Annotated in this window: 49 protein-coding genes (2 of these 49 running past the window's edge); 35 read left to right on the forward strand and 14 right to left on the reverse strand. The window is 37.6% G+C overall.

Annotated features, from left to right (window positions below):
* A protein-coding gene (locus tag ACFOOI_RS20265; protein ID WP_379839916.1) for a redoxin domain-containing protein crosses the window boundary here: on the forward strand, positions 1–741 show its 3' portion. Its footprint begins 372 nt before the window's first position; 741 of the gene's 1,113 nt are visible here — the last part of the coding sequence; its start codon lies off the left edge, out of view; its stop codon occupies positions 739–741.
* A gap of 12 nt (positions 742–753) precedes the next feature.
* Here ACFOOI_RS20265 and ACFOOI_RS20270 read toward each other — a convergent pair whose 3' ends face one another.
* Together ACFOOI_RS20270 and ACFOOI_RS20275 are read right to left on the reverse strand one after the other, a co-directional pair.
* Positions 754–1,584 (reverse strand): alpha/beta hydrolase, encoded by an 831-nt coding sequence (locus tag ACFOOI_RS20270; protein ID WP_379839917.1) that lies wholly within the window; start codon positions 1,582–1,584, stop codon positions 754–756.
* 12 nt (positions 1,585–1,596) lie between these two features.
* On the reverse strand, positions 1,597–2,166 hold the full coding sequence (locus ACFOOI_RS20275) for a thioredoxin family protein (protein WP_379839918.1): 570 nt from the start codon (positions 2,164–2,166) through the stop codon (positions 1,597–1,599).
* A 128-nt stretch (positions 2,167–2,294) separates the two neighbouring features.
* Between ACFOOI_RS20275 and ACFOOI_RS20280 the strand changes: the two genes are divergently transcribed.
* The 12 genes from ACFOOI_RS20280 to sufB all read left to right on the forward strand — a co-directional run bounded on the left by ACFOOI_RS20280 (position 2,295) and on the right by sufB (position 15,564).
* Positions 2,295–2,816 (forward strand): mechanosensitive ion channel domain-containing protein, encoded by a 522-nt coding sequence (locus ACFOOI_RS20280; RefSeq protein WP_379839919.1) that lies wholly within the window; start codon positions 2,295–2,297, stop codon positions 2,814–2,816.
* Positions 2,813–4,168, forward strand: a complete 1,356-nt coding sequence (locus ACFOOI_RS20285; RefSeq protein WP_379839920.1) for a methyltransferase RsmF C-terminal domain-like protein — start codon at positions 2,813–2,815, stop codon at positions 4,166–4,168. Before ACFOOI_RS20280 ends, ACFOOI_RS20285 begins: the two co-directional genes overlap by 4 nt.
* A 73-nt stretch (positions 4,169–4,241) precedes the next feature.
* Positions 4,242–5,237, forward strand: coding sequence for a glycosyl transferase (locus ACFOOI_RS20290; protein ID WP_379839921.1), 996 nt, complete (start codon positions 4,242–4,244; stop codon positions 5,235–5,237).
* A gap of 7 nt (positions 5,238–5,244) precedes the next feature.
* On the forward strand, positions 5,245–6,477 hold the full coding sequence (locus ACFOOI_RS20295) for a glycosyltransferase family 4 protein (RefSeq protein WP_379839922.1): 1,233 nt from the start codon (positions 5,245–5,247) through the stop codon (positions 6,475–6,477).
* 3 nt (positions 6,478–6,480) lie between these two features.
* Positions 6,481–7,563 (forward strand): glycoside hydrolase family 99-like domain-containing protein, encoded by a 1,083-nt coding sequence (locus ACFOOI_RS20300; RefSeq protein WP_379839923.1) that lies wholly within the window; start codon positions 6,481–6,483, stop codon positions 7,561–7,563.
* A 9-nt stretch (positions 7,564–7,572) separates the two neighbouring features.
* Positions 7,573–8,700, forward strand: coding sequence for a thiolase family protein (locus ACFOOI_RS20305; protein WP_379839924.1), 1,128 nt, complete (start codon positions 7,573–7,575; stop codon positions 8,698–8,700).
* Positions 8,690–9,997, forward strand: coding sequence for an AMP-binding protein (locus ACFOOI_RS20310; RefSeq protein WP_379839925.1), 1,308 nt, complete (start codon positions 8,690–8,692; stop codon positions 9,995–9,997). The genes ACFOOI_RS20305 and ACFOOI_RS20310 overlap by 11 nt, the downstream gene beginning before the upstream one ends.
* Positions 9,998–10,061: 64 nt before the next feature.
* The gene (locus ACFOOI_RS20315; RefSeq protein WP_379839926.1) at positions 10,062–11,975 is read left to right on the forward strand and encodes a TonB-dependent receptor plug domain-containing protein; all 1,914 of its coding nucleotides are present in this window, start codon (positions 10,062–10,064) and stop codon (positions 11,973–11,975) included.
* A 65-nt stretch (positions 11,976–12,040) separates the two neighbouring features.
* On the forward strand, positions 12,041–12,451 hold the full coding sequence (locus tag ACFOOI_RS20320; RefSeq protein ID WP_379839927.1) for a 6-pyruvoyl trahydropterin synthase family protein: 411 nt from the start codon (positions 12,041–12,043) through the stop codon (positions 12,449–12,451).
* Between the two features lie 4 nt (positions 12,452–12,455).
* Positions 12,456–13,553 (forward strand): lipid-A-disaccharide synthase, encoded by a 1,098-nt coding sequence (gene lpxB, locus ACFOOI_RS20325; RefSeq protein ID WP_379839928.1) that lies wholly within the window; start codon positions 12,456–12,458, stop codon positions 13,551–13,553.
* Entirely contained in the window at positions 13,550–14,026 is a 477-nt protein-coding gene (locus tag ACFOOI_RS20330; protein ID WP_379839929.1) for a hypothetical protein, read from the forward strand. The genes lpxB and ACFOOI_RS20330 overlap by 4 nt, the downstream gene beginning before the upstream one ends.
* Before the next feature lie 92 nt (positions 14,027–14,118).
* Positions 14,119–15,564, forward strand: a complete 1,446-nt coding sequence (gene sufB, locus ACFOOI_RS20335; protein WP_379839930.1) for a Fe-S cluster assembly protein SufB — start codon at positions 14,119–14,121, stop codon at positions 15,562–15,564.
* Between the two features lie 59 nt (positions 15,565–15,623).
* Here the strand turns inward: sufB and ACFOOI_RS20340 are convergent, their stop codons facing one another.
* Positions 15,624–16,544 carry a carbon-nitrogen hydrolase family protein gene (locus tag ACFOOI_RS20340; RefSeq protein WP_379839931.1) on the reverse strand — a complete coding sequence of 307 codons (921 nt, stop codon included), beginning with the start codon at positions 16,542–16,544 and terminating at the stop codon, positions 15,624–15,626.
* Positions 16,545–16,564: 20 nt separating this feature from the next.
* On the reverse strand, positions 16,565–17,317 hold the full coding sequence (locus tag ACFOOI_RS20345) for an SDR family NAD(P)-dependent oxidoreductase (protein ID WP_379839932.1): 753 nt from the start codon (positions 17,315–17,317) through the stop codon (positions 16,565–16,567).
* Between ACFOOI_RS20345 and mtgA the strand changes: the two genes are divergently transcribed.
* Together mtgA and ACFOOI_RS20355 are read left to right on the forward strand one after the other, a co-directional pair.
* Positions 17,312–18,106 (forward strand): monofunctional biosynthetic peptidoglycan transglycosylase, encoded by a 795-nt coding sequence (gene mtgA, locus ACFOOI_RS20350; RefSeq protein WP_379839933.1) that lies wholly within the window; start codon positions 17,312–17,314, stop codon positions 18,104–18,106. The genes ACFOOI_RS20345 and mtgA overlap by 6 nt on opposite strands.
* 133 nt (positions 18,107–18,239) lie before the next feature.
* Positions 18,240–19,307 (forward strand): dipeptidase, encoded by a 1,068-nt coding sequence (locus tag ACFOOI_RS20355; RefSeq protein ID WP_379839934.1) that lies wholly within the window; start codon positions 18,240–18,242, stop codon positions 19,305–19,307.
* A gap of 47 nt (positions 19,308–19,354) precedes the next feature.
* Here the strand turns inward: ACFOOI_RS20355 and ACFOOI_RS20360 are convergent, their stop codons facing one another.
* Together ACFOOI_RS20360 and ACFOOI_RS20365 are read right to left on the reverse strand one after the other, a co-directional pair.
* On the reverse strand, positions 19,355–19,993 hold the full coding sequence (locus ACFOOI_RS20360) for a DUF4494 domain-containing protein (protein WP_379839935.1): 639 nt from the start codon (positions 19,991–19,993) through the stop codon (positions 19,355–19,357).
* Positions 19,994–20,010: 17 nt separating this feature from the next.
* Entirely contained in the window at positions 20,011–20,919 is a 909-nt protein-coding gene (locus ACFOOI_RS20365; protein WP_379839936.1) for an ROK family protein, read from the reverse strand.
* 190 nt (positions 20,920–21,109) lie between these two features.
* Between ACFOOI_RS20365 and ACFOOI_RS20370 the strand changes: the two genes are divergently transcribed.
* The 4 genes from ACFOOI_RS20370 to ACFOOI_RS20385 are packed head-to-tail and all read left to right on the forward strand — an operon-like array spanning position 21,110 to position 23,829.
* The gene (locus ACFOOI_RS20370) at positions 21,110–21,946 is read left to right on the forward strand and encodes an ATP-binding cassette domain-containing protein (RefSeq protein ID WP_379839937.1); all 837 of its coding nucleotides are present in this window, start codon (positions 21,110–21,112) and stop codon (positions 21,944–21,946) included.
* 11 nt (positions 21,947–21,957) lie between these two features.
* Positions 21,958–22,767 (forward strand): hypothetical protein, encoded by an 810-nt coding sequence (locus tag ACFOOI_RS20375; protein ID WP_379839938.1) that lies wholly within the window; start codon positions 21,958–21,960, stop codon positions 22,765–22,767.
* Between the two features lie 5 nt (positions 22,768–22,772).
* Complete coding sequence (locus ACFOOI_RS20380; protein WP_379839939.1) at positions 22,773–23,144, forward strand: GntR family transcriptional regulator; 372 nt, start codon at positions 22,773–22,775, stop codon at positions 23,142–23,144.
* 1 nt (position 23,145) lies between these two features.
* Positions 23,146–23,829 carry a GIN domain-containing protein gene (locus ACFOOI_RS20385; RefSeq protein ID WP_379839940.1) on the forward strand — a complete coding sequence of 228 codons (684 nt, stop codon included), beginning with the start codon at positions 23,146–23,148 and terminating at the stop codon, positions 23,827–23,829.
* A gap of 79 nt (positions 23,830–23,908) precedes the next feature.
* Here the strand turns inward: ACFOOI_RS20385 and ACFOOI_RS20390 are convergent, their stop codons facing one another.
* From ACFOOI_RS20390 to ACFOOI_RS20400, 3 genes are all read right to left on the reverse strand, one after another.
* A complete protein-coding gene (locus ACFOOI_RS20390; RefSeq protein ID WP_379839941.1) occupies positions 23,909–24,658 on the reverse strand; it encodes a LytR/AlgR family response regulator transcription factor in 750 nt (249 codons plus the stop codon).
* A gap of 5 nt (positions 24,659–24,663) precedes the next feature.
* Positions 24,664–25,710 (reverse strand): sensor histidine kinase, encoded by a 1,047-nt coding sequence (locus ACFOOI_RS20395; protein ID WP_379839942.1) that lies wholly within the window; start codon positions 25,708–25,710, stop codon positions 24,664–24,666.
* 137 nt (positions 25,711–25,847) lie between these two features.
* Positions 25,848–26,489, reverse strand: coding sequence for a histidine phosphatase family protein (locus tag ACFOOI_RS20400; RefSeq protein WP_379839943.1), 642 nt, complete (start codon positions 26,487–26,489; stop codon positions 25,848–25,850).
* 70 nt (positions 26,490–26,559) lie between these two features.
* Here ACFOOI_RS20400 and ACFOOI_RS20405 point away from each other — a divergent pair, with 70 nt between their 5' ends.
* The 3 genes from ACFOOI_RS20405 (at position 26,560) to ACFOOI_RS20415 (ending at position 28,856) form a co-directional block, all read left to right on the forward strand.
* A complete protein-coding gene (locus tag ACFOOI_RS20405) occupies positions 26,560–26,976 on the forward strand; it encodes a hotdog fold thioesterase (RefSeq protein WP_379839944.1) in 417 nt (138 codons plus the stop codon).
* 55 nt (positions 26,977–27,031) lie between these two features.
* Entirely contained in the window at positions 27,032–27,862 is an 831-nt protein-coding gene (locus ACFOOI_RS20410) for a porin family protein (RefSeq protein WP_379839945.1), read from the forward strand.
* A 73-nt stretch (positions 27,863–27,935) separates the two neighbouring features.
* Positions 27,936–28,856 carry a patatin-like phospholipase family protein gene (locus ACFOOI_RS20415; RefSeq protein ID WP_379839946.1) on the forward strand — a complete coding sequence of 307 codons (921 nt, stop codon included), beginning with the start codon at positions 27,936–27,938 and terminating at the stop codon, positions 28,854–28,856.
* On the opposite strand, the gene ACFOOI_RS20420 is transcribed toward ACFOOI_RS20415, so the two are convergent.
* Both ACFOOI_RS20420 and ACFOOI_RS20425 read right to left on the reverse strand, forming a co-directional pair.
* The gene (locus ACFOOI_RS20420) at positions 28,843–30,012 is read right to left on the reverse strand and encodes an MFS transporter (protein WP_379839947.1); all 1,170 of its coding nucleotides are present in this window, start codon (positions 30,010–30,012) and stop codon (positions 28,843–28,845) included. The genes ACFOOI_RS20415 and ACFOOI_RS20420 overlap by 14 nt on opposite strands.
* A 280-nt stretch (positions 30,013–30,292) precedes the next feature.
* Positions 30,293–30,751 carry a beta-carotene hydroxylase gene (locus ACFOOI_RS20425; protein WP_379839948.1) on the reverse strand — a complete coding sequence of 153 codons (459 nt, stop codon included), beginning with the start codon at positions 30,749–30,751 and terminating at the stop codon, positions 30,293–30,295.
* A 100-nt stretch (positions 30,752–30,851) separates the two neighbouring features.
* Between ACFOOI_RS20425 and pafA the strand changes: the two genes are divergently transcribed.
* Positions 30,852–32,474 carry an alkaline phosphatase PafA gene (pafA, locus tag ACFOOI_RS20430; protein WP_379839949.1) on the forward strand — a complete coding sequence of 541 codons (1,623 nt, stop codon included), beginning with the start codon at positions 30,852–30,854 and terminating at the stop codon, positions 32,472–32,474.
* Positions 32,475–32,783: 309 nt separating this feature from the next.
* Here the strand turns inward: pafA and ACFOOI_RS20435 are convergent, their stop codons facing one another.
* A complete protein-coding gene (locus tag ACFOOI_RS20435) occupies positions 32,784–35,594 on the reverse strand; it encodes a M16 family metallopeptidase (RefSeq protein ID WP_379839950.1) in 2,811 nt (936 codons plus the stop codon).
* Positions 35,595–35,956: 362 nt separating this feature from the next.
* On the opposite strand from ACFOOI_RS20435, the gene ACFOOI_RS20440 reads away from it, so the two are divergent.
* From ACFOOI_RS20440 to ACFOOI_RS20455, 4 genes are all read left to right on the forward strand, one after another.
* On the forward strand, positions 35,957–36,664 hold the full coding sequence (locus ACFOOI_RS20440) for a DUF4290 domain-containing protein (RefSeq protein ID WP_379839951.1): 708 nt from the start codon (positions 35,957–35,959) through the stop codon (positions 36,662–36,664).
* 6 nt (positions 36,665–36,670) lie between these two features.
* Positions 36,671–37,975 carry a UDP-N-acetylglucosamine 1-carboxyvinyltransferase gene (gene murA / locus ACFOOI_RS20445; protein WP_379839952.1) on the forward strand — a complete coding sequence of 435 codons (1,305 nt, stop codon included), beginning with the start codon at positions 36,671–36,673 and terminating at the stop codon, positions 37,973–37,975.
* A gap of 215 nt (positions 37,976–38,190) precedes the next feature.
* Positions 38,191–44,124 (forward strand): Ig-like domain-containing protein, encoded by a 5,934-nt coding sequence (locus ACFOOI_RS20450; RefSeq protein WP_379839953.1) that lies wholly within the window; start codon positions 38,191–38,193, stop codon positions 44,122–44,124.
* 163 nt (positions 44,125–44,287) lie between these two features.
* Positions 44,288–45,700 carry an MBL fold metallo-hydrolase gene (locus ACFOOI_RS20455; protein WP_379839954.1) on the forward strand — a complete coding sequence of 471 codons (1,413 nt, stop codon included), beginning with the start codon at positions 44,288–44,290 and terminating at the stop codon, positions 45,698–45,700.
* A gap of 37 nt (positions 45,701–45,737) precedes the next feature.
* Here ACFOOI_RS20455 and ACFOOI_RS20460 read toward each other — a convergent pair whose 3' ends face one another.
* The gene (locus tag ACFOOI_RS20460; protein ID WP_379839955.1) at positions 45,738–47,120 is read right to left on the reverse strand and encodes an MATE family efflux transporter; all 1,383 of its coding nucleotides are present in this window, start codon (positions 47,118–47,120) and stop codon (positions 45,738–45,740) included.
* A gap of 24 nt (positions 47,121–47,144) precedes the next feature.
* Positions 47,145–49,229: an NAD-dependent DNA ligase LigA gene (gene ligA / locus ACFOOI_RS20465; protein WP_379839956.1), complete on the reverse strand. Its 2,085-nt coding sequence runs from the start codon at positions 49,227–49,229 to the stop codon at positions 47,145–47,147.
* A 243-nt stretch (positions 49,230–49,472) separates the two neighbouring features.
* On the opposite strand from ligA, the gene ACFOOI_RS20470 reads away from it, so the two are divergent.
* The 8 genes from ACFOOI_RS20470 to ACFOOI_RS20505 all read left to right on the forward strand — a co-directional run.
* Positions 49,473–50,444 (forward strand): oxygenase MpaB family protein, encoded by a 972-nt coding sequence (locus ACFOOI_RS20470; protein ID WP_379839957.1) that lies wholly within the window; start codon positions 49,473–49,475, stop codon positions 50,442–50,444.
* Between the two features lie 5 nt (positions 50,445–50,449).
* A complete protein-coding gene (locus ACFOOI_RS20475; RefSeq protein ID WP_379839958.1) occupies positions 50,450–51,088 on the forward strand; it encodes a TetR family transcriptional regulator C-terminal domain-containing protein in 639 nt (212 codons plus the stop codon).
* A 34-nt stretch (positions 51,089–51,122) separates the two neighbouring features.
* Complete coding sequence (locus ACFOOI_RS20480; RefSeq protein ID WP_379839959.1) at positions 51,123–52,451, forward strand: ABC1 kinase family protein; 1,329 nt, start codon at positions 51,123–51,125, stop codon at positions 52,449–52,451.
* A 132-nt stretch (positions 52,452–52,583) separates the two neighbouring features.
* Positions 52,584–53,282 (forward strand): response regulator transcription factor, encoded by a 699-nt coding sequence (locus tag ACFOOI_RS20485; protein WP_379839960.1) that lies wholly within the window; start codon positions 52,584–52,586, stop codon positions 53,280–53,282.
* Positions 53,266–54,633, forward strand: coding sequence for a HAMP domain-containing sensor histidine kinase (locus ACFOOI_RS20490; protein ID WP_379839961.1), 1,368 nt, complete (start codon positions 53,266–53,268; stop codon positions 54,631–54,633). The genes ACFOOI_RS20485 and ACFOOI_RS20490 overlap by 17 nt, the downstream gene beginning before the upstream one ends.
* 90 nt (positions 54,634–54,723) lie before the next feature.
* On the forward strand, positions 54,724–56,313 hold the full coding sequence (locus tag ACFOOI_RS20495; protein WP_379839962.1) for a SulP family inorganic anion transporter: 1,590 nt from the start codon (positions 54,724–54,726) through the stop codon (positions 56,311–56,313).
* Between the two features lie 12 nt (positions 56,314–56,325).
* On the forward strand, positions 56,326–56,961 hold the full coding sequence (can, locus tag ACFOOI_RS20500) for a carbonate dehydratase (RefSeq protein ID WP_379839963.1): 636 nt from the start codon (positions 56,326–56,328) through the stop codon (positions 56,959–56,961).
* 340 nt (positions 56,962–57,301) lie between these two features.
* A protein-coding gene (locus tag ACFOOI_RS20505) for a DUF7507 domain-containing protein (protein ID WP_379839964.1) crosses the window boundary here: on the forward strand, positions 57,302–57,671 show its 5' end (the start). 8,171 nt of this gene lie beyond the right edge of the window; 370 of the gene's 8,541 nt are visible here — the first part of the coding sequence; its start codon is at positions 57,302–57,304; the stop codon falls past the right edge of the window.

Here is a 57,671-nt window from a genome sequence, read left to right on the forward strand (position 1 = left end):
AAGGCCTACAATTTCCCGTATCTCTACGATGGCGAGACCCAAGAAGTAGCTCATAAATACGGACCAACCACTACGCCTCATGCTTTTGTGTTTGATAAAAGTAGAATATTAAGATACGTAGGCCGCATAGACGATAATGAACATTTAGGAAAAGCCAAAACTTTTGATTTAGTAAACGCCGTAAATGAAATGATTGCAGGAATGCCTGTTTCGGTAGCTACCACAAAAACATTTGGGTGTTCGCTGAAGTGGAAATCAAAAATAGAATGGAAGGTAAAAGAAGTGGAAAGTTGGAAGTCGGAAGCGGTTAGTTTAGATAAAATCAATATAGATGGTATCAAAGACTTAATGAAAGGCGATGGTGTAAACTACACGTTAATAAATTTTTGGGCCACTTGGTGTGGACCCTGTGTTGCTGAGTTTAGTTCATTGACAGAATCAGATAAAATGTACAGAAACCGAGAGTTTAAGTTTGTGTCAGTAAGTTTAGACGCCCCCAAAAGCTATGATAAAGCTTTAGCTTTTTTGAAAAAGAAATATGCGAGCAACTTAAATTACATATTTGGCGACGAAAGTAAATATGAACTTATGGAAGCAGTTGACGCTGCTTGGCAAGGGGCTTTGCCTCATACGGTATTATTGTCTCCCGATGGCAAAATAGTGTATAGACAAAACGGTATGATAGATCCGCTGGAAATCAGAAAAGCTATAGTAGACCACATCGGCCGAGTTTATCCGTAGATAAATCTGGGCTTAAAGTTTGCTTTTTATCCAATCTAAGGTGTAATTCAGTACTTCTTCTTTATTGGTTTCGTTATGAATTTCGTGGTAAAGTCCTTCCCAAGGTTTCCAAGTTACATCGCCCGGTAGTTGAGCTGCAAATGCCTTACTTGCCTCGTAATTGGTTAGTTTGTCTTCGCTTCCGTGCATAATAAGCAGCGGCGAACTAGGTGCTTCTTTCTGTTTGGCTATCCAGTTTCCGTAGTTAAGCAATCCCATTCCTACTTCTGCAGAGATTCTATCATGCACAAATGGGTCATTTAGGTACGCCTTCTTTACCTCCTTGTCGTGAGATAAGTTATTAAGGTCAAGGCTGTTGCTTTGAGTAAGTGAAGGAGAAAATATTTGCCCAATCTTGCCAATAAGTAACATCGATTTTGAAACTTCAAAGCCAGGTTTTATGGCTGGAGCAGAAGCGATAACGCCCTGAATAACAGGTTGATATTTAAAAAGGTACTTTAAAATCAAAGCACCACCCATGCTGTGGCCATATAAAAATATTGGAACGTCAGGTTTTAGGGTTTTCGCTTTTTGGATAGTGAAATCTATTAATTCTAAATAGTCACTCATTTTTTTAGTATGGCCTTGTTTACCACTAGTTTGTCCGTGGCCAAATGTATCGGGAGCTAAGAAATCTATGCAATTTTCTGTAAAAAAATCTGCCATGTCTAAATATCTTCCAGAGTGCTCACCAAGGCCATGTATTAAAACTATTATAGCTTTTGATTCTGAACAGTTTTGGCTGAAATGCATGAAAACTTTACGTCCATCCTTGAATTTTTCAAAAGAAGTTTCGTGTTTCATTTTAAAGAAAAATTAGTAGTTAGACTTCCATTTTATGTTACAGCCCATGCTCGGGTACTGTATTTCTGAAACCATTTGCTCAGCCAAAATCGCATTTAGAGCTCCCCTTATATCTTTTCCTGATAGTGGCTCGGGATTGCTAACTCTAGGCCTCGACTCGTCTATTCTTCCTCTGTAGGCGAGTTTCATGTTTTTGTCAAATACATAGAAATCTGGTGTGCATGCAGCATCATAGGCTTTGGCCACTTCTTGGGTTTTATCAAAAAGATAAGGGAATTTATAACCCGCAGCTTTGGCGTGCTTAGTCATTTCCACTGGGCCATCTTGTGGGTAGCTAATTTCGTCATTTGAGCTTATTCCAATGAAACTTACGCCTTTGTCTATATAGTCATCATAAATTCTGTTTATCTCTGGGTTTACATGGATTACGTATGGACAGTGATTACAGATAAACATAATGACCGTAGCCTTTTCTCCTTTGAGCTGTTCGAGTGAAAGGGTGTCTCCTGAAACCGTGTCTAAAAGTTCAAAGTCTGGAGCAATAACTCCGAGGTTTATCATGCTAGATTCTGTAAGTGCCATTTTTCTTAGGTGTTTAATTTTATTGGGATATAATAGGTTTTGCCTACTCTGTTTACAAAAATAAGGTTTTACAGCAATAAATTCGATAATTTTGCAAAATCATTCGATTCAAAAAAAAAGTATTATTTATGAGGTCAATTTTTAATGAACACCTTTTCGAAAAAAGATATTTTGAGCTTGTGGCTACCTTAATAGTTTTTGTTATTTTACTTATTTTGAGACAGTTTTTTAGAACAATAATCAGAAGACATGTTTTAAAATATGAACTAGACATTCGTCAAAGACAGTACGCCAATAAGTTTTTTAACTTTATGCTATTTATCGTTTTTTTAAGCCTTCTTTGCATCATTTGGGATGTCAGTTTTAGAGGTTTGACGATATATTTTGCCTCGTTTTTTACGATAGTGGGTGTGGCTTTGTTTGCTAACTGGTCTATTTTGAGCAATGTGACGGCCTCTATTATTTTGTTTTTTAATTCTCCAATAAAAATAGGTTCCAAAATAGAAATTATGGATAAAGACCACCCAGTGGTGGGAACTGTGTTAGATATAAATTTTTTCGCCATCCAAATTCAGGATGAAGCCGGTTGTGAAATTTGGTTTCCAAACAACCTTGCGATGCAAAAACCCATTAAACAATTAGAAAAATGACCTTACCCGAAAATTTTATAAAAAATATGAAAGAGCAATTAGGCGGTGATGCCGAAAGTTTTTTCAAAGCGATAGACGGGGAAGCTTCCGTATCCGTAAGGTTAAATCCCAAAAAGGAAGTGTCGGGAATATTTTCTGAAAATATCGACAAGCATGTACCATGGACACAAAATGGCTTTTATTTAAAACAAAAACCTGTGTTTGCTCTTGATCCTTTGTTTTATTCGGGTGCTTATCAAGTTCAAGATGCCACAGCTATGTTTTTGGAGTTTGCTCTGAAAGCCACAGTTGATTTAAAAAGACCTTTGCGTGTTTTGGATATGTGTGCTGCTCCAGGAGCAACTTCTACTTTGTTGGCTTCACTTCTTAAGCCCAATGACCTTTTGGTTGTCAACGAAGTCATAAAAAGCAGATTGACTGTTTTGAAAGAGAATTTATTGAAATGGGGTTTTCCTAATGTCATCGTCACCAATCAAGATCCAGAGACTTTTTCAGATTTGGAAGGTTTCTTTGATATCGTATTGGTTGATGCTCCGAGTTCGGCAGAAGGTGTTTTCAAGAAAGACCCAAATGCCATCAATAGCTGGTCTGAGCAAAATATCCAAATGTGTGCCACACGCCAAAAGCGAATATTGAGTGCTGCTGGATTATTAGTGGCTCCGCGAGGGCACTTGATTTACACCACAAATGCCTACAACAGTGAAGAAAATTCGAAAAATGTAAAGTGGCTCACTCGAACTCTTGATTTTGTACAAGCAGAACTGGACGTGCCAGCTGAATGGAACATAGAAAAAGTAGACGGAGGCTATCAGTTTTATCCCCATAAAACCCAAGGCGAAGGTTTCTTCTTTTCTATTTTTAACCAAATGTCATTTGAAGAGGGCTTTAATGTAAGTAGGCTAAAGCTAAATGCCTTGCGTAAGTCGCAAGTGGCACTTTTGGCTCCTTGGATTAACTCCGAAGTTTTTGAAGACTTCTCTTATTTTGCTAAAACAGACGGAGTCGTAATAGCTCTATATACTAAACTTCAAAACGACTACGCAACTGTTTTTAATACCATAGTGAAGCGAAGTTCGGGTTTTGAAATCGGGATATTTAAAGGGAGCGATTTTATCCCATCTCACGGTTTGGCATTATCGCCTTTGGTTTCGGATTCTATAACCAAAGTTGAATTAAACGTTGAGGATGCAATCTCTTTTTTAAGAAAAGAAAACTTTGAAGTAGACACAGTCGAAAACGGATGGGTTTTGGTTTGTCACAAAGGCCTAGCTCTTGGTTGGGTAAAAAAAATAGGAGATAGAATTAATAATTATTTACCTGCTGAGTGGAGGCTTAAGATGGATGTTGAGTAATTGACCGCTCAATCAGGAGGTTTTTTAGCACAAAGGCATTAACTTTGCCACCCAGATTTTCAATATACGTTTTATGCCCCAAAAGTTCGCCTTTACCATTTGTTCTATAAATTATCTTGCTCAGGCAAGAGTTTTGCAAGAGACACTCGAGAGAACCAATCCCGATTATGAATTTGTGATTGGCCTCTGTGATAGGGTAGAAGGCTCAGGCGTGGACGCTTCAAAGTTAGAAGGCTTAAAGCTTCTTGAAGTTCATCAAATTGGAATCGAAGGTTTTGACGAAATGTGTGACAGATACGATATCACCGAATTAAACACGGCCATAAAACCGTTTTATTTCGACTATTTCTTCAAAACTCGTGCTGACATTGAATCCGTTATTTATTTTGATCCAGACATCGAAATTTTCGATAAGTTGGATAGGATTGAATCAGGATTAGCTGAAAATAACATAATTCTTACCCCGCATTTTTATACCCCAATATTTGATAATTATTCGCGAACAGAGCAACAAATGTTTGTGAATGGTATATATAATCTTGGTTTTTTGGCTGTAAGCCGAAGTGCCGAAACCTCTAAGTTTCTTCACTGGTGGATGACCAAATTGAAGACGGAGTGCTACATGGATATTCAAAACGGCATGTTTGTAGATCAGTTGTATTGCAACATGGTTCCGCTTTATTTTGAAGGAGTAAAAATAGATAAATACCCTGGTTTTAATATATCTTACTGGAATTTGCACGAGCGTCAACTTACTTTCAAAGACGGCAAGTATTTTTCAAACGGCGAGCCTTTGGTTTTCTATCACTACAGCGGTATAGATATCAAAGATCCTGTTAGTATTTCGAGGTGGCAAAACCGTTTTGATCTTAATAATAGACCTGACTTGGTTGCTCTTTTTGATAATTATAGAAGTTTATTGAAAAAATATCACAACGATTATTTAAAAACTATTCGTTGTTTTTATCTAAAACCTGCGGTAGTAGTGCCAAAGAAAAGTATATTGAAGCGTATTTTGACTTCAATTACATTTAGAGTGTATCACTTTTTTGAAAAACTCCCAATTTGATTATCTTATGAATATTCTCTTGATTTCTGTGGTGTTTCCTTTCCCAATCGAAGATGGGGGCAAGGTGGGTACACACAAGATGATCGAGAATCTGCGTGATAAACATCAGATTACGCTTTTGGTGCCCGAAAGTAGGCCTGAAAACATGCGTGAACTCAAAAGGTTATGGCCAAATGTAAACATTGTTACGTTTGCAAACCCTCCTTGCGATGCTAAAGAGCATATAGTAAAAAAGATTTTGAAGAGCATAAGAGGTAATAAAAAACCTACCAAAGAGCAGCTTTTTAAGCAGTCGATGCTCCTTCAAACCACCGACTTGGTAAATCTCCATTTTGCTGATTTTTTAAAGGTTTTATTGGAAATTACCGCAAACAACGATTTCGACCTAATTCAGGTAGAATTTATAGACCTTGCACCTGTTATTCATTTTTTGCCAGAAAAACCTAAAAAGATATTTGTGCATCATGAAATCAGGCACCGTCGTATGCGTTTGGAGTATCAAACGCTACACAACCACAGCAAAGAAGACCTTTGGCGAATTGAGAACATTCAAGTATTAGAAATCGGACTTTTAAATAAATACGATAAAGTTATTTGTCTGACCGAAATAGATAAAGAGTTTTTAAGAGAAGACGGGGTAATAGAAAGTAAACTCGAGGTTTCGCCATTGCCAGTAGTAATATCTGAGCATCCGGTAAATAGGCCGTTTGTTTTTCAAAATAAACTCGTGTTTTTAGGTCCTGAAGTTCACTTTCCTAACCTAGATGCTGTAGATTGGTTTTTGACCAATTGTTGGGAAAAGCTACAAAAGATTTTCCCTGACTTGGTATTTGAGATAGTAGGAAAATGGAATGAGAAGACCATTGAATCCTACCAAAACTATAAGAATGTTAAGTTCATGGGCTTTGTAGATGACCTTTCGGAGGTTATGACAGGAGCCATCATGGTGGTGCCATTGAGAATTGGTAGCGGTATGCGTATGAAAATCCTTGAGGGAGTGTCGTGGCATGTGCCTGTAGTTTCTACACCTGTGGGTGCTGAAGGTTTGCCAATGTTTCATGGTCAAAACTGTTTTTTATCTACTACACCTTTTGATTTTGTAGCATCTATTGAGGCTTTAGCTACCGATACTGACCTGCAAAATAAGTTCATTGAAGGCTCAAGAGAGCTCATAAAATCTGGATTTTCGATCGAAGATTGTATCCAAAAAAGAGAAAATATTTTTAATTCCATCGTATAATTTATGCCTGTTCGTTCTATCGCAATTCACCTTCCGCAGTTTCACCCTACACCCGAAAACAACGAGTGGTGGGGCAAAGGTTTTACAGAATGGACCAATGTGGTAAAAGCAAAGCCTAGTTTTAAAGGGCATTATCAACCACATTTGCCGGCAGACTTGGGGTTTTATGACCTTAGGTTGCCTCAAACCAGAGAAGACCAAGCAGCATTGGCAAAGCAATATGGCATCGATGGTTTTTGCTATTATCATTATTGGTTTGAAGGGCAAAAACTACTTCATGAGCCTGTGGAGGCTATCTTAAAAGATAAAAAACCAGACTTTCCTTTTTGCCTTTTTTGGGCAAATGAATCGTGGTCACGCAGGTGGCTTGGAGAGGAAAAAGAAGTGTTAATGAAACAAACGTACTCTGAAAAAGACGACGAGGAGCATATCCATTACTTACTCGAGTTTTTTAAAGACGAGCGTTATATCAAAATAAATGGCAGGCCCATATTTTTGATTTACAGGCCATATGACCTACCCGATGTAGCCAAAACTATCGCTACTTTTAAACGAATAGCAAAAGAAAATGGATTGCCTGAGCCTTATTTGGTAGCCTCAAATGCACAAGACAGAGACAAAGATCCGCACGATTATGGTTTTGACGATGTCTTGTTTTTTGAACCAAAACTGTATGTTTTATCAGAATTCAATAAAGACGAACGAACACTCAAAAAACTTGTAAGGAACTTACTTCAAGGGGTATTTAGTGCATCTAAAAAGGTGTATTCTTATTCGCAATATAAGCAGAGAGCCAAACTTGTGAATGAGCGAGCCACTTACAAAGGCTTACCGTGTGTTTTGGTTGGTTTTGATAATACGGCCCGAAGAGGCAAAAACGGCATAGTGATAAAAGACCAAAATACGGCAGAGTTTAAAACCTCACTTGAAGAAGCCGTAAAAGAGGTGGCTGAAAGGCCAGAAGACGAAAAGTTGGTGTTTATAAACGCCTGGAACGAATGGGCAGAAGGCAATCACCTTGAACCTGACCACAAAGACGGATACGCATATTTGGAAACAGTAAAGTCAGTTTTTGGTAAGAAATAAATTCAAAAAGTGAGCTACATTATTGATGCAGTAAGAGTACCAATAGGCAAAGTAAACGGCATCTATCGTCATGTTTTGCCAGAGGAATTGGCTGCTTTTTTAATCAAAAGTTTAATAGAGAGAAATCCTGGTTTAGAGGTTATTGTGCAAGAAGTGATTTTAGCAAACGCTTTCGGAACTGGAGGAAATATGGCCCGTTATGCTACTTTAGCTGCTGGTTTATCAAATAAAGTACCTGCATTTACCATCGATTCTCAATGTTCGGGAGGCTTAAAAAGCATAGAAATAGCTCATCAATACATCAAAAGTGGTAATTTAGAATATATATTGGCCGGTGGAATGGAAAGTAAAAGCCTTTCACCAGAGAAAAAATATCATCCGAACGATAAAAGAGGCAAAGGGGATTTTTCATATAAAATTGCCAAGTTTAGCCCTGAACAAACTTCAGAGGAGCCTTTGCTTGATGCCGCCGAACAAGTAGCATTAAACTTGGGTGTTTCTAAAATGGAGCTTTTAGAATGGTGTTTAGATTCTCATAAAAAAGCGGCAACTGCTATTTCTTCTCTAATTCTAAATTCATTTATTTCAAGATTGGAGGCTGGGCATACTGACCAGAGTATAAAACCAAATTTGAGTTTAGGATTACTAAAAAAAGCCTCAAGCGAGAAGCTGATAGACAAAACCACATCTTCACACTTTAATGACGCATCTGCTGTTTTGTTTTTATCAAAAAATGATAGTTTCGGAGAGAAAAAAGCAATTGCGAAAATACTAGAGACTATAACCGTAGGTGCTGATCCAAACTTGGCTCCAGCGGCTATTATGACTGCATTAGACGCACTTTTACTAAAATCAAAAATAGATATAGCAGACATCGATTTGTTTGAGATAAATGAATCCTTTGCCATAAATCCATTGTTAATTATTAAAAACAAGGGAGTTTCAGCTCAAAAAGTAAATGTACTTGGTGGAGCTTTAGCGTATGGACATGCATATGGAGCCTCCGGGGCTATTAATTTGCTGCATTTGTGCGTAAGTTTGCAGACTTTTAATAAAAAGCTAGGGGTAGTAATTATTCCTGCTGCGGGTGGTTTAGCTACTGCAATGCTTATTGAAAATTTGAAAAATGATATTTGAAAATCTAAAGGAAGTATCCAAAGATAAAATTGCGATTAAATACCTCGAGAGGGTGTTGACGTATGGTGCTTTGACTTTAGAAATCAAGAAAAGGGCAGCCGCTTTGTCGGTGTTGAAGAAAGATTTAGTGCTTTGTCATACAGATGAGTTAGAGAATCTCCTCAATTTTTTAGCGGCCATGTTTATTGGCAAAAAAGCTGTTATTGCGGGGAAGCAATTTCAACATATTCAGTCGGTTTTTGATGTTACTACTTTTGATTTCGTTCATCAACTTAATTACACTGATTCAGAAGTTTGCCAAATAAAGCCTTCAGATAAAGATATATTTTTGGGAGTATTAAGTGGAGGTTCTACTGCAAGTCCAAAAATCATTTGGAAAGACTATCAATCTTGGTTTTCCGCATTTCCTTACCAGTCGCAAGTTTTCGGCATTTCAGACTCTGACTCAGTTTTTGTTTTAGATGCATTAGGATATTCGGCTAATCTCAATTCCGTTTTACATGCCCTATGGCAGGGTGCTACTGTGGTTTTAGGTAGGCTTCAAGACGCTTCGCAGTGGATGCGGCAATTTGAGGAGGAGCATGTGAGTTCGGTGTTTTTGGTGCCTTCTCATTATAGATTATTGGTTGTTTCGGGTGGGAAAATGCCAGGCATTAAATCATTAGTTAGTGCAGGAGAAAAGTTGGACGTAAGCACCGCTGAGCAACTGATAGCGAAATGCCCAAATGCAGTTTTAACCGAATATTATGGTGCCTCAGAGTTAGGTCATGTTAGTTTTCAACAAAATCAAGATATTGTAAATAATCCGGCTTCACTTGGGAAAGCGTTTCCTGGAGTTGATATTTCTATTAAAAACGATAAGATTTTTGTAGAAAGTTCATATGTTTCACCCGAGTATCGCGACTCGCCCACGGTTTTTGACCTTGGATTTATTGATGCAGACGGTCTTTTGTTTGTGTTGGGAAGGGAAGGTCGAATGTTTAACAAACGAGGTTTAAATATTTTTGCCGAAGAAATTGAAAACAAAGCCTTGCTGTTTCAGGCCATCAAAGAGGCAGTTTTAATCGAGAGTTTAAATCACCTCGGAAAGCCCAAACTCGAGCTTTTGGTAGTTTGCGAAGCAAAGATAGTATTAAATAAAAAAGAGTTAAGAGAGTTTTTGTTGACGGTTTTGCCTCCTCAAAAACTACCAAATAAAATCACCCAAGTGGCTGAGTTGCCGCGTACTTTGGCTGGTAAAATAGATTTCAAAGCCTTTTCTAAACGCCCCGTGGAAGAAGAGCATGCTGACGCATAAAGCATTAAGCGTTTGGGGTTTATATTCCTGTTTCTATTTTATTATTTTCAAAAAAAAACATTTTATGTATTTTAAATCTATATGCATACTGTTGGGTATGTGTGGCACATTGTATGCACAAGACAGCACAGGCTTAGACCTACAGGAGTTAACAGTTACGGCCAATATTATCGGACAAAACTTAAAAGAAACCGGACGAAATGTTACGGTTATTGATCAAAAAACAATTGCTGCTTCGCCAGTAAAAACAGTGGATGGTATTTTGCAATATGCTCTAAATATTGACGTAAGGTCGCGGTCGTCGGCTGGTGTGCAGGCTGATATTAGTATCAGAGGTGGGCATTACGATCAAACCTTGATTTTACTAAATGGCCAAAAAATGAATGACCCACAAACGGGGCATCACACGCAAAATATTCCGGTGAGTATAGACCAAATAGAGCGAATAGAGGTGCTTCAAGGCGGTGCTTCAAGGGTTTTCGGGCCGAGTGCATTTTCTGGTGTGATAAATATTATTACAAAGAAAGTAACCCGCACAGGCGGAAGTTTAAAGGTGATAGGAGGGCAGCACAAGTTGCTTAATGCAAGTGGCTATGGCGATTATTACCATAATAAAGTTACAGCATCATTAGGTTTTGATGTTTTGAAAAATGACGGATTTGCTCTGAATACCGCAGTTAATAAAAATATTGGATATGCAAATTTGAGTTACTTACTCAAAACCGGTAGTCTTGATTTTTCGTATGGAATACTTTCTAACAAATTTGGAGCTTCTAATTTTTATTCGCCCAAGTTTTATAATCAATACGAGGAAGTTGCTTCCCAGGTTTTTTCGGGCATTTGGAATGCTCAGTTTACCCCAAAACTAAGTGCTACATTGATGGCAAATTTTAGGAAGCACAATGACTTGTATGACTTTGACGGTTACCTTCAAAAAGAAGGAAAGCTTAATTCTGTAAATTTTCACCAAACAGACGTTGCGGATATCGAATGGAAGTTTAGGTCAAACAATAGGTTCGGGAAAACTGCCTTTGGCATAGAATATAGACAAGAAAACGTGAAGTCGAACCGCTTGGGAGAGAAAGTGGCTGATCCTACATTTGTAAAAGATTACCCAACAATTGCCTATGCATTTGCCAAAAAGAGAGAAAACTACTCGGGATTTTTAGAGCATAATTTCAAAATAAATTCTCTTCAAATTTCTACGGGGTCATTGTTAAATTTTAATTCGCAATTTGGTTTTGCATTTTATCCTGGCATTGATATTTCGCAGGCAGTGGGCAAGTCAATGAATGTATATGCCAGTGCCAATCGCTCGCTTAGGCTGCCTACTTTTACAGAGTTGTATCTCAATACTTCCACCGTAAAAGCCGATCCGAATCTTTTACCTGAAAAAGCAATAAGCTATGAATTAGGTCTAAAATGGAATAAAGGCGTAGTTTCGGGGCAAGCTGTAGTATTTTATAGACAAACAAAAGACGCGATTGATAAAGTAAAAAGACCTGAACTTACAGTGCCAACCATGGAAAATATCAACAATATTAACATGATGGGAATTGAGGTTAGCGAGAAAATCGCATTAAACTCATGGTTAAATTCAAAAGTATTGGAGACTTTACAGTTTAACTATGCATATCTAAATGCCGACAGAAAAGAAGACGGCTTTCAGTCTTTTTATACCTTAAACTATTTACGTCATAAATTCTCAACTGGCTTGGTTATTAAACCCGTTGAAAACTTAAATATTAGCCTTTGGTACACCTACAAATTTAGAGAAGGAACCTATCAGTGGGATGCCCAAACGCCTGCTCAGGCCTATAAACCTGTAAAGTTATTGGATGTAAGGGCGGCTTATAGCCTTAAAAAAGTGAAGCTATTTGCCGATTTTAATAACCTTCTAAACTATCAATATTTCGAGTTTGGCTTTGTTCAGCAGCCAGGAAGATGGATAAGTGGAGGTGTTAAGGTTGATTTTTGATTTTTTTAGCCCTTTTTTAATAAATAGGTGGTAATTTTGCATTCCGAAATTTATTTACAGAAAAAATGATTCAGATTACAAGGAGAGAAACATTTAATGCTGCTCACCGTCTGTTTAATCCCAAGTGGGATGCAGAAAAAAACTTCGAGGTCTTTGGGCCTTGCTCTCGCATACATGGGCACAATTGGGAACTGTTCGTTACAGTTTCTGGTGAAATCAATCCAGATACGGGTTTTGTGATGGATCTAAAAGATCTAAGAGACTTGGTTCGTGAAGAAATAATAGATAAAGTAGACCATACGTATCTTAATGAGGACGTGCCTTTTTTGAAAGGAATGCTTCCGAGTACAGAAAACTTCGCGATTGCCATTTGGAAAATTATCCAGCCTTTGCTTAAGTCTAAGTACAATGTGGATTTATTCAAAATAAAACTGACAGAAACTACCAATCACTTTGTAGAGTATTTTGGTAAATAACACTATGAGGTATTTTATTGTATCTGGCGAAAAATCAGGAGATATGCACGCTGCAAATCTCGTAAAGAGTATTTTGAGTCAAGACAGTGATGCCGAAATAGTAGGCTGGGGCGGAGAAGCAATGGAAGCCGCGGGAGCCAAAATATTAAAAAATTATAGAGAATTAGCTTTTATGGGATTTTGGGAGGTTATCAAAAACCTCCCAACAATCTTAGGTTTTTTGAAAGAAATAAAAGTTCAAATCACCGATTTTCAGCCAGATGTTCTCGTATTTGTAGACTATGCGGGGTTTAATCTTAAGGTAGCTAAGTGGGCCAAAAGTCAAAATCTAAAAACCGCTTTTTATATTGCTCCAAAAGCTTGGGCATGGCAAAAAAACAGGGTCTATACCATTAAAAAATACATCGACGAGCTGTTGGTTATTTTTCCATTTGAAAAGGCGTTTTTTGGAAATTTTGGAATATCAACCACGTATGTTGGCAATCCATTGTTAGACCAAATGTCTGGTTTTGAAGCCAATCCTGATTTTTTGAAAGATCAAAATTTAGGTAAAAAGCCTATAATAGCCTTGCTTCCAGGGAGTAGGAGCCAAGAAGTTAAAAATATGTTGGGCCTTATGCAAACTTTGGCCGAAACCAAAAAGGAGTTTGATTGGGTGGTAGCCGGGGTGAGTTCTTTGCCAAATGAGTTGTATGCTTTTGAAAACTTAAAAGTGGTAAAAGACCAAACGTACGATTTGTTAAAAAACGCTACTGCGGCAATAGTTACCTCAGGCACAGCTACGTTGGAAACCGCACTGATGGCGGTTCCGCAGGTGGTAGTTTACAAAACCAGTGTTTTCTCATATTGGATAGCCAAAAGCGTTGTCAATATTCCGTATATATCTTTGGTTAATTTAATTGGAGAAAAAGAAATAGTAAAAGAGTTAATTCAGGGAGATTATAATTTAGAAAAAGTTGAATTTGAACTTAATAAACTGCTTCCTGGAAATAATTTAAGAGAAAAACAGTTAACTGATTATAGTGTTTTAAAATCAACTATTGGAGAAAAAGGAGCTTCTGACAAAGCGGCTGCTGTCATACTAAAACTTGCAAAAAAATGAAGAAAATCTTATTCGTATTTGTGTTCCTTGGCCTTTTGGCGGGATGTAAATCATCTAGCACAGACGTTACTCCTAAAACAAACGTGGAATTATTGGCTGGCACGAGTTCAAAAAAATGGAAAGTTACAGACGGAACTGTATTGTATAGCGGCTTAACAGTAAACTTGGTTTCAAATCAGCCGCCATGTGTTACAGATAATATTTTGACTTTGTTTGCAGATAAAACCTATGAGCTGTCAGAAGGGGCGGTTAAATGCAACATGACAGACCCGAGTGTGATCGTAAAGTCTACTTGGTCTCTAGAAGAGTCGCCTTTGAAAATATCGATTAATAAATTCATTTTTTTAGATTACGTGATAGATAACCCAGTCTTTATTATTAAAACCATTGACGAGAAGCAGTTTACAGGAGAAACTCTTGTGAAATATAATGGAAATAATTATGTTGCTACCATTACTTTTACTGCCCAATAATCAATATTTAATTAGTTTGGAATTATTCTAAGCAAGCCGAACATATTTAGAATAAACGGTGTTATAAATAAATACTCAATAGAGAAATTTTTATGAGCAAGGATTTAGATTTACTAGAAGAATTAACTACATCAGAATATAAGTACGGTTTTTACACGGACATTGAGGCTGACGAAGCTCCTCCAGGTCTTAGTGAAGATATCGTAAGGTTTATTTCTGCAAAGAAAAACGAACCTGAATGGATGTTGAACTTGAGACTGGATGCCTACAGAGAGTGGCTTAAGTTAACTGAGCCTACTTGGCCAAATGTGAAATACACTAAGCCTGATTTCCAGGCCATTAAATATTATTCAGCTCCCAAACAAAAAGTTACAATCGGTAGCTTAGACGAAGTCGACCCTGAATTAAGGAAGACTTTTGAGCGTTTAGGTATTTCTTTGAAAGAGCAAGAGCGACTAACTGGCGTAGCGGTTGATGCAGTTATTGACTCGGTTTCTGTGGCTACAACTTTTAGAGCAAAACTAGGAGAGATGGGCATCATTTTTATGTCTATTTCTGAGGCTATCAAAGAGCATCCGGAATTAATCAAAAAATATTTAGGTTCAGTTGTTCCAGTAAAAGATAACTTTTATTCGGCCCTTAATGCCGCTGTTTTCTCTGACGGATCGTTTTGTTACATTCCAAAAGGCGTAAGATGTCCAATGGAATTGTCAACATATTTTAGAATAAATGCAGCAGGAACAGGTCAGTTTGAGCGTACGCTTATTGTGGCTGACGAAGGTTCATACGTAAGTTATTTAGAAGGTTGTACGGCACCTAGTCGTGACGAGAATCAGCTTCACGCTGCAGTAGTAGAGATTTTTGCTCACGAAAATGCGGAAGTTAAATATTCAACTGTACAAAACTGGTACCCAGGAGATAAAGAAGGAAAAGGTGGAGTTTATAATTTTGTAACCAAAAGAGGTTTATGTTTTGGTGATAATTCTAAAATTTCATGGACACAAGTAGAAACCGGTTCTGCCATTACTTGGAAATACCCTTCGGTGATATTGAAAGGAGATAATTCTATCGGGGAGTTTTATTCGGTAGCGGTAACTAACAATTATCAACAAGCAGACACAGGTACTAAAATGATTCACTTAGGTAAAAATACCAAAAGTAGGATTGTATCGAAAGGTATTTCGGCTGGTAAAAGCCAAAACTCATACAGAGGATTGGTAGAAATATCAAAAAGAGCTGAAAATGCCCGTAACTTCTCTCAGTGTGACTCTATGCTACTTGGAGACCGTTGTGGTGCACACACGTTCCCTTATATAGAATGTCATAATTCAACTGCTTCAGTAGAGCACGAGGCCACGACTTCGAAAATTGGTGAAGATCAATTGTTTTATTGTAACCAGCGAGGAATTGACTCAGAATCGGCGGTGGCTTTAATAGTAAATGGATATGCAAAAGAAGTTTTAAATCAACTTCCTATGGAGTTTGCGGTAGAAGCTCAAAAATTACTTGAAATTTCGTTAGAAGGTTCAGTTGGATAAAATCTGATTGAAAGATGACATATTACTAAAAAAGCTACCCCAAGGGTAGCTTTTTTAGTTTATTCTGTTTTTTGGTCAGGTTGTTTATTTACCTTAAATTCAAATATGTCAGTTCGGGCATAATGTCCAATTGGGTCAAAATCAAGTTTGCTTTTCAGAATATCTTTTAAATCTATTTCTGCTATTACAGCTCCTGACTTTCCAAACAACGGCCCAGCTAAAACTTCCCCCAATGGCGAAACTATGATACTCCCACCTTCGCAAAAGTCCTCGATTTCGTCATGGACCAAATGTTGATATTCTTCTGGATACATCGATTTTTGCATGTATTGGTTACAGCCTAACACAAAGCAGCGGCCTTCTAAAGCGATGTGTTTCATAGTAGAAGTCCAGTTTTCTCTTGCGTCTGCTGTAGGTGCAATGTAAATCTCTACACCTTGTTGATACATGGCCATTCGAGCTAGTGGCATATAGTTTTCCCAACAGATCAAGCCTCCTAGTTTACCTATTTCGGTGTCAAAGCTAACTAAGTCCGTCCCGTCTGATTCCGCCCAAATTAGCCTTTCCGTGCCCGTAGGTTTTATTTTTCGGTGCACACCCATAAATCCAGCTTTGGGCGATATATAAAGCATTGAGCAATATAGACTTCCAGAGGTTTTGTTTTTTTCGGTGATACCAATTACTAAATAAATGTTTAGCTCTTGGGCTAATTTTTCTAAGCGTTTTAAATCCGAACTTTCCAAATCAAAGCTCTCTTCATAGTATTTGGCGTAGAGTGCTCGACCTCCGTCTGTTCGTCTGCCCAATGTCGCTCCAAAATTAAAACCTCTTGGGTAGCCCGGTATAAATGATTCAGGGAAAACGATGAGTTTGCAGCCTTCCTGAGCATATTTTAAACATAAAGTTTCAACCTTTTCTATGGTTTTCTCTTTATCGAAGAAAACAGGAGAGTCTTGTATTAAGGCAACTTTTATTTTCATATTTTTAAGCGAAATAGGTATTAATGGACATAACTTCCAGCATTAAAATCGATGGTGGAGCCCGTAGCATGATCCATTAAACCTGCGGCAATAAGATTTACAATTGGGGCAATGTCTTCGGGCTGTGTTAAGGTTTTTAACGATAGTTCAGATAGAACTGCATCTTCGCCATGTTCGTCAATAAAGCTTTGTGCCATTGGGGTTTGAGTAAAACCTGGTGCAAGTAAAAAGGACTTAATGTTATATTTTCCAAAAGACCGAGCAACGGTTCTGCCCAACGAAACCACACCTCCTTTAGAGGCAGCATAGGCCAAGTAATCTTCGGTTTCACCTCTAAATGCAGCCCTTGAGGCTACATATATCATTCGACCGCCGTCTTTGTTTTCTTTAAAGTGATTTATGCCCAGTTGGGTCAAAATACCTACAGCATCTAAGTTTACACGCATGCTTTTTTGCCATACTTCCAGCCAGTTAGAGTCATCTAAGGCGTGTTTCTCAAAAATGCCTGCATTGTGAACAATCAAGTCTATTTTGCCAAAAGCCTGGAGCACATCTGTAAAAAAGGGTTCGATTTCTTCAGGGTTTCCTAAATTGGCTTTGAAAACTTGGGAATTATTCCCTTCTATCAAAAGCTCGTTGGCAGCTTCAGTGTTAGCATTACAGTGAATGGCCACTTGGGCTCCTGAGGCCATTAATGATTTTGCAATTGCCTTTCCTATACCACTTGAGGCACCTGTTATAATTATTTTTTTATTCGATAAATCAATTTGCATACATTTGTAAAAAAAGAATACATAGATATTATGGCCAAAGCCAATACTTTCAGAAAACCTAAACCAAAAATAAGGAAAAAGAGATCACTTAAAGGTACTGTCGTTAAGTTTATTGTTAAAGCGGTATTTTATTTTATGGTGGCTTCTATTGGGTCAGTGGTATTTTTTAAGTTTGTGCCTATTCCGTTTACGCTCACCATGGTAAACGAAAAATTAAGTGCTTTGGCTTCGGGCGAGGACTCTGAAATTCACTACAATTGGCGTTCATATAACCGTGTATCTCGAGAAATGCACCTTGCCGCTGTAGCAGCCGAAGACCAGCTATTTCCACAGCACTTTGGGTTTGACTTTAAGTCAATGCAAAATGCCTTCAAAAATAACATGAAAGGCAAAAAAGTAAGAGGAGCAAGTACCATTACGCAGCAAGTAGCTAAAAACGTATTTCTTTGGCAAGGCAGAAGTTATGTCAGAAAAGCCCTTGAAGTGTATTTTACAGTGCTGATTGAGGTTATTTGGGGAAAGCAACGTATACTTGAAGTCTATGTAAATGTGGCCGAAATGGGGCCTCATATTTTTGGGGTAGAAGCCGCATCGCAACATTATTTCGGTAAATCAGCCGAAAATATATCACGAGTGCAAGCTGCAAAACTTGCGGCGGTATTGCCAAGCCCTAAGAAATGGTCGGTTAGTAACCCTGGTCCTTATGTTTCAAGAAGGTTTCCTAAGATCACCCGACAAATGTCTGCCCTGGGCGGAACTGCCTATATCCGTGGTTTAAGGAGCTTTTAAACCTATTAAGCTAAATTTTGGATAGTGTTTTATTTGTGGCTAATTTTTGATTGCTACAATTGTATGGAAGTCTCGTATAATTTTGTTTAATTGTATGTTTTACAGCCAATTAAGAAAACCTAAACATAAAACCATGCTAATATTTGACGCCCACTTAGACCTTTCCATGAACGCCTTGGAATGGAACCGAGACTACACGCAATCTATTTCTGAAATACGTAATCGTGAAAATGGATTAACTGACAAACCTGACCGAGGAAATGGCGTAGTTTCTTTTGAGGAAATGCGAAAAGGGAATGTAGGAATGTGCGTGGCTACACTCATAGCGAGGTATGTGCATCAAAGCAACAAGTTGCCCGGTTGGCATTCTCCTGAACAAGCTTGGGCCCAAACTAGAGGTCAGTTGGCGTGGTATAACGCCATGGAAGATAAAGGAGAACTCACACAAATTTACGATTTAGACTCTCTTGAAAGCCACTTAAGTTCTTGGGAAAATAAAGGAGATACTAAACACCCGATTGGGTATATACTAAGTTTAGAGGGAGCCGATTCTTTTTACAGCCTTGACTGCGTAGATGTGGCTTACGAGTCTGGTTTACGGGCCATTGGTCCTGCACATTATGGTCCAGGCACGTATGCTTTTGGTACAGATTCTGATGGGCCGCTTTCTACCAATGGAAAGGCTTTGCTTAAAAAAATGTCTGAATATGACTTCATTTTGGATGTTACACACCTTTCTGATACTTGTTTTTGGGAAGCTTTAGATTTATTTGAAGGTTCGGTGTGGGCCAGTCACCACTTATGTAGGGCCATTACACCTCATAATAGGCAACTTTCTGACGAGATGATAAAGGCTTTGCTAAAACGTGATGCCGTAATCGGAATGGCTTTCGACGCTTGGATGATTGTTCCAAACTGGCAAAGAGGCATTTCAACTCCAAAGGGCTTAAGTGTTAACTTAGAAAAGCTGTTGGATCATTTAGATCACATTTGTCAGCTGGCAGGGCATACACAATGCGTAGGTATTGGTTCAGACCTTGACGGGGGTTTTGGAAAAGAACAAGGACCGTATGATATTGAAACTATTGCAGACTTGCAGAAAATACCGGATATATTAACAAAAAGAGGATATACACAATCAGACATTGAAGGCATAATGCATGGCAATTGGTTAAGTTTTTTAAGAAAACATTGGGCATAAAAAAAGGGACATAAAGTCCCTTTTTTTAATAATTGAAATCAATACTTTTACTCCTCTATTTGAGCGTTTATAGCATTTTCTTCGTCTAAATCCTCACTTTCTGTTTCTTCAGCTAAAGCTTCCTCTTCAGCTATCTCAATTTCTTCTTCTTCAACTTCTTCCATAAATTCATCTTCTGAACTCACCAGTGGTTCTTGTATTTGAGGTACAACCTGACTTAAAGGTTTAAAGTTAGAAGGAATTTCTTTTTGTTCCGCATCCGGTTCTTCGTAAGGAATTACATCCAAAATCTTAGTAGCGTTAATATCAGAGATGATATAGTCCTGCACCTGTCCAAGTTTTTCTACCAAAAGACCGTAGCATTCTTTGATGTCATGAGCGTTTAAAAGCATCATGAAAGGCACTTTTTTCTCATTCTGTGTTTTTTCATCAAAAACTATATATTGAACTTTACATTTGAACCATATTTCGGCATTATTTTCTATAAAAAACACTTCGTTAAATTTCATTTTGGTTAAACCAATTAACTGAAATTCTGGAAGTTCTGCTGCAAAATAGTTGTATGCTCTCGCTTCTGCGTCTGTATATGAAACCGCATCAAACAGGTAAGCCTGATTGATAGTCTTCGTATTTCCTTTTTCGTCTTGTTGTTGAAATCTAATTTTCGATTGAAACCAAGTCGCCATTATATTTTATTTAATTGTTATTTTACTAATTCAGCTGCACCAAACACACCGGCACTGTCACCAAGTTTTGGTTTTAAAAATATCGTTTCTACTTTTCTATTATTAAATATGTAGTTTTCTATTCTTTTTACTCCTTCGGTATAAAGCAAATCTATGTTGCTCACGCCGCCTCCCAATACGATTACATTAGGATCAAGTACATTTATGATAGAGCTAATGGCTTTTGCAAAAGAAGTTAAAAGTCTTTCGATTGTTTCTGTAGCAAAAGTATCTGTACCCGCCAAATGACGCTCATATATATCTTTTAGTCCTAAATGGCTTCCGCTAATTTTCTCGTAATATCGTTCTAGAGCCGGACCTGCAAAGACTTTCTCGTTGCAGCCACTCTTGCCACAATAACAAGGTTCTCCGTCTTCTTCCAGCACGATATGGCCCCATTCGCCTCCAATTCCGTGGTGACCGCCCAATACTTTGCCATTTACTACCACGCCGCCACCCACGCCAGTGCCCATTATCACGCCAAAAACCACCTCGGCACCCTTTATACCTTTGGCAGCACCTTGTGTAGCTTCAGCTAGAGCAAAGCAGTTGGCATCGTTTGCCATTTCTACCCGTACGCCCAAAAGCTCAGCCAAGTCTTTTTTCATGGGTTGCCCATTCATGCACACTGTGTTGCAGTTTTTCATGGTTTGCAAGGTAGGGTCCAATGTGCCCGGTGTGCTAAAACCTACGGCTGTAGGCTTAATATTCGTTTCAGCTATTAGGCTGTCTATCAGTAGTTTTATTCTATCTAATATATGTTGGTATCCTTGGTCTGCTTCAGTCGCTATCCTTTTACGAGCGATGGTTTCCTCAGTGGCTCTATCCAATACAATACATTCTATTTTAGTACCTCCTAGGTCTATTCCCCACAGATAATTACTCATTTTAGGTTGATTTGTTTTTGCGAAATTAAGGATTTTTTTTGGTCAAATTAGAATGTTCTTTGATTTTATGGAATGTCAAATTGTCAGTGATATTCTGTGTTTATTACTGATGAAAAAATATTTGTATATTAATTTGGAAAACAATAAGATTTTAAATTACATTTGTAGTGTACTATTAAACTAATACACTATGATTTCCATACGTAATCTAACTTTTAGGTATTCAAAGGATAAGTTATTATTCGAAAATCTCAATCTTGAACTTCAGACAGGAAAAGTTTATGGACTTTTAGGTAAAAATGGGGCTGGTAAATCTTCGTTGCTTTATAATATATCTGGCCTGTTATTTCCTCTATATGGCGAAATAAATGTTTTAGGATATGTTCCTAAGGATCGAAAGCCAAGTTTTTTATCTAGCATTTATTTTTTACCGGAAGAGTTTGCCTTACCTTCTATTAACATCACACAATTTTTAAAACTTAATTCACCTTTTTATCCTGATTTTGACTCGCAACAATTTTATGACTTTTTAAAAGAATTTGATATAGATACTTCTGATAAACTCAGTAATATTTCATTGGGACAACAGAAAAAAGTAATGATTGCTTTTGGGCTTGCTTGTAATACTAAAATATTGATAATGGATGAACCTACTAATGGCTTAGATATCCCATCAAAAAGTAAGTTTAGAAAATTAGTAGCTGCAAATATTAGTGATGAAAAGCTATTTATAATTTCTACGCATCAAGTAAAGGATATGGAAAGCTTAATAGATCAGGTTATAATCTTAAAAGACAATAAAATTGTTTTAAATACATCGGTTGAAGATATCGGGCAAAAATTGAGTTTTCAAATTTTAAAAAGTCAGGATGATGAAGTACTGTTTTCTGAGGAAACGATTCATGGAAAAGTGGGAGTGGTAAAAAATGTAGAAGGTTTAGAAAGCAAGGTTAATATTGAACATCTTTTTGGGGCAGTTATGAAAAACTCGCATTTAATCAATGAAATTTTTCCTAAACAACTATAAATCAAAAATATATGAAAGAATTATTTGGCTTTAAACGTTATATGAGCTTATTAAAAAAAATACTTTTTGAAAATCGTGTTTTTCTTTTTGGGTATAGTTTCATAGTTATTTTTTTAGAAGTAATGATATATTTTCTAAATGGGAATATATATCAACAAACAACTCAGCTTGGCATCTTTAGTCTCTTTATTATTTTAGTTTTAAGTCCTACTATACTAGTTAATTTTTTAATGAATGATTATAGTGATAAGAATAAGAGAATAGCTAATATTATGGTCCCTGTTTCACGGTTTGAGAATTGGTTGGTGATTTTTACTATTTGTTATTTGATATTTTTGCCAATACACATAATGATTTTAAAGTTTTTAGATACCGTATTTATAGATTATTACAGAGATTTGGCACTCCAGAGTAAAGATTTCAGTTTGAGTCAAATTGAAGAAAAGATTAAGTATCTGAGTTTTTATAAAGACTATAATGTGGGGATTTTATTTTTCGTAATGTCATTTTATTCTACTAGTATTTTTTTGATAGGCTCCTTAACTTTTAATAGTCTTTCATATTTCAAAACGGCCTTTATTTTTGTGCTTTTATATTTTTCAATTTTATACGCTACCAAGTATATAACGGATTATCTAATCGGTTCAAGTGTTACATTAAATTTCCCAAGCTTTGATGCTATAGTGAATTTGTCATCAGATCCAATTTATGTTAAAAATTCTGCTTTTTTGGCATTTACGATTAAATGGCTTCTTGCGGCTGTTATTCCTATTGTTTTGTGGTTGGTAGCTTTATTGAGATTTAAAGAAAAAGAAATTTAGTTACTATGGATTTTAAAGATAAACAAACTATTTATTTGCAAATAGGAGACTATGTTTTAGAACAAATTCTTCTAGGTGAATTACCAGCTGGAGATAAAGTTCCATCTATTCGGGAATTAGCTGTTCAGTTAGAAGTTAATCCGAATACTGTGCAGAGAACTTATGATTTCTTACAACAGATAGAGATTATTTCAACGAAAAGAGGAATTGGGTATTTCGTTAACGATGATGCCTTAGAGAAGATAATAGCATATAAAAAAGAACAATTTATAAATGTAGAGCTCCCTCATTTTTTCAGAAATATTCACCTATTAAATATAGATTTTGAAGAATTAAATGAAAGGTATAAAACTTACATTGGAAATAATTTTAAATAATATGAAACGAAGTTTTAAAATACTAATTAGCATCCCGCTAATTTTAATGGTTTTGTTTATAATCAATGCATTTTCTTTAAAAAGCAATTGGGATAAAACTGATAAGAAAGAGAAGTATTTGTCTTATAAAAAGCTTTATAATCAGCCTTTTAAATATATAAAGACATATGCTAAAAGTGGAGGGTATGGTAAGGTTTATATTGAATATGATACTAAAGGTCAAGTGTACATATCAAATAGTTGGGAAGATAAAGTTAGAGTTTCAATTAAAAATGACACTTTAAATATTGAGTTTTTAAATATTCCAAAAGGAGGTTTCGAAGGTGATAACTTAGATAAAATGGTTATTGTAACAAACCCTGATTTGAAAAGTATAGAATCAAACAATGTTTCTATAGAAATTGAAAACTTAACTCAGGATTATCTAACCTTACGTGGAAATGGTTATGGAGGGTTTGAGTTTTTATCAATGAATGTGAAAAATTTAGATATTGACTTAGATGAAAATTCATCTTGTAATTTTTTCTTAAAAAAAATACAGTATTTAAACGCTATAAAAGGAAACATAAAAGGGAAGGCATCATTAAATATTAGAGTGCTTTTTCCAGAGAAAATCGAAATTAAAAATGGTCCAGAAACCGGATTGGAATTGAATGGGGCTACTCTAAATCTTCTAAATAAATAATAGCCAAAATCTATAAAAAAGGGCTCTCGGTTTTGCAAATTATCGAGAGCCCTTTATATAAGTTAACTATCGTCTTTTATCACAAACTCATCAAGTCTTTGAACTTAATGGCTTGGCGTCTTGAGATTTCTATCTTTTCTATTTGAGTTGTTTTTTCTCCGTTTTTGAGAGTTACCAATAGGCCACCCGAAAACCAAGGCTCTATTTTTTCTACCCATTGCAGGTTAATTATGTGCTTTCTGTTGGCTCTGAAATAGTTTTTAGGGTCAAGCCTTTCTTCCAAACTATTCAAAGACTTCAAAATCATGGGTTTTTGGTCTTCAAAATGTAGCCTAACGTAGTTACCCATTGACTCAAAAAGTCTAACAGTTCCTAGTTTTACAAACCAACATTTTTCGCCGTCTTTCACAAAAACCTGATCGTTTTCGGTTAGATAGTTGTGGTTCGCCACATTGGTTTGCACCTGCGTAGCTTTCTTAAACTCTTCTTCTACTTTCAAAATCGCTTCCGCTAGCCTAGCAGAATCAATCGGTTTCATGAGATAGTCGAGAGCATTATATTCAAAAGCCTTTAGGGCGTATTCGTCGTAGGCGGTGGTAAAAATTACCTCGGGCACGCGATCTTCTAAAACCTCCAAAAGCTCGAAACCGTTTTTGCCTGGCATCTGTATATCCAAAAATAGCAAGTCGGGCTGGTGTTCCTCAATGAGTTCAATGGCTTCGTCTGCATTAGCAGCTTCTGCCACAATATTAATTCTTGGAAAATCTTCCAATAGCCTCTTAAGTTCATTTCGGGCTAGTCTTTCGTCGTCAACAATAATAGCATTCATATTTTTTAAATAATAGGTATTTTAATAATGGCACAAACCACCAGGCTGTCTTCTTGAAATATATCGAAAATGGCTTTATTGTGGTATAATATTTTTAATCTTTTTTGTGTGTTAGTTAGGCCAAAACCACCGTCTTCGTTTGTGTTTTCGGTGTTTCTAAGGGTTCCGGTATTTCTGATTTTTATCCATAAAAAACCTTCCGAAATCTGTGTGAAAATCTCCACAAAACCCCATCTGCTGGCTTTTTGTACACCGTGTTTTATCGCGTTTTCTACCAAAGTTTGTAACATCATAGGTGGCACCTGTACCGAAAGCGATGCGGGCTCTATTTGCCACTTTATTTGCAGCCGCTCTTCGTAGCGTATTTTTTCAAGCTCGAGGTAGTCTTCTATGGTTTTTAGCTCTTCTTTCAGCGAAATGGTCGTTTTTCTGTCCGCCACCAAGGCACTTCTCAAAATGTTTGATAGCTGTGTAATTCCTTTTTGTGCAATAGATGGGTCCTCCAAAATCAAAGCCCTAATGCTGTTTAGGGCATTAAACATAAAATGTGGATTTATTTGAGCACGCAAAATTTTGGCTTCCGAGGCTTCTATCGATGCCTGTAGTTTTATTCGCTCTACTGCGTCATTCCTTCGCTCGTTGGTATAGGCATAAAATATATAAATTAATACCCAAATGAGCACTGGTTTACTAAAATTGACCACATAAATGAGGTCTTTGATTAACCAATTAAGTTTGCTTGTGTCTATCAGGGTCTCATCAAGGGTGATATTGACTGCGGCTAGGAGGGAAGTAATGATAAAAACACTCAATGCACTTCTGATAATCAGTTGCGGTATGGTGAGTTTTATCCAGTTATAATTTTTAAATATGATTCTAAAAAAATGGGTCAGGGAGATACCCACCATAATGTTTATAAGCGAGCTAAAAATTAGGTCTTCAAGCTCCTGATAGTCGAAATTGAATATCATCAGATAGTCTATAAACTGAGATAACGTATAAAACGTCCATCCCAAGACCTGAAATATCCAATACGACTGCTTAAAGTTCATCTATATTTTTTCTTCAAAGCTATTTTAAAATTTCCTTTAAATTAGAAATAAAATGATTTGTGGAAAAAATCTAAGCTAAAAGGAATATATACAGTTTGGGTAAACCTCTATTTAGGGGTAGTGCCATTTGCTTTTATTTAACCAATCAAGTTTGATTTAACCTCCAAGTGGCTGCTGTCATTGCTCACCAAAATCTCGAATGATTGCGTTTCGTATGAATATTCTAAAAGGTATAGGCAGGTGTTAGTATGGGCAAATCGGTCCATAGTAGAAAGCTCACTTTGGGTAATATGCGAAAGCAAAATTCTCATAGCTCTGCCGTGCATGGCCACCAATATTAGGTCTTCCTCAGCATTAGCAAGTATTTTTTCTAAGCCTACTTTTTGTCTTTCTACCACTTGCTCAGGGCTTTCTCCGCCTTCGGCAGCTCGGTGGGTTTCGCCCTTTGCCCAACTTTCAAGTAAGTCGGCGTAGAGTACATCGTCTTTCGAGTTTGGTATTCTACCTTCTTTTTCGCCCCAGCTGATCTCGTTTAGTTCGGGAAGTTGCTCGTGCGGAATACCTTTTTCTAGAAAATGAACAACCGTTTGGTGTGTTCGTTTAAGTGCCGAAGTATATATTTTTTGAAAAGGAATTTCGGCATATTTCTTAAAAAACTCAAAAGCTTGCTGTTGGCCAGTTTCATTTAAGTCTGAATCCACACCGCTGCCTTGTACTATCCCTAATTTATTATACTCAGTTTCTCCGTGTCTTATTAGATAAATTAATTTTTTGCTCATTTCTTTGTTTTACCTTTGATAAAGGAGGGATTGTTTTTTAAAAAATTTTGGCAAAAATAAGAATATAAAAATGTTTAAACGCGAAATGACCCTACAAAATCTCAATGAGATTGGTAAAGGTAATATGGTGGAGTATTTAGGAATAGAATTTACTGAGATTGGGCCTGATTATTTGGTGGCCAAAATGCCGGTGGATCACCGCACGAGACAACCATTTGGCATATTACACGGTGGAGCATCTGTGGTTTTAGCCGAATCTATGGGTAGTTTGGCTTCATTTTTGTCATTGGACCCAAATTCTACTCAAAAACCAGTAGGATTAGAAATTAACGCCAATCACCTCAAGGCCTCAAAAAGTGGATGGGTGTATGGGAAAGTGCTTCCTATACACATTGGTAGCCGCACACACGTGTGGGAAATTCAGATTTCAGATGAAAACCAAAAACGAGTTTGTGTAAGTAGAATCACCGTAATGATAATTGATTAAAATGATACCTTTGGCTCAGTTTTTGCAGGAAAAGTTTGAAAGAAATCTCTCAAAAATGCGTAAAACTCTACTGTTAATAAGTCTTTTTTTATCCAAAATGGCATTCTCTCAAGTTGTTGAGTCAGACAGTGTCAGAAAATCGATGGTGGCGGATACAAGTATAGCAGAACCCATGCTACTTGAAAAGCCCGACTTGAGTGTTTTTGATACGCTGAGCTACGCTGAAGAGTATAAAAGAGACATTTGGAGATTTACGATTGGCGTAAGAGGCGGCCTTAGCAGAGGTAGATATACGCTTCAGGAAGAAACTATTAACAAAGTAGGCTCTACGGGATTGCCCGTACTAGACGAAAACGGGAAGGTTGTAAAAAATAGATTTATCAATAATGCAACTTTCAATTCGGGCTATAATGTAGGTTTGGTTTTTAGGTTTGTCAGAGGCTCATTTTATACCCAACCCGAAATCGGTTTTTCGCAAAAAGCAGGTAGGTTTGATATTCTAAACAATGACGGCAGTTTATACAAAAGGGTAAATGGAAAGATTAATGCCATCGATATTCCAATATTGGTCGGTATTAGGTTTAGAGATGCCCGATTCTTTTTTGGTCCAACTGTAAACTTCGCTTACAAAATGAATAGCGAAATGAAATCAGCCCTAAAAGAATACACTCAAGAAAGTAAGCTAAACCACGAGTTTTTTACGAGGCCCATCATGAACTTTATGGTAGGCTTAGGTTTTGAGTTTAAAAACATGTTTTTTGACCTCAGATACGAAAAAGGCCTAAACTCTTACACCCAAGAAACCCTCGGTTCTTCTAACTCGCCAGCACCATTTAAACTTTTGGTCGATGGTATTCACCTCAATATCGGGTTTTTAAAGAAATAATGAGGGATTTGTGGCTCAAAATGGCGAGTTTTAGATAAACTCTGTTATTTTTGAATAAAACAAAACGTATTAGATGAAAGCATTGGTTCTTGGTGGAGGTTCGTTAAAAGGTGCATGGCAGGTAGGGGCTATTCAAGCCGTTTTAGAAAAGGGCTTTAAGCCCGAAATGATTTATGGAATTTCTGCAGGAGCTCTCAATTCCGCCTTCATGGCAAACGAAGCAGGAAATCAAATGATTGCCAATAATAGCATAAACTGGGACACCGTAAATAAAAAACTACTCAGTTTTTGGATAGAAAACATCACACGTCCTCAAGACATTGGCATTCTAAAATCTAAATGGATGCTAGGTATTGATACCATTTTATCTCGTTTTGATGGCCTTTTAGATACCAATCCCTTACACGAAAAACTCCGAAAATACCTTAACTTAACGGTTCTCAGGCGAAGCCCAGTAAAATTAAAAGTTGGGGCTGTTAATATCAACACCGGTGTTATGCATTACGCAGACCCGTTGGAGCAGCACTTTCTTGACTATCTACGAGCGTCAAGTTCTTTACCCATTATTATGCCGGGTATTCCAATTGGGGGCGATCACAAAAACGTGTATTTAGATGGAGGTTTGCGTGAGGTTGTGCCCATCCGCCAGGCCATTGCAGACGGTGCCACAGAGATTTACGCCATTGCTACTCACCCTAAGCATAAAGACATGAAACCAATAAACTACAGAAGTTTTTTGTCTTTAATAGACCGTATCAAAGACATTTCGGTAAACCAACTTGAAAATAACGATATAGAGTGGGCAGAAAACTATAACGAAAACCTGATAAGTGTAGGAGGCTTTTATCTGAATAAAAAAATAAAATTGACGGTCATAAGACCTGACTATTCAATTGATATTAAGCTTACCGATTTTACTTCGAATGATATTAAAAAAATTATCAAAGAAGGCTACGAAACCGCCTATTTGCAACTTAATACTAAAAAAGCATAACTTTTTTGGAGTTGTAAACCCAAACGGCCGCAAGTATTGATATTATGCCGAAAGCAATGGGCAACGATAGCGATTCCGAAATAAAGCCAATCAAAACCGGACCAAACAAAAAGCCGCCCATGGCGAATGTATTCATCAAAGCCAACCCTGAGCCTTTGGCCATGTTTGGTACTCTAGCTGCACTGGCGTAAAGTATAGGAGCACCACAAGAAACGCCCGCACCTACCAAAGCAAATCCCAAAATAGAAGTAAACGTATATGGCAAGAAAATAGCGATGAGAAGTCCCAGTACGGCTATTCCGCCTCCATATATCAAGATATTATTCGGCCCAAAACGAGGAATGATTTTGTCGCCACTGAACCTGCCGATGGCCATAAAAAACGAATAGCCAGCCAGTCCCCAGCCTTCAAATATCCGATTGGTATGTACGATGTCTCGCATGTAAACGGCCGTCCAGTCTGTCATGGAGCCTTCGGTGATGTTTATACAAACCCCGATAATAATCATCAAAAGAAAATTGCCCGTCGGAAAAGCAAATCGCGTCATTTTAATGTCTGGCGAAGTTTCCGTCACTTCGTCTTCAATAGTTAAAATGGTGTTTTTTATAAAGAAAAAAGCCGCCACCATAATGGCCGAAAAACCAAGCATATAAAACCCCGGCACTACGCCCATACCTCCAAAAAAACTAGAGCCAATACTGCCTAGCATCAAACCTAAGCTAAACATGCCGTGGCAAGTGCTCATTATTTTAATATGAAACTTATGTTCAATCGCATTTACGCAGGTGTTCATGGCTACGTTTGTAATCGCTATGCTGGTGCCACAGATGTATAGTCCAAATGCAAAAAGCCATAGGTTACTGATGTTTAAAAGTGCTCCAAATGCCACAATAACCAATATGTAGCCACTCAAAGTGGCTTTTTGCATGCCAAGTTTTCGAACCAAGGCCGCGGCCACAGGGTTCATACTCAGAGCACCGAGTGGTAAACTCAACAGCAAAATGCCAAGTTTGGCGTCATCAAGTGAAAAACTCTGTTTTACAAACGGAATAAACGTGGCCCAGCTGCCTATCATCGTGCCCAATGCTATAAAAACTACTCCTATAGAATAGCTCTTTACATTGCCTAAAAAATCTTTGGTTATATGCGAAAACATATCGTGGTTTTGATTACGTCGCAAAATTAGAACTTTTAAGTTTAAAAGAACCAATGCCTCCTGCTAGTTTGAGTGCAATTTCTATTTCAGAAAAAATAAGTTGGTTTGATTAAAAAATATAACGGAATAGTATAATTAAACTCAAAAAACGCTATTTAGCTAATCTGCTTTTTTGAGTTAGGTTTCCTTAAATCAGAAAAATATCTTGGGATAATAAACAAAAAAAAACACACCAAATAATCAAATTTGATGTGTACTATACTTTCTCAAAATTCCTTAATCAATCTTTTTTCTTTGGTTCAAATTTTTTGGGGGCATACAAAAAGCCAAACGCCTCAGCACCTTCTTTAGAGTGTACTTTGTGGTGTATGTAGTGAGCATGCATGATACGTTTCATATAAGACGACTTAGCCGAATATTTAAATTTTATTCTTCTATGAACTATCAAATCATGAAACACAAAATAGGAGAGGCCATACGCACTGACACCAATGCCAATATAGGTCAAATACCAAAACTCACGGTTTAAGTCACCATAAATAATCGTAAAAATGGCAATACTACTAAACACCACGGCGTAATAGTCGTTTTTTTCAAAAAAACCTTTGTGGTGGTTGTGGTGGTCTTTGTGCCATTTCCAGCCAAAACCGTGCATTATGTATTTGTGGGTAAACCATGCAGTGCCCTCCATTATTAAAAAAGTAACGATTACTATTCCTACTCTGATTAAAATATCCATATGTCAAATTTATAACAAATTAATAACAATGCTTTACGCTAAAAGTTTATAATTTTCTATTTTTTAAAGGTACTTTTGTTGAAATTAATACTTCTCAAATATGAAAATTAAAATTCTAGGATTGCTGCTGTTGGCCAGCACCAGCATTTTCGCTCAAAAGAAAAAAGTAGAACTCACTAAACCAAAGTTAGTGGTAGGGATAGTTGTAGACCAAATGAGATACGACTATTTGTATAGATTTTATGATAAATACTCAGACAACGGCCTCAAAAGGCTCATGAACGACGGCTTTAACTGTCGCAACAATCATTATCACTACGCATCTACTGTCACTGGTCCGGGTCACGCACATATATATACGGGCTCTTCGCCAGCTATCAGCGGTATAGTGGGCAATGAGTGGCACGACAAAGTTGAAAACAAAGACCATTATGTGGTAGATGACTCTACTGTAAATATCGTGGGAGACGGTAGACCAAACAACGGCAAAATGTCGCCAAATAACCTAAAAGTTACTACCATAACGGATCAGCTTCGCATAGCTTCTCAGTTTAATTCCAAAGTTATCGGTGTGGCAATCAAAGACAGAGGATCTATACTTCCGGCTGGGCACACTGGTATGGCGTATTGGTATGATGCCTACTCAGGAAACTGGATTACAAGTGATTATTACCAAAAAGAGTTGCCAACTTGGGTAACTAAGTTTAATGCTCAAAAACTACCCGAAACCTACATAGCCAAAGGTTGGGAAACACTTAGGCCTATTGAATCTTATGTAGAAACCGAAGCCGATGACCAGCCTTATGAGGCGACCATTTCGGGAGAGCCAAAGGCCGTTTTTCCTCACAAAATCACCATGGCGAGCATTGCGTCGTCATATTATGGAAACGAATTAACAAAGAAATTTGCCCTTGCTGCATTTGATGCCGAAAACTTAGGTAGAGGTGCTTATACTGACTTTTTGGCTGTGAGTTTTTCTACGCCAGACTATGTAGGCCATGCTTTTGGACCACAATCAAAAGAAATCGAAGATGTTTATATTAGATTTGACCTCGATATTGCCGAAATTCTGAATCACCTTGATGCCACATTAGGCAAAGGCACGTATTCGGTATTTCTTAGTGCTGACCACGGAGTTGCTGAGATTCCTTCTTTTTTAAGAAAGCATAACATCAACTCGGGTTTATTTACGGGTTCAGATATGCAGAAAAAAGCCGAAGCGGCACTAGTAGCTAAGTTTGGCGAAGGAAAATACATCGAAGCTTCAGATAACTATCAGTTGTATTTAAACCACAAAACGCTGAAAAGTAAAAAACTGACAACTACAGATGCACTCGAAGCTGTAAAAGAAGTTTTAGAAAAAGAAGACGGAATTTATACGGTTGTAGACATTTCGAAAGGAGATTTCGGTTCAATACCGACTTATTACAAAGAGAAACTAAATACGATTTACAACCCAAAAAGAAGTGGAGAATTGATGGTTTTGGTAGAGCCAGCGTGGTTTAGTGGCTACACCAAAGGTACTACTCATGGCACCATGTACGCTTATGACACACATGTACCGCTACTTTTATACGGCTGGGGAATCAAAAAGGGTGAAACCACAAAAAACACTTACATTTCTGACATCGCACCTACTATCGCACAGTTGTTAAAGATTTTGGAGCCAAACGGAAACATCGGGAAACCGGTTTCAGAAGCACTTAAAAAATCTAAGAAGTAATTTTAAATAAGCAAAAAAGAGGTTGTTTTTTTAATTAAAGACAACCTCTTTTTTTATGTATAAACCTTAGTATTTATTGGGCAGCGGCCAGGCTTTCGCCACTCGCTCTTTATAGTCTGCGATTGCAGCCCATAAAGGAGCTCAAACATTGGCTCTATCCTTGCTGCAAGTAGGACTTGAATTAGTATTTTACGGTACTTTAAAAGCTCTTTGGAACGCTTCAGAATCTTTTTTTATATAGTTACTCCGTACAAAAAAAGCACTTCGGCTTTTGACCAAAGTGCTTTTCAATATTCTAAAAATCAGGTTTTACTTTTTATCCTCAGGTAATAAAATCACTTTTATCATATCCTTTCCAGACATATATTTTTGAGCTGTTTCTTTTGTGCTCTGAATGCTAAGTTTGTCAAGAAGTTTTCCTTCTTCCAAAATAGACTTAACATCTTCTCCTTTTTGATATTTATCAGCAAGTTCATTTAACCAGAAATCGTTGCTTTTTAAGTCAGACTGGAAATCTAGCTTTTGCTTGGCCACAAACTTGTCAATGTCTACCTGTGTAGCACCGCTAGCCTTAAATTTCTCAATCTCGGCCAATGTAAGAGCCACCAGTTTGTCTACGTTTGCAGGAGAGCATCCAAACCCAATTCTAAACTGATATCTTGGTGAAGGTACTCTGCTTGCACTTCCTCTCACATATGGCGAGTATACGCCGCCTTCTTCTTCTCTAAGTTTTTCGGTAAGCTTAATGTTCAATATATCTCCAAGAGCCTGAATATTAAGTTCCTCTAAGTCAGACGGTTTGTAAGTTCCAGACACCAAAAGCGTAACTGTTGCTTTATCTTCTGTACCTTTTTTAACCACTTTGGTTACTTGTCCGCTTGGTGGATTAACGTTTCTGTCTACAAACTTCTCTTTTTTGTTTGCAGTTTTTAAACCTCCCAAGTAGGTAGCCAATAACGGCTTGATAGTTTCCACATCGAAGTTTCCAACAAAAGTGAACTCAAAATCTGAAGCATCGCTAAATCTTTCATTGAATATTTTCAATGCTTTCTCCGCGTCCACAGTTCCAAATTTCTCAGACGACATCGGCATTCCTCTGTAATTGTAGTTGGCAGTTACGGCTTGTAGCGTATCTCTGTATACTTTCTCTGGAGGAGAGCTTTTTTCCATGCTCTCAAGGAAACCTTTTTGGTTAGTCATAAAACCTTTTACAGCGTCAGCGTCTAACTTGTTATTCGTAAATCTACTGTAAATCATCTGTAAAGCAGTTTCGAAATCTTTTACAGAAGAAGAACCCACAATTACCTCAGAATTGCCACCTACTATGGCGTTTACTTGGGCAATTTTGCCAGACATAAACTTGCCTAACTGAGTGGCTTTGTAGTTACCAAGTCCACTAACTTCGGCTACTGCACTTGCCACTGAGGCATTCATTAGCGATGCGTTGTCATATAGCGACTGACCACCCCAGCTGTTTGCTCTAAATTTAATTTCGTCGTTTTTAAAGTCAGTTGGCTTAAGGTTTACTTTTACACCGTTCTCAAAAACTATCTCAGTAACACCTACAGCGTCTACTTTTTTAGTTGATTTTATTTTACCAGCTTTAGGCATTACAGGTATCAAAGGCTCATCAAGGGTTTCGTCTACATAAGCTGTAACGGTAGAACCTGTGTTATCCAACAATGCTTTCAGGTTTTCAGCAGCAGGAAGTTTGTCTTTGTCTTTTTCAGAACCCATCAAAGCCAAAACTCTATTTTCCTTTGTAATAAGTTTTTTAACCGTCTGGTTTACTTCATCTAGGCTAATGCCATCTAAATACTGATTGATAAACTCAAGGTCAAACGCCTCGTTGGTCATCACTACATCATTTAAAAAGCAACTTACGAGTTCATCTACGTATCTTTCAGATGCAGTTTTATCTTTTTCGTTAAACTGTTTTTCTGCAGCCGTTTTTATAGAAAGTTTAGCTCTTTGTAGCTCAGTATCGGTAAATCCAAACTTAGAAGCACGCTCGTTTTCATCCAAAACCGCGATAAGGGCTTTTTCTACGTCAGCACCTTTTGCTACTGCCAACACCGTAAGGGCATCTAAGTTTCCAAGGAAAGAACCGTAGTTACTAGCACCATATACAAACGGAGGATCCGCTTTTTGAAGTTGCTCTTGTAATCTTTGGCCAATCATGTCATTAAACAACGAACGAATAATCTTATCTCTACGATTTTGACCCGTAATTTCTTTTTGTTCCGGTTGGAAATAATATAGCTGAATGATGTTATAAGGCTGCTCTTTGTCTGTGATGACAACGGCCTCAGTACCCCCTTTAAGCGGTACTTCGTAAATAATTCTAGATTTTGGACTTTCAGCTTTTGGAATACTTCCAAAATATTTTTGAATCATTGCTTCCATTACTGCAGGGTCAAAATCACCTATTGCAATTACTGACTGAAGATCCGGTCTGTACCAATCTTTGTGGAAGTTTCGGATAGTTTCGTAAGGAGCATTTTGAATGATAGAATCAAGACCAATCGGTAGGCGAGAAGCATACTTTGATCCTCTGAATATGACAGGCAGCAAAGTAGCCTGCATACGTGTTTGAGCACCTTTTCGTAGTCTTGCTTCTTCTAACACTACGCCTCTTTCTTTGTCTATTTCAGAGCCCTCTAGGGTAGCTTGGCTAGCCCAGTCCGAAAGCACCATCATAAATTTCTCTAGTTTTGCTAATGTATCCGTAGGTACAGGAAGCATATAAACCGTTTCGTCAAAACTGGTGTAGGCATTTAAGTCTGCCCCGAACTTGATACCGCTTTTTTCAAGGAAGTTCACAAGCTCGTTTTTAGGGAAGTTTTTAGTTCCGTTAAACTGCATGTGCTCTAAAAAGTGAGCAAGTCCCCTTTGGTTGTCTTCTTCTAAAATAGATCCCGCTTTTACCACTAATCGTAGTTGAGCTCGGTTTTTAGGCTCTACATTTTTTTTAATGTAATAAGTCATCCCGTTGCTCAGTGTTCCTTTTTTTACGGCAGGATCCATGGGCAAATTAGCATTAAGGTCGATTTTCTGGGCATATAACCATTGTGTGGAGACCAAGATCAAAAGACCAAGAATTCGAAGTTGTTTTTTCATAAAAAAGTATATGTTTGTGTTAAAAATTGAGAATGCAATATAAAAAAGTTAATTTTAGTATATAACAAAAAATGTTAAACTCTGTTTAAATAAGGAGAAGCGGTAAGTTAAGTTTATGAATTTTATTTAGGTGAAAAACGGAACTATATGCACAAAATTTTAGATGTAAACTTATTTTTATTTTTATAACCATAAAAATGTTTAATTTTGTGTGTTTTAAAACCAGTTTCTACTTTTCGAAATTTGTACATTCTTCTATCACAATACTGATTTCTAGTGTTTAGGTTTTAATTTAAGAATCACTTTTACCTGTTGTAAATGAAGTTTAATTCTTCAACTCCTACGTAAGGACAAGAAAAAATATGAAAGAATACGGTAGTAATATCGCAAAGCTCGTAGAGCATCTTGTGTCTATTCCTGATATGGATAAGCGTACCAAACACGCCCACATCTTAATCGAATTGATGCGTCAGATACATCCTCAAATGCGAGACGGAGCAGATTATAGCAAAAAACTTTGGGATGATTTGTATATCATGGCCAATTTTGATTTGGAGGTAGATAGCCCTTTTCCGCCACCTCCAAAGGAGATTTTAGGAAAAAAACCTGCCCAAATACCTTACTCACAAAACAGACTTCGCCATAGGTTTTATGGTAGAAATGTAGAGATTTTGGTATTGAAAGCCATGATGGCCGATACTTTTGAGGAGCGTAAAGCTTTTGTAAGTTATTTGGTTAAGCTAATGAAGTCTTTCTTCCTAAACTGGAACAAAGATACCATAGAAACTCCGGCGTGTCTAAATCAGATATTGGAGCTTTCGGGTGGTAAACTCAAAGCGGAAATCGATGACCTTAGAGCCAATGGCTTAATAGAAGATGCCAATCCTAAAGATGGAAGCGGCTTTAGACAAAAGCAGCCTTCCCAAAGTTATAACACTCGCCCTGACAGGGGAGGAGAAAGAGGTGGAAATGAGCGAAGAAGCGGTAATAGCAGGCCATTTAACTCGAGAAATGGATCTCCCTCAAACAACAAAAATAGATTTAACAATAACCGAAGAAGACCACAGTAATAATATATGTCATCGTTTAAAATAGTTGGAGGCAAAAAACTTAAAGGAGAGTTAGTACCTCAAGGAGCCAAAAATGAGGCCCTACAAATTTTATGTGCTGTTTTGCTAACCAAAGAAGCAGTTGAAATTCATAACATTCCCAACATCAGAGATGTAAACAAACTCATGGAGTTGCTCGAAGATATGGGTGTCAAAAGATCAAAAATAGGTGATGGTGCATATAGATTTGAAGCTGATGATGTAAAATTTGAGTTTTTCGAAACACAAGAATATAAAAATAAAGCGGCTGAGCTTAGAGGTTCGGTTATGCTATTGGGGCCCATGCTTGGTAGATTTGGTAGAGGTAAAGCACCTAAGCCAGGCGGTGACAAAATAGGAAGAAGACCTTTAGATACGCACTTTATCGGTTTCCAAAAACTAGGAGCTGAATTTTCGTATGACCAAGGGGACTCGTTTTATACCATAGACGGTTCTAAAATGAAAGGCTCGTATATCTGGATGGAAGAAATTTCGGTGACTGGTACTGCAAATGTATTGATGGCAGCGGTTTTAACTCCAGGTACCACTACTATCTACAATGCTGCTTGTGAACCATATTTACAGCAGTTATGCAAGATGTTGGTTCGTATGGGAGCCAAAATCCAAGGTATTGGTTCTAATTTATTGGTTATAGAAGGTGTAGAAGAATTGGGCGGTTGCTCACACACGATGCTTCCTGATATGATTGAAATCGGTAGTTTTATAGGATTGGCTGCTATGACAGAATCTGAAATTACGATTAAAAACTGTCAGATAGCCGAACTTGGTATTATTCCAGATACATTTAAAAAATTGGGGATTCAGATGGAATTCCGTGGTGATGATATTCATATTCCAGCACAGAAGAATTACGAAATCAGCACTTTGATAGACGGCAGTATTTTGACTATTTACGATGCTCCGTGGCCAGGATTTACACCAGATTTGATTTCGATTATTTTAGTGACAGCCATTCAGGCCAAAGGTACGGTATTGGTTCATCAAAAAATGTTTGAATCGAGATTGTTCTTCACAGACAAATTGATTGACATGGGTGGTCAAATCATACTTTGTGACCCACACAGAGCAACTGTAGTTGGTCTAAACAAAGAAAAAAGCTTAAGAGGAATCCGAATGACTTCTCCTGATATTAGAGCAGGGGTAGCCTTGCTAATAGCGGCACTTTCGGCAAACGGCACAAGTGTTATTGATAACATTGAGCAAATAGACAGAGGCTATCAAAACATAGACGCAAGACTAAACGCCATAGGAGCAGAGATAATCAGAATCTAACTAGCACCAGCAGTTTTTAAAAATATACCGATACCCCGCTTTTTTGAGTGGGGTATTTTTGTGTTAAAAAATCACAAAGAAATAGATTTAATCGGTCTGGTAAAACATAATAATTTACCAAAGTGACTTAAATTGAGTCAAAATGTCTAATAAATAATTATTTTTGTAAAAATACTTCTCAGAATAAAGTTTAAATACTCCATATAATACGCAAGATGAAAAGACTTATCCTTATCCTAATCTCACTCATCGTTCCATTTTTATCTTATTCACAAGCTACAGTGCCGTTTGTTTGTAGTGATGGTTTTGGTTACACATTTAATGGTACTCCCTCGGATGTTTATGAGGTAAATCTCCAAACGGGTGTTAATACTTTAAGAAAAGACAATGTTTCTACAGGAGCAGTCTCTGTAGGATATAACCCAGTAGATAATTTTATTTGGGCGGTAGATAAGGTTACTGCAAATTTGGTTAAAATTGACAAGAATTTTAATATCACCAATTATCCTTCAAATCTACCCAAAAATATACACGTAGCAGATGTGGATAGTAAGGGTATTTTTTATGGTCTATCAGGAACCAAACTTTACAGGTATGACCTAAATACCAATCCACCTACCCAGTTATCAACGATAAACTTAAATTCGAATCCTGGTCTTTCAGATTTTTCATTTAATCCATTAGACGGATTTATATATGGGGTTCAAAATGATGGAGATATAGTAAAAATAAATCCGACAAATGGAACCGTAACCATTGTAAGAAGAATAAGTGGAATTACTAATCAAACTTATGGAGCTTGTTATTTTGATGGAGACGGTACGCTTTATATTAGTGGAAATTCAAATGGGAATATTTATAAAATAAGTAATACAGGCCTAAGTTCAACTTCCTCTGAAAGTGCCGTCTTGTTTTCGACGGGACCTACTGCGGGAGCAAATGACGGAGCAAGATGTGCTTCTGCTCCATTGTGCAAAGTGAGTACTACAATACCAAGCTTAAGTCAATCGTCGATTACAAATACATGTGAGTCTTCAACAGTAAACTTAGGCTCAGTTTCTGCTTCTAATACCCCAGATGGTACCTCACTTACCTGGCACACAGCCTCTCCAGTCTCTAACGGAAATAAAATTTCTGATGTGTCAAGTTTAGGTGCAGGAACTTATTATGCATCTTTTTATGATGCTCAAAATAACTGCTACAGTGCAAATGATATTTCGTTTGTGGTTACTATTAACCCTGTTCCAGTAACACCTACAGGCGTAAGCGTCAGTAACTCTTCGGTGTGTGCTAATGCTCCCGTGAATCTTATAGGTAGTTGTACTGTAGGTACATTAACTTGGTATGAAGGCAGTACTTCTGGTACATTAGTTGGAACAGGGAGTCCTTTTACTGTTACGCCAGCTGCTACCAAATCATATGTGGCAGTTTGTAAAACCACATCTCCCGTTTGTGTGAGTAACGCCAGTAGTCCAGTTACAATTACTGTAAACCCAAAACCTTCGGCTCCAGTACTATCTGCGGGAAGCAGCACCATTTGTGATGGAACTAGTACAACCATTACCGCTCAAGGCTGTTCGGGAACAGTAAATTGGTCAACCGGAGCAACTGGAAGTTCAATAACCGTAAACCCAAATTTAGCAGCTTCGCCTGCTACATATTCGGCTACCTGTACCAATAGCTCAGGTTGCGTAAGCTTAAGCTCGTCACAAGTTATACAAGTTGTGAGTTCTGCTACGTATTTTTCAGTAGACAAAGTAAGTGTCTGTTCGGGTAGTTCGGTTACCATTACAGTTGGTGGTTGTTCGGGAACAAAAGAGTATTTTGCCGATGGAAGTTCAATAAATACTTCTAGTAATAATTCATTTGTACATTCGCCATCCTCTACTACTATTTACACAGTAAAATGTGATGGTGTAGATATTATATCATGTGCCAATAACAGTACACAAGTAAGTGTATCGGTTATAAGTACACCAAGTGCACTAACGGTTTCAGGTGCTACCACGATATGTAAAGGAGCTAGTGCCACTTTAACGGCATCTGCCTGTACGGGCGGAACAATCATTTGGTCAAATTCAGAAACTGGCAGCTCAATAAATGTTAGTCCAAGTACCACTACAGACTATACCGCAACTTGCTTAAAGAATGGATGTGAAAGTTTAGTTTCTAATATTGCACAAGTAACCGTAGAGTTAATCCCTACATCTCCAACCGGTACTTCATCCGTTACTATTTGTCAAGGTGAGTCAGCAACATTGGCTGGGTCGTGTGCCAGCGGAACTTTAAAATGGTATAATCAAGTAGGGTTAACCACAATTGCCACAATGCCAGTTAGCCCTAGTAGCACCAAAACATATTATGGGGTATGTGAATCTGCAAATTGTAAAAGTTCGGATATCCAAGCTACTGTTACAGTAAATGCAAAACCAAACGCACCCACAGGTTTAAATGCGAATCCTTCTACTATTTGTTCGGGAGAATCTACGTTTTTGTCTGGAAACTGTACGAATGGGTCATCTTTGGTTTGGTATACGACCTCGGGGCTCATAACCCCGCTTGTATCAAGTACAGTAAAGCCCACTAACACCACAATTTATTACGGTTCATGTGAAAAAGCAGGCTGTAAAAGTACACCGGGAACTATAACTGTAACTGTAAATGCCTCTCCAGCTATACCTACTGTTACAAGTGCCTCTACTAATATTTGCAGTGGAAGTTCTTATGCTTTAACAGGTTCATGTGCTTCGGGTTCTACGCTTCAATGGTTTTTAGGTGTAGTAGATGACTCTTCTTTAGAAGGAACAGGCTCATCGGTTTCTGTTAGCCCAACCGAAACCAGTACGTATGTTTCTAACTGTAAAAGTAATAGCAATAGTTGTCAAAGTTTAAAGGGAAGTTCTGTAACTATTAATGTGGTAGACACACCCGTAGCACCAACTAGTGTTACAGTTTCTAAATCTCAAATATGTTCGGGTGAAAGTATAACCTTGTCAGGGAACTGCGTTTCGCCTAGTACTTTGAAATGGTATACTGATGCTGGTTTAACTGCGGAGGTAAGTTCGCCACAGTCGCCGACTAGCAACACTACATATTATGGTTCGTGTGTTATAGGAGTTTGTAAGAGTTCTGTAGTCTCTAAAGATGTTAATGTAACTACCACACCTGCTCAACCCGCTGGCCTTTCGGCTACTAGTACAAGTATCTGTCAAAATCAAAGTACAACACTTTCGGCTTCATGTGCTTCAGGAACTCTTACTTGGTATACAGATGCGGCTCTAACTTCTACTTTAGCAAGTACTTCTGTGCAACCGTCTTCATCTACCACATATTATGCTTCCTGTGTAAATGGTGCATGTAAAAGCCCTTCTGCAAATATTTCTATTACGGTAACTTCAACTCCACCTACACCCACAGGTTTAACAGTTTCAGATTTAAATGTTTGTTCAGGAGAAAGCTTTAACCTGACAGGATCTTGTAGTACCGGTACTTTAAAATGGTATAGCGATGCTGCTTTAACTACCGCTCAAAACCCAACAGGAATCAGTATTTCTTCTACTAAAACTTATTATGCCGTTTGTGAAGTAGGTATATGTAAAGGTATTTCTGTGCCAAAAACTGTAGAAGTAAGCGAGCTACCTGGCCCACCAACCATAGTACCTAGCAGCAGGAACCTATGTTTAGGCTTTTCATTAACATTGTCAGCTACGGGCTGCACAGGTAATGTTACTTGGTATCTCGACGGTTCAGTGGTTCAAACTTCAGCCACTTTGGTGCTCACACCTACTACAGCAGGTGTAAACAATTACCAGGCTGTTTGTACTAACACAGGGACTACATGTGCTAGTCCGCTTAGTGGTGCTTCGGTTATCACCGTAATAGCACCTCCCGTGGATCCAAGTATTTCAATATCAAATAATTCAATTTGCGAAGGAAGTCCTGTAACGCTTACGTCACAAAACTGTAGTGGAACCACAAACTGGTTTTTAAGTGGCTCGCCTGCAACCAATATTGGTTCTACAAATCCGCTTACACATACACCTGCTGCATCTGGTTCATATTATGCAACGTGTACTTCATCAAGCTCTGTGGTAGAATGTGAGTCAGGTAGCTCTGCACCTGTCAACTTTACAGTTAAGCCTTTGCCAACTAAGCCCACAATTTCTACAACAAAGGCGAATATTTGTGCTGGAGAAAATACAACTATCAGTGCAGTATGTGCTACCGGAAGTGCCATTTGGTCAAATGGGGAGACAGGGGCATCTATCACCGTTAGTCCGCAAGTTACCACCATTTATACCGCTAAATGTATTTTAAATAATTGCGAAAGCTTGGTTTCGGATAATCAAACCATAACTGTTACCGCCATTCCGACAGCTCCAACGGCTATTTCTGCTGGAAGTATTTGTGCGGGAGCTAGTTCTACTTTAGAAGCAACTTGTGCATCTGGAACTATAAAATGGTACTCGGATGCTGCCCTTACTACTTTAGTTACAAGTCCAGTTTCACCTACCGTTACTACTACCTATTATGGAAGTTGTCAGTTAAATTCATGCAATGGACCAAGCGGTTCGGTAATTGTAAATGTAACGCCTATTCCGGCTGCCCCCGCAAGTATTAGTGCCTCAAGTACTTCAATTTGTAACGGGCTAAGTACGCAGCTTTTTGCGAGCTGTGCATCTGGAGCACTTAAATGGTATGAAGAGGCAGGCCTAGTTACTGAACTAGGAAGTAATACAGTAAGCCCTACCGCTACCAAAACATACTATGCTTCATGTGTAAATAATACGTGTAAAAGTGCTTCATCAAGTATTGAAATTACGGTTATTGATTTACCAGTAGCACCTACTTTATCAACTTCTAAAAGTCAGGTATGCTCGGGAGAAGATTTTACGCTTACAGCTTCAGGTTGTACTGGAACTATACTTTGGTCTGACGCTGCCACTGCTGCCGTTCGAACATTATCTTTAACTTCTACTAAAACCTTTACAGCTACTTGTAAAAATGCATCGGGATGTATTTCGTTAAATAGTGCTCCACTCAGTATTACCGTAACAGATATACCGGCTTTACCTATTATTTCAGCTAATAAATACTCAATTTGTCCGACTGAATCTGTTATATTAAGTGGATCAGGCTGCTCAGGTACTTTGAATTGGTACAAGTCTGATGCACCCACTACTTCTCTTGGAACCACTGCTACACTTACGGTTAATCCAGCTTCTTCGTCTGCATATTTTGCTACATGTACTACTGTGCCAGTTGGGTGTGTTTCAGATGCGTCTGACAATGTGGCCATCACAGTAAAAGCTTTGCCAGTTATTACAGATATAGTAACACCTGTTTGTCAAGACGGCACAAATTCATTAGTTGCATTTCAGACCTCAGGAAATTCGGCAAGTGTCGTTAGTGTTAGTGGAGGATATTCGGCTGTGTTTGATTCAGATGGAAGAGAAACCGACACAGGAAATGACACAAGGAGGGTTTGGGTAATAGAAGGGATTGCGAATGCTACAACTATTAATGTAACTGTAAACGAAAATGGTTGCGAAACTCTGAAGAGTTATACCACTAGCGATTGCTCAGCCGCGATAGCTTTTCCTGTAGATATATTATGGTTTAAAGGAATTCCTTCAAAAGATAAAGTGAAACTTCAATGGTTAGTTGCCAATGAAAGTGAGATTGCAAAATTTGAAGTCCAAAGAAGTGCAGATGCCAAAGGTTTTGAAACCCTAGGAGCAGTTGGAGCTAAAAATATTAAAGACAGTCATTTATATACTTTTGATGACACCAAGCCTAAACAAGGTATTAATTATTACAAAATAAAGGTTACAGAGTTTAGTGGAAACGTTTTTTATTCAAAAATAATAGGCGTAGACTTTAAAGAAACAGCTGAGTTTATATGGAAAGTTAGTCCCAACCCAATTAAGTTAGTAGATAACAAGCTAATCATATCTACAAACGGAGCAGAAGAGATATTGGGTATCGATATTTATACAAGCACAGGTATTAGATTAAAGTCAGCTTGGGCTTTGAATGTATCCAATCAATATTCGCTTTCGATTGGCAATTTGCCGCCCGCCATTTATCTGATAAAAGTCAGTACTTTGGGAGGTATTTCAACAAAAAGAATAGTAGTAGAGAAATAACAAAAAGTATGGAAGTCCGGTTTTTATGATCCTTCTCATGAAACCGGACTTTTGTAATTAATATCACAAAATGTTCGTGAAGAAATTCTGAAATTTGGTATGAAGTCGTAACGATAGCGACTTAAGAAACATTTGTTTTTTAACTAAAAACCATTTTTCAATTATGCAAATCGAACAAATTTACACGGGCTGTTTAGCCGAAGCTGCTTATTACATTGAGTCAAACGGCGAAGTCGCCATCATTGATCCATTACGTGAAACCGGGCCATATTTAGAAAGAGCCAAAAAAGATAATGCCAAAATTAAGTATGTCTTAGAAACTCATTTTCATGCTGATTTTGTGTCTGGACACCTAGATCTCGCTTCACAAACAGGAGCTACCATAGTTTTTGGACCAACTGCAGAACCTGGCTACCCGGCTCACATAGCCAAAGACAACGAGATTCTTCCTTTAGGAAATATATTTATCAAAGTTTTACATACACCTGGTCACACCATGGAATCATCTAGTTTTTTATTATTAGATGAAAACAAAAAAGAAGTGGCGGTTTTCACTGGCGACGCCTTATTTATAGGCGATGTAGGTAGACCTGACTTGGCAGTAAAAACTGATTTGAGTCAAGAAGACCTAGCCGGTCATTTATACGAAAGTCTTCAAAATAAAATCCTTACTCTTCCTGATTCGATCACTATTTATCCGGGCCATGGTGCGGGGTCAGCTTGTGGTAAAAATATGAGTAAAGAAACCACCGATACATTGGGCAACCAAAAGAAAACTAACTATGCATTACAAGCCAAATCTAAAGAAGAGTTTGTGGCGTCAGTGTTAGATGGTTTGGTAGCTCCTCCGCAATATTTCCCCAAAAATGCGGTAATGAACAAACTGGGATATGAAAGTATAGAAAATGTGCTAGATCGTGGATTAAAGGCATTAAGCCCGAACGCATTTGATGCAGCTGCCAATGAGACAGAAGCTCTGCTTTTAGATGTAAGAGATCCACAAGACTTTGCGAAAGGTCATGTGCCAAATTCTATCAACATTGGCTTAGATGGCGTGTTTGCGACTTGGGTGGGTACTTTAATTCCAGATCTTAAACAAGAATTGTTGCTAATCGCTTATCCGGGCAAAGAAGAAGAGGCTATCACTCGCTTGTCACGTGTAGGGTATGATTACACCATTGGTTATTTAAGTGGAGGTTATGAAGCGTGGGTCGCTGCTGATAAAGAAATTGAAACGGTAGATTGTATAGAGCCAGAAGCATTCGCAGCTAAATTTAAAGAAAATCCTAAATTGGATGTCCTTGATATTAGAAAAGAAAGTGAGTACAATGCAGAGCATATCGAAGGCGTTAAAAACTTCCCTTTAGATTTTATAAATCAAAATATGGCGGAATTGTCAAAAGACAAAACCTATTATTTGCATTGTGCAGGAGGCTATAGATCTATGATAATGTCGTCGATATTAAAAGCCAGAGGTTTCCATAACTTAGTAAATATCAACGGTGGGTTTGCCGCTCTCAAACAAACAGGAGAATTTAAATTAACAGAATATCAAGAACCAAAAACAATGCTATAAAACCAAATGAAAGCCCCTTAATCGGGGCTTTTTTTAATTAGAACTTAATCGTGTTTGTTTTCCATCTACCTGTTTTAAAATAGATTATTGCCAAAATAGCTAAAATAGTTTCGCTTATTACGATTGACCAAAACACGCCCGTTTGCTGTAATTCTAAATTTTTAGCTAAATAATAAGCCAAAGGGATTTCGATAATCCAGAAACAAATGACATTTAATACAGTAGGCGTTACGGTATCTCCCGAGCCATTGATGGCTTGCGACATTACCATTCCGAATCCAAAGAAAATATATCCGGCACAAAGGATTTTTAGACATTCTACTCCGGTATTTACAGCCACCACATTGTCGGTAAATAACATAACCAATGGTTGAGCAAAAATGAAAAAGAAAATAGCCACAATTCCCAAAAAGGCCATATTGAATAATCCTGCTCGCCAAGCAGACGAAGCAGCTCTGCCGGGTTGGTTGGCACCGAGGTTTTGACCCACCAAAGTTGAGGCAGAGTTAGCTAAGCCCCATGAGGGTAGAATAGTGAAAACGATAATCCTGATAGCGATGGTGTAACCTGCCACTACTTCCGCTCCAAAATCAGATAATATACGAATTAGAAATACCCAAGAGGCGGATTGAATGATGAATTGACCTGCCCCTCCGGCCGATAATTTCATAATTTCGCCTAACAATGGCCAATCTAAATGCCAATTTTTGATATCAATTCTAATATTAAATTTCGTAGAGAAAAATGCTCTTAGTTGAATGAAAACACCTACACTTCTACCGATTATTGTCGCATATGCCGCTCCTGCCACACCAAGGTGCAAAATAGGAACAAAAAGGAAATCCAAACCCATATTTAAAAGGTTGGCAATTACCATAGCTCGCATGGCTTTTGAGGCATTTCCGGCTCCACGCAAAGCCCCACCAAGTGAAAAAAGGAGTAGGATAATAGGTGAGCTAATAAACTGGATTTGAGTATAAACCAATCCTTCTGCAATGAGCTCTTCGGAGCCGCCCATTAGTCTTAAAATATCTGCTGAATATATAAATCCAAAAATACCAATGATTAAGCCTATACAGCCCGAAATATTCATGATTTGCATGAGTGACTTTGAGGCTTCAGCTGGTTTCTTTTCTCCTATTTTTCTGGCAATAATGGCAGTAGCCGCTATGCTAACGCCCCATGCGATAGAGTAAATTATGGTTAAAACAGACTCTGTGAGACCTACAGTCGCCATGCCGTTTATTCCCACATATTTGGCCACAAAAAAAGCATCGACCAATGCAAAAAGTGACTCAAAGAGCATTTCGATTACCATAGGAACCGAAAGTAAAAACAAGGCCTTGTTGATAGAAATGCTGGTGTAATCGAGGTTTTCGTCTCCTTTGAGTGCCTGTAAAAACAGTTTTAAATATTTCATTCGATAAGTCCGGATGCTTTATTGTTAAATTTGATTTATTAGTCCTGTAAACTCTTCTTCGCTGATCATTTTGACGCCAAGAGTTTCGGCTTTTTTAAGTTTTGATGGGCCTGCACCTTCACCTACAATAAGAAAGTCTAGCTTTTTTGAAACTCCCGAAACCAACTTTCCGCCGTTGGCTTCTATTTTTTGCTCCAATTCTTCTCTGGAATACCCTTCGAATGTGCCCGTGTATAAGAAAGTTTTGCCATCTAAACTGTTGCCTTCTAACTCCAACACTATGTTTTCAGCTTCCATTTTTAGGCCTGAGTTTTCAAGTTTTTCCACGAAAATCTGATTAACAGGTTCTTTAAAATATGAAATAACACTTATGGCTACCTTTTCGCCTACGTCGGGTACTTGAAGTAGCTCCTCCACGGTGGCCTTTTTGAGATTTTCCATGGTTTTAAAATATGAGGCAAGTTTTTGGGCGGTGGTTTCTCCTACAAACCTGATTCCCATTCCAAAAAGCACTTTAGAAAACGGTTGTTCTTTAGATTTTTCTATTCCATCCAAAATATTTTGAACAGTTTTTTCTTTAAAACTAATTTTTCGTTCTTTCCCAGTTACTTCGTCTACGTGCGTTTTTTCTATTCCTAAAATATCCTCAGAGCGTAATTTATATAAATCGGCGGCATCTTTTATAATGTCGTTATTCATCAATATCTCTATTTTGCCTTCCCCAAGACTGTCGATATTCATCGCCTTTCGCTGTATAAAATGCTCCACACGGCCTTTGATTTGCGGAGGACAAAGTGCTTCGTTTGGACAATAATACGCAGCTTCGCCTTCGGCTCTCACTAAGGTGGTTGCACATGCAGGGCAGGCAGTTGGGAATATTACTTTATTTGCTTCTCGGTCATCAGCATTTCTTATAAAACTAGCATCCACTCCAGTTATTTTCGGGATTATTTCTCCCGCTTTTTCTACGAAAACTTTATCACCAATGGCTATTCCCAATCGTTCTATTTCGTCTGCATTGTGTAAGGTGGCTCTTCTGACAGTGGTCATCGAAAGTTCCACTGGTTCCAGTTCTGCTACGGGCGTTATAGCCCCAGTTCTACCCACTTGATAGGTTACATTTTTTAGAATCGTTGATTTAGATTCGGCTTTGTATTTGTATGCGATGGCCCATCTTGGACTTTTTGAGGTAAAGCCAAGGTCTTCACGTTGGGCATAGGAGTTGATTTTGATTACAATGCCGTCTGTAGCACAGCTAAGTGAGTGTCTTTTTTCGCTCCAATGGTTTATGTAGGCGATTACTTCCTCTATGGTTTTTACTTTTTGCCACGAATCTGAAACTTTAAATCCTTGTTTTTTTAAAGCTATTAAACTCTCTTCGTGAGTTTTAAAAGGTTCATTGTCAGACATAAACTGATAAATGAAACAATCCAGCCCTCTGCTAGCCACCACAGCCGAATCCTGCATTTTGAATGTGCCTGCGGCTGCATTTCTTGGGTTTGCCAAAGTGGCTTCGCCTATGTCTTCTTTTTCCTGATTTATTCTTTCAAAAACCTCGGTGGGCATAAAGCCTTCACCTCTAATTTCGAAGGTGCTTTTCCAAACCTCGTCGCTTAGGTCTGTGTTTTTGTTTTTTGAAATTTTTAGAGGCAATGATCGGATCGTCTTTATGTTGGTTGTGATGTCATCGCCTTGTGAGCCATCGCCTCGGGTTACGCCACGGGTCAATATGCCGTTTTCGTAGGTCAGCGAAAGCGATATTCCATCAAATTTTATTTCGCATATGTATTCGTATTCTTCGCCATTTAAGCCCTTTTTTATGCGGTCGTCCCATTCACGGAGTTCGTCTTCGCTGTAGGTATTTGACAGAGAAAGCATGGGGTATTTATGTTTTACGGCTTCAAAAGATTTGGTAACAGTACCACCCACACGATGGGTTGGGGAGTCGGCTCTTTTTGATTCTGGGTTGGCTTCTTCGAGTTTTTCAAGTTCTTTTAATAGCAAGTCAAATTCCTGGTCGCTGATTTCAGAAACGGCATCTTGATAATACCTGTCGTTGTAGTGGTTAAGTAAATCTGTTAGCTCATTTATCCGGTCAATAGCAGCCATATATCAAGGTTTTTTCTTCAAATTTAATGGAAAAAAAGATTCGGACTTGGAGTTTGTATTTTTTTGATGAAAAAATCTTAAAAAAAATGGTACAAGAGGCAGTGTTATTTTAGAATGAAGATTAATGTACTTCCCAATTGCTAAAATACATAAAACAATTACCACTGTTTTCTGCTTTGAATTAAAACAAAAGAAAAATACGACAAGTTATAAGCTTGAACATATTTTAATACTATTACTAAAATGGCAGAATCCAAGGAAATGGATATTTTACGAAACACGGGAGACGCAGCAGCTGATGAGCTGATGGCCCTGCTTTTCGAAAAATACCAGCACAAAATGGGAGCGATGTTGATGCCTATTTTACACAATTTTAATAAAACAGATTATAATACGCTTGACGAAAATATTGTAGTCTTTTTTAAAGAAAACAGCACATTGCCAGCATGGTACAATATAAAAGAAACCATTAGAGCTACGGATTATTACACCCGAAATCAGCAAGCCATTGGCGTAGTGTTAGGTTGTTATTCTTTGCCTTATTGTTATTTGGGAGAAGACGGAGCAAGGGTGTTGGGTTTTTCGGGGAGAATTAAAAAAGACACCTACAATAGGCTAAAAGAGACGGGGCAATACTTGAGAAAAGTAATGAATTACGACCACTGGGAGTCAGGTGTGGTTTTTGAAATAATTCTTAAAGTAAGACTTCTGCACGCCTTTTGGAGATTTATGGTGCTAAAGTCTGACAAATGGGACTCGAGCTGGGGTGTGCCCATCAATCAAGAGGACTTGCTGGGTACTAATTTGGCTTTTTCGTTAATTGTGCTACGTGGCCTAAAAAAACTTGGGCATTCTGTAGATCAGGCCTACGAAAAAGCCTACCTGCATCACTGGGCGGTTATTGGGCACGTATTGGGTTTATGTCCAGATCTGATGGTTTTTAATATAAAAGATGCCATTAAAATGGATAAGGTAATAGCCCAGCGTCAGTTTAAAACTTCAGAGATTGGTCAGGAGCTTACACATTCGCTGATGAATGCTTACACAGAAGCCACTGGTAGTAAATTAGCTAGTGAATTTTTCAAGAGCCAATCACGTTTTTTATTAGGAGAGAAGTATGCAAATTGGTTAGGAATTCCGGAATCTAGTTTTCCGCTTTCGGTCCTGCATGCATTTAATAAAACCTCTTCGTTTATGTCGAATATTTATGCTTAATAACAATGAAAAATAAAATCAAAGAAAGTTATGTGTTGTTCGTGTTAAATCACGGACATGAGCCCGAGTCCATCTATAAATTTGCCAAAGATTTAGAACTCACCGAAGCCGAGTTTTATGAGAATTTCAACTCCTTTAAGCAAATAAACGCTGAGATTTGGAAAGGCTATTTTGAAAATACGATGGCCAATATCAAAGCCGAAGAGGTTTTTGATAGCTACATTGTGCGTGAAAAGCTCCTTTCGTTTTTTTACACACTAATAGAAGAAATGAAAGGCAACAGAAGTTTTATTCTGAAAGGATATGAAACTTTAGAAAAGCCACTCAATATGAAGAAAAATGCGGAGTTGGCAGATGCCAAACGTGTTTTTGTGGATTTTATAAATGAACTGGTAATAGAAGGTCAAGAAACACGCGAAGTAGAGTCGCGTCCGATTCCGCAAATAACGGCCAAGTATCCGGAGTGGATTTGGATGTTGGCTTTGAGTATTATTGATTTTTGGATAAAAGATGACAGCAAACTTTTCGAAAAAACCGATACATTGATAGAGAAATCAGTAAATACTACCATGGATTGGATGGCCCGCACTCCGTTAGATTCGCTTTTTGATCTTGGAAAGTTTTTGTTTCAAAACAGGGCTTAATGTGTTGATTGCCTAAAAAGACACAGAAAATATTATGAAAAATCAGGAAAGTATACCTACTTCAAAAGTGGCCAGAGCTACCCAGTTTGTGAAAGCTACAGCCAAAGTAGGTGGAAATTATATAAAACATTACAGTAAAAAATTAGTGGATCCGTCTTTGTCAAAAGATGAACTTCATGCCGAAAATGCCAAAGATGTATATGACACTTTGAGCAAACTTAAAGGCAGTGCCTTAAAAATGGCTCAGATGATGAGTATGGACAAGAACCTTTTGCCACGAGCATACACAGACAAATTTGCGATGTCTCAGTATTCTGCACCGCCGCTGTCGGCTCCTTTGGTGCTTAAAACTTTCAAGAGCAGTGTTGGTAAATCTCCGAGTGAGATTTTCGACACATTTGATTTTGAGGCATCAAATGCCGCATCTATTGGGCAAGTACACCGTGCAGTAAAAGATGGTAAGCAGTTGGCAGTAAAAATCCAATACCCTGGAGTGGCAAGTAGCATCAGTTCTGATTTAAGAATGGCCCGTCCGTTGGCAGTGCAGTTGCTTAAACTCAATGACGCTGAGATAGATAGGTATTTTAAGGAAGTAGAAACAAAGCTTTTAGAAGAAGCCGATTATACACTTGAGCTTAGGCGTTCGCAGGAAATAACGGAGCAATGCAGCAAAATTGATAACTTGTTTTTTCCTAAGTATTACCCTGAGTATTCTTCAGAGAGAATTATAACCATGGACTGGTTAAATGGCCTTCATTTGAAAGAGTTTTTGGCTACAAATCCAGACCAAGAAACTAGAAATCAGGTTGGGCAAGCCCTTTGGGATTTTTACCACTATCAAATGCACGAACTCAAGGCGGTTCACGCAGACCCGCATCCAGGAAATTTCCTTTTTACCAATCAAGGCAAACTCGGAATCATAGATTTTGGATGTATTAAAGAGATTCCGGCAGATTTTTATGACACCTATTTTGCATTGATAAATCCGGCTATATTGAATCATAAAGATAAAATGATGGCTATTTTCAGAGAATTAGAATTTATTCTCGACGAAGATTCTCCTGAGTTAGTTACATTTTTCTTTGATCTTTTCTATAAAATGATTGAACTACTTGGTAGACCATTCGCTGAGTCTACGTTTGACTTTGGAGATGATTCTTATGTAGACGAAGTATATGGGTATTTTGAGTACGTAGCGGGTATTGATGAACTTAAAAACGCCAATGCAGCCAGAGGTTCTCAGCACGGTTTGTACATCAATCGTACATTTTTTGGCCTATATACTTTATTAAATGATTTAAAAGCAAAGGTTAACATCTCGTTGCCTGAGCAATTTGTAATAAAAGAGGCAGGTTTGGTTTAAAACGATATATGACACTTCAAAAAAAGCAGTTTGGTCTTTTGACTAAGCTGCTTTTTTGTTTAACGGCCTTCCTTATTTTTGTTATGCATATTTTTATCATATTTTTACGGATAATCAAAAACAGAAGAAAAGTTGAAGAGGATATTGTTAGTTGAAGATGATCTGCAAGTTTGTGGTGTAGTAAAAAGAGGCCTACAAGAAGAAAACTATGTCGTAGAAGTAGCAAATGATGGCGAAAAAGGCCTTTATATGTTTACCATAAATGACTATGATATACTTATTTTGGATATTATGCTGCCCAAAATCAGCGGCTTGGAGCTTTGTGTTGAAATCAGAAAGAAGTCTCAAGTGCCTATTTTATTATTAACTGCACTTGGTACTGCCGAAAACGTAGCCGAAGGTCTTAACAAAGGAGCTGATGATTATTTGGTGAAGCCTTTTAAATTTATAGAATTAAATGCTAGAATAAATTCATTGCTCAGAAGAGCAAATCTCAATAGCTTGGATGATCAAAAAGAGATTTTAACTTTTTCGGTTATCAGTTTAGACGACACCGCCAAGACCGTGTTCGTGGGTAAAAACGAAGTTACATTAACTACTACGGAGTATAATCTTTTGAAACTCTTCATGAAAATGCCGAATAAGGTTTTTTCAAGACAGCAGATATTAGAAGACGTTTGGGGAATCAATTTTGATCTTAGCACCAATGTGGTAGATGTTTATATAAATTATCTTAGAAAAAAACTAGACAAGCAAGGCTGTCCTAAAGTGATACAAACGGTGGTAGGCATGGGCTATACCTTAAGAGAAAACAATGTCAACTCAAAATAAAATAATCTCCCTACTTTTTGCCATCCTTTTGGGCTTTATCCTGATTTTTGGAGGTTTTATCTATTATTCAATTACCCAATATTCGTATCGGAACTTTCATGAGCGGCTTCACATTAGGGCGATAACCACGGCCAAAATTGAACTTGACTTTCATAAAGACGCCAGTTACATGAAAGAATTTAAGTCTGAGTATTTAGAAAAATTGGCCAAAGAAAAAGACTTCATAGTAGCTTTGGATACTTTAACCGACAAAAATACGTACGCCAGACAAATAGGGGTACCCTCTAAATTTATTTCTGATGTAATTCTTAAAAAGGAAGCATCAGGCAACTCAGAAACTCGATTTTTTACTGGGATAAAATATAAAGTTGCGGGAAAAGAATATTTAGTGATAGTTTCTGCCGAAAACTATTACAATACCCACCATGTGGTGTTTTTGAGGCAGTTGTTAATAGCAACTTTTATAGTTTCTATATTGCTTACACTTTTTGTTTCTTTTTGGTTTTCTGACAAAATCACGAAACCCCTTAAAGAAATCTCGGATAAAGTAAACGAAATAGGGGCGGGGAATCTTAATTTGAGAATTCCAAATATCGAAGACAATCAAGAGTTGGCTGTTTTGACCGATACTTTTAACTCCATGTTAGATAGGTTAGAGACTTCTTTTGAGGCACAAAATAATTTTGTTTCGAACGCCTCTCATGAGCTCAGAACTCCATTAACAACTATTATAGCGGAGGCTGACTTGGCATTGAGCAAAGACCGAGACATAAACCGATATAAAGACACACTTCAGATTATTCTTTCAGAAGCTGAAAAATTAAATAATAAAACTCAAGCACTTTTGTATTTGGCTCAAACAGGTTTTAGTAAACAAAATCTGAAATTTGAAGAGTGTAGAGTAGACGAACTGCTTATAGATGTTAAACACACTCTTAATAACATAAATCCAGAGAATAAACTACAATTTCAGTTTTCAAATTTGCCCAAAAAACACGAGAGGTTAATAGTGTCAGGCAACAAGCAATTGTTACTTTTGGCTATTTCTAATGTGGTATCAAATGCAATTAAGTATTCCAAAAACGATGAAGTGAAATGTATTGTTTATTGGGAAAAAGACACGATTGTAGTAAGTATTGAAGATAAAGGAATCGGTGTACCAGAGGCAGAAATCCCATTTTTGTTTGACCCGTTTTTTAGAGCCTCAAACACACGTGAGTTTGAAGGTTACGGCATCGGATTGCCTCTTACACGAAACATTATTAGACTACACGGCGGGGAACTCGAATTTCAATCTAATATACCAAAGGGCTTGATTGTCCGAATAAAACTACCGATTCTGCAAGATTAAAATCATATTAGAATAGTATTAGAAATAATAAGCCCTCAGAAAATTTATCGATTTTTGTGGTACTACCTCAAATAAATCTAAATTAAACGAATGGCATCTAAATCTTTCGATACTTATATTTCAAATTTAAAATACGACTTACCAGCCGGTCTAGTGGTTTTTCTTGTGGCCTTGCCGCTGTGTTTGGGTATTTCACTGGCTTCTGGAGCCCCTTTTTTTAGTGGAATATTAGCAGGTGTAATCGGAGGAGTAGTTATCGGTTTACTTGGCAATAGTCAGTTGAGCGTCAGTGGGCCAGCAGCTGGCCTTGTGGCGGTTGTTATATCTGCAATTGCCACTTTGGGTTCATTTGAAGCGTTTTTGCTAACTGTTTTTATCGCTGGTTTTATCCAAATCGCTTTTGGCCTATTTAAGGCAGGGATTATTGCAAATTATTTCCCTTCCAATGTTATCAAAGGAATGCTTTCGGGTATAGGAATTATTATTATTCTTAAACAAATTCCGCATGCTTTAGGATACGACAAAGACATAGAAGGAGATTTAGCTTTTTTACAGATAGATGGAGAGAACTCCATCACCGGACTTATTTCGGCCGTTGAGCATATCGATATTGGAGCTACATTAATAGCAGTTATTGGTTTGTTGGTTATTTTGTTATTTGAAAATCCAAAACTAAAAAACATATCTAAAATTATACCGGGTGGTTTGGCGGCTGTGTTTGCGGGAGTTTTCGTAAATGAGGCTTTATTTAAAACCATCGATTTCCTTTATGTGGGCGATAGACACAAGGTTTCTGTGCCAGTGCCAAGTAGTGTAACTGAGTTTTTAGGATTCTTTAGTTTCCCTGATTTTTCTCAAATTCAAAACCCGCAAGTATGGGTTTTTGCATTAACTATTGCCGCAGTGGCTTCTATAGAGTCCTTGTTATGTATTGAAGCCATTGATAAACTTGACCCTGAAAATAGAGTAACAAATACAAATAGAGAGTTAATAGCTCAAGGAATTGGTAATTCTATATCAGGAATGTTCGGAGGTTTGCCCATCACAAGTGTGATTGTAAGAAGTAGTGCAAATCTAAACGCCAAAGGAAAAACCAAAGTATCTACTATATTTCATGGGCTCTTGTTATTTGGAAGTGTTGTGCTAATTCCGGGACTTTTAAATAAAATCCCTCTGGCTGCACTGGCAGCGATTCTACTTCATACAGGTTACAAGTTAGCTAAGCCGAGTATTTTTAAGCAAATGTTTAAAAACGGCAGATATCAATGGTTGCCTTTTGTAGTAACGATTTTGGCAGTGGTTTTCCTTGACTTGTTAAAAGGCGTATCTATTGGTTTAGGAGTAAGTATCGTATATATCTTATACGGTAATTTTAGAAATTCATATTTCTTCAATAAAGAATCTCATCAAGAAGGAGATACCATAAAAATTAGACTATCAGAAGAAGTTTCTTTTCTAAATAAAGCCAGTATCAGAGAAACTTTAGACAGAATTCCGGATAATTCAAACGTATTAATAGACGCATCAAACTCTCTTTATATTGATTTTGACGTACTAGAAATACTCAAAGAATTTATAGAAATAAAAGCTCCTATAAAAAATATAAAGTGCGAAACAATAGGCATGAAAGACAACTATGAGCTTAAAAGTGATAAAAAGGTAGTTTCAATATCAAAATAACGTTATTTATAAATGAAAGAAATAGAAAAACTAATTAGTAACAATAAGGAATGGGCTGAAGGTCAAGTAGCCAAAGATCCTCAATTCTTCAAAAGACTAGAGGATATTCAAACTCCTCAGTTTTTGTGGATAGGCTGCAGCGATAGCCGAGTGCCTGCCGATCAAATTACCGGCACCCAGCCAGGGCAGATATTTGTGCATAGAAATATTGCTAATATGGTAATCCATACTGACCTAAACCTCCTTTCAGTATTGGAATATGCTGTAGTATATCTCAAAGTAAAACACATTATTGTGTGTGGACACTATAACTGTGGAGGCGTAAAAGCCGCTATGTCTAACCAAAATTTTGGAATAATTAATAAATGGGTTAGAAACATCAAAGACGTGTATAGGATACATAGAATGGAATTGGATGCACTTACAGATGAAACCGAAAGGCTAGATAGATTGGTTGAGTTGAATGTGATTGAGCAGGTGCATAATTTGTCTAAAACTACTGTGATTCAAAAGCTGTGGAATACAGAGCAACGTCCGTTTATTCATGGGTGGGTATATGGTTTAAATAACGGAATTGTGAACCCAATAGTTACGATGTCTCATGAAGACCATTTAGACCCAATCTATGAATTTGATGATTTTAAATAAGAAATAAATAAACGTATTTTTCCAATTGTAATCGTTGGTTTATTAAGTCACGCACAACTACATTTTATAATTTCAAAAATCTCCTCTTACAGGGAGATTTTTATGTTTAATGGCTTTTTTGATATATTTTTTAATATTTTATTTCGTATTAATGTGCTTATAATTAATGTATTGTAATGAAAATGTGAGATATTTTGCTTAAGGTGTATTTGTTGGCATGTTAATTGACAACTATACTTTTGAGAAAAAAAATAATCACTTTTAGTTTGCCCGTAAATAATATTCTATTCGAAGAGCTTTCTAGAGAATTAAATACGAAACTAACTATTGTTTAGTTACAATGAATACCTTTCCTAATAAAAACCAAACTAAAATCGTAAGTCAAAAAACGATTTTAAAACTTTTAAGTCTATTACTTTTTGCATTTCATTCCTATGGTGAGGGTACCAAAGAATTAAGTCCAAACTCAACTAAGATTACAAGTTTGTATTTTTCTCCTTCCACAGGTGTGGGCTCAAACTTTAATGCCGCTTCAGAGGATAGGATTTATTTTAAAATCGGCAATCACACCACCGAAAACTTCTATTTTGGAGTTGGTAACTGTGTGACAAGCAATAACCCAAACACTTCCGTTACCGATGCATATTACCGTATTCTAAATTCTGCAGGTACTGTGGTTAAAGGTCCAGCCTTATTAGACCGTACTCAGA

This window comes from Lacihabitans lacunae (genome assembly GCF_042649125.1).
Classification (GTDB): Bacteria; Bacteroidota; Bacteroidia; order Cytophagales; family Spirosomataceae; genus Leadbetterella; species Leadbetterella lacunae.

Coding starts and splice junctions, on each gene's coding strand:
- ACFOOI_RS20270 (WP_379839917.1), bottom strand. CDS start 1,584: ATGAAACACGAAACTTCTTTTGAAAAATTCAAGGATGGACGTAAAGTT.
- ACFOOI_RS20275 (WP_379839918.1), bottom strand. CDS start 2,166: ATGGCACTTACAGAATCTAGCATGATAAACCTCGGAGTTATTGCTCCA.
- ACFOOI_RS20280 (WP_379839919.1), top strand. CDS start 2,295: ATGAGGTCAATTTTTAATGAACACCTTTTCGAAAAAAGATATTTTGAG.
- ACFOOI_RS20285 (WP_379839920.1), top strand. CDS start 2,813: ATGACCTTACCCGAAAATTTTATAAAAAATATGAAAGAGCAATTAGGC.
- ACFOOI_RS20290 (WP_379839921.1), top strand. CDS start 4,242: ATGCCCCAAAAGTTCGCCTTTACCATTTGTTCTATAAATTATCTTGCT.
- ACFOOI_RS20295 (WP_379839922.1), top strand. CDS start 5,245: ATGAATATTCTCTTGATTTCTGTGGTGTTTCCTTTCCCAATCGAAGAT.
- ACFOOI_RS20300 (WP_379839923.1), top strand. CDS start 6,481: ATGCCTGTTCGTTCTATCGCAATTCACCTTCCGCAGTTTCACCCTACA.
- ACFOOI_RS20310 (WP_379839925.1), top strand. CDS start 8,690: ATGATATTTGAAAATCTAAAGGAAGTATCCAAAGATAAAATTGCGATT.
- ACFOOI_RS20315 (WP_379839926.1), top strand. CDS start 10,062: ATGTATTTTAAATCTATATGCATACTGTTGGGTATGTGTGGCACATTG.
- ACFOOI_RS20320 (WP_379839927.1), top strand. CDS start 12,041: ATGATTCAGATTACAAGGAGAGAAACATTTAATGCTGCTCACCGTCTG.
- lpxB (WP_379839928.1), top strand. CDS start 12,456: ATGAGGTATTTTATTGTATCTGGCGAAAAATCAGGAGATATGCACGCT.
- ACFOOI_RS20330 (WP_379839929.1), top strand. CDS start 13,550: ATGAAGAAAATCTTATTCGTATTTGTGTTCCTTGGCCTTTTGGCGGGA.
- sufB (WP_379839930.1), top strand. CDS start 14,119: ATGAGCAAGGATTTAGATTTACTAGAAGAATTAACTACATCAGAATAT.
- ACFOOI_RS20340 (WP_379839931.1), bottom strand. CDS start 16,544: ATGAAAATAAAAGTTGCCTTAATACAAGACTCTCCTGTTTTCTTCGAT.
- ACFOOI_RS20345 (WP_379839932.1), bottom strand. CDS start 17,317: ATGCAAATTGATTTATCGAATAAAAAAATAATTATAACAGGTGCCTCA.
- ACFOOI_RS20355 (WP_379839934.1), top strand. CDS start 18,240: ATGCTAATATTTGACGCCCACTTAGACCTTTCCATGAACGCCTTGGAA.
- ACFOOI_RS20360 (WP_379839935.1), bottom strand. CDS start 19,993: ATGGCGACTTGGTTTCAATCGAAAATTAGATTTCAACAACAAGACGAA.
- ACFOOI_RS20365 (WP_379839936.1), bottom strand. CDS start 20,919: ATGAGTAATTATCTGTGGGGAATAGACCTAGGAGGTACTAAAATAGAA.
- ACFOOI_RS20370 (WP_379839937.1), top strand. CDS start 21,110: ATGATTTCCATACGTAATCTAACTTTTAGGTATTCAAAGGATAAGTTA.
- ACFOOI_RS20375 (WP_379839938.1), top strand. CDS start 21,958: ATGAAAGAATTATTTGGCTTTAAACGTTATATGAGCTTATTAAAAAAA.
- ACFOOI_RS20380 (WP_379839939.1), top strand. CDS start 22,773: ATGGATTTTAAAGATAAACAAACTATTTATTTGCAAATAGGAGACTAT.
- ACFOOI_RS20385 (WP_379839940.1), top strand. CDS start 23,146: ATGAAACGAAGTTTTAAAATACTAATTAGCATCCCGCTAATTTTAATG.
- ACFOOI_RS20390 (WP_379839941.1), bottom strand. CDS start 24,658: ATGAATGCTATTATTGTTGACGACGAAAGACTAGCCCGAAATGAACTT.
- ACFOOI_RS20395 (WP_379839942.1), bottom strand. CDS start 25,710: ATGAACTTTAAGCAGTCGTATTGGATATTTCAGGTCTTGGGATGGACG.
- ACFOOI_RS20400 (WP_379839943.1), bottom strand. CDS start 26,489: ATGAGCAAAAAATTAATTTATCTAATAAGACACGGAGAAACTGAGTAT.
- ACFOOI_RS20405 (WP_379839944.1), top strand. CDS start 26,560: ATGTTTAAACGCGAAATGACCCTACAAAATCTCAATGAGATTGGTAAA.
- ACFOOI_RS20410 (WP_379839945.1), top strand. CDS start 27,032: ATGCGTAAAACTCTACTGTTAATAAGTCTTTTTTTATCCAAAATGGCA.
- ACFOOI_RS20415 (WP_379839946.1), top strand. CDS start 27,936: ATGAAAGCATTGGTTCTTGGTGGAGGTTCGTTAAAAGGTGCATGGCAG.
- ACFOOI_RS20420 (WP_379839947.1), bottom strand. CDS start 30,012: ATGTTTTCGCATATAACCAAAGATTTTTTAGGCAATGTAAAGAGCTAT.
- ACFOOI_RS20425 (WP_379839948.1), bottom strand. CDS start 30,751: ATGGATATTTTAATCAGAGTAGGAATAGTAATCGTTACTTTTTTAATA.
- pafA (WP_379839949.1), top strand. CDS start 30,852: ATGAAAATTAAAATTCTAGGATTGCTGCTGTTGGCCAGCACCAGCATT.
- ACFOOI_RS20435 (WP_379839950.1), bottom strand. CDS start 35,594: ATGAAAAAACAACTTCGAATTCTTGGTCTTTTGATCTTGGTCTCCACA.
- ACFOOI_RS20440 (WP_379839951.1), top strand. CDS start 35,957: ATGAAAGAATACGGTAGTAATATCGCAAAGCTCGTAGAGCATCTTGTG.
- murA (WP_379839952.1), top strand. CDS start 36,671: ATGTCATCGTTTAAAATAGTTGGAGGCAAAAAACTTAAAGGAGAGTTA.
- ACFOOI_RS20450 (WP_379839953.1), top strand. CDS start 38,191: ATGAAAAGACTTATCCTTATCCTAATCTCACTCATCGTTCCATTTTTA.
- ACFOOI_RS20455 (WP_379839954.1), top strand. CDS start 44,288: ATGCAAATCGAACAAATTTACACGGGCTGTTTAGCCGAAGCTGCTTAT.
- ACFOOI_RS20460 (WP_379839955.1), bottom strand. CDS start 47,120: ATGAAATATTTAAAACTGTTTTTACAGGCACTCAAAGGAGACGAAAAC.
- ligA (WP_379839956.1), bottom strand. CDS start 49,229: ATGGCTGCTATTGACCGGATAAATGAGCTAACAGATTTACTTAACCAC.
- ACFOOI_RS20470 (WP_379839957.1), top strand. CDS start 49,473: ATGGCAGAATCCAAGGAAATGGATATTTTACGAAACACGGGAGACGCA.
- ACFOOI_RS20475 (WP_379839958.1), top strand. CDS start 50,450: ATGAAAAATAAAATCAAAGAAAGTTATGTGTTGTTCGTGTTAAATCAC.
- ACFOOI_RS20480 (WP_379839959.1), top strand. CDS start 51,123: ATGAAAAATCAGGAAAGTATACCTACTTCAAAAGTGGCCAGAGCTACC.
- ACFOOI_RS20490 (WP_379839961.1), top strand. CDS start 53,266: ATGTCAACTCAAAATAAAATAATCTCCCTACTTTTTGCCATCCTTTTG.
- ACFOOI_RS20495 (WP_379839962.1), top strand. CDS start 54,724: ATGGCATCTAAATCTTTCGATACTTATATTTCAAATTTAAAATACGAC.
- can (WP_379839963.1), top strand. CDS start 56,326: ATGAAAGAAATAGAAAAACTAATTAGTAACAATAAGGAATGGGCTGAA.